Origin of the sequence: Sphingomonas sp. Leaf412 (assembly GCF_001425405.1) — a bacterium.
Lineage (GTDB): Bacteria > Pseudomonadota > Alphaproteobacteria > Sphingomonadales > Sphingomonadaceae > Sphingomonas.
Window position 1 is genome coordinate 387,715 of record NZ_LMQP01000003.1, and the last position, 56,005, is coordinate 443,719.

54 protein-coding genes and 1 tRNA gene (1 of these 55 cut by a window edge) are annotated in these 56,005 nt (G+C 70.2%); 29 read left to right on the forward strand and 26 right to left on the reverse strand.

From position 1 onward, the window contains the following. Window positions 1–212 precede the first annotated feature (212 nt). The 5 genes from ASG29_RS16715 to rpiA all read left to right on the forward strand — a co-directional run bounded on the left by ASG29_RS16715 (window position 213) and on the right by rpiA (window position 5,327). Window positions 213–827, forward strand: coding sequence for a PEPxxWA-CTERM sorting domain-containing protein (locus ASG29_RS16715; RefSeq protein ID WP_055982999.1), 615 nt, complete (start codon window positions 213–215; stop codon window positions 825–827). 126 nt (window positions 828–953) lie between these two features. Continuing rightward, window positions 954–1,280, forward strand: coding sequence for a hypothetical protein (locus ASG29_RS09025; RefSeq protein WP_055983000.1), 327 nt, complete (start codon window positions 954–956; stop codon window positions 1,278–1,280). A 178-nt stretch (window positions 1,281–1,458) separates the two neighbouring features. Then, window positions 1,459–3,579 carry a TonB-dependent receptor gene (locus tag ASG29_RS09030; protein ID WP_055983002.1) on the forward strand — a complete coding sequence of 707 codons (2,121 nt, stop codon included), beginning with the start codon at window positions 1,459–1,461 and terminating at the stop codon, window positions 3,577–3,579. 53 nt (window positions 3,580–3,632) lie between these two features. After that, window positions 3,633–4,526, forward strand: a complete 894-nt coding sequence (locus ASG29_RS09035; RefSeq protein ID WP_055983004.1) for a crotonase/enoyl-CoA hydratase family protein — start codon at window positions 3,633–3,635, stop codon at window positions 4,524–4,526. Window positions 4,527–4,700: 174 nt separating this feature from the next. Continuing rightward, window positions 4,701–5,327, forward strand: coding sequence for a ribose-5-phosphate isomerase RpiA (gene rpiA / locus ASG29_RS09040; RefSeq protein WP_055985350.1), 627 nt, complete (start codon window positions 4,701–4,703; stop codon window positions 5,325–5,327). Between the two features lie 16 nt (window positions 5,328–5,343). On the opposite strand, the gene ASG29_RS09045 is transcribed toward rpiA, so the two are convergent. Together ASG29_RS09045 and ASG29_RS09050 are read right to left on the reverse strand one after the other, a co-directional pair. After that, complete coding sequence (locus ASG29_RS09045; RefSeq protein ID WP_156457961.1) at window positions 5,344–5,907, reverse strand: DUF7010 family protein; 564 nt, start codon at window positions 5,905–5,907, stop codon at window positions 5,344–5,346. Window positions 5,908–6,039: 132 nt separating this feature from the next. Further along, the gene (locus tag ASG29_RS09050) at window positions 6,040–6,714 is read right to left on the reverse strand and encodes a hypothetical protein (RefSeq protein WP_235532846.1); all 675 of its coding nucleotides are present in this window, start codon (window positions 6,712–6,714) and stop codon (window positions 6,040–6,042) included. Window positions 6,715–6,847: 133 nt separating this feature from the next. On the opposite strand from ASG29_RS09050, the gene tkt reads away from it, so the two are divergent. Together tkt and tal are read left to right on the forward strand one after the other, a co-directional pair. Next, window positions 6,848–8,920, forward strand: coding sequence for a transketolase (gene tkt / locus ASG29_RS09055; RefSeq protein ID WP_055983010.1), 2,073 nt, complete (start codon window positions 6,848–6,850; stop codon window positions 8,918–8,920). A 120-nt stretch (window positions 8,921–9,040) separates the two neighbouring features. Continuing rightward, entirely contained in the window at window positions 9,041–10,135 is a 1,095-nt protein-coding gene (tal, locus tag ASG29_RS09060) for a transaldolase (RefSeq protein ID WP_055983011.1), read from the forward strand. Between the two features lie 95 nt (window positions 10,136–10,230). On the opposite strand, the gene wecB is transcribed toward tal, so the two are convergent. The 3 genes from wecB to wecC form a co-directional block, all read right to left on the reverse strand. Beyond that, window positions 10,231–11,391, reverse strand: coding sequence for a non-hydrolyzing UDP-N-acetylglucosamine 2-epimerase (gene wecB / locus ASG29_RS09065; protein WP_200932413.1), 1,161 nt, complete (start codon window positions 11,389–11,391; stop codon window positions 10,231–10,233). A 443-nt stretch (window positions 11,392–11,834) separates the two neighbouring features. Further along, on the reverse strand, window positions 11,835–13,139 hold the full coding sequence (locus tag ASG29_RS09070) for a UDP-glucose dehydrogenase family protein (protein WP_055983013.1): 1,305 nt from the start codon (window positions 13,137–13,139) through the stop codon (window positions 11,835–11,837). 142 nt (window positions 13,140–13,281) lie between these two features. Next, window positions 13,282–14,571: a UDP-N-acetyl-D-mannosamine dehydrogenase gene (wecC, locus tag ASG29_RS09075; RefSeq protein ID WP_055983015.1), complete on the reverse strand. Its 1,290-nt coding sequence runs from the start codon at window positions 14,569–14,571 to the stop codon at window positions 13,282–13,284. 1,116 nt (window positions 14,572–15,687) lie between these two features. Here wecC and ASG29_RS09080 point away from each other — a divergent pair. The 5 genes from ASG29_RS09080 to ASG29_RS09100 all read left to right on the forward strand — a co-directional run bounded on the left by ASG29_RS09080 (window position 15,688) and on the right by ASG29_RS09100 (window position 19,265). Beyond that, a complete protein-coding gene (locus ASG29_RS09080) occupies window positions 15,688–16,242 on the forward strand; it encodes a TspO/MBR family protein (RefSeq protein ID WP_055983017.1) in 555 nt (184 codons plus the stop codon). Between the two features lie 22 nt (window positions 16,243–16,264). Continuing rightward, window positions 16,265–16,519: an accessory factor UbiK family protein gene (locus tag ASG29_RS09085; protein WP_055983020.1), complete on the forward strand. Its 255-nt coding sequence runs from the start codon at window positions 16,265–16,267 to the stop codon at window positions 16,517–16,519. A gap of 29 nt (window positions 16,520–16,548) precedes the next feature. After that, entirely contained in the window at window positions 16,549–17,061 is a 513-nt protein-coding gene (locus ASG29_RS09090) for a YbjN domain-containing protein (RefSeq protein ID WP_055983022.1), read from the forward strand. Between the two features lie 1,098 nt (window positions 17,062–18,159). Continuing rightward, window positions 18,160–18,957, forward strand: coding sequence for a pyrroline-5-carboxylate reductase family protein (locus tag ASG29_RS09095; RefSeq protein WP_055983023.1), 798 nt, complete (start codon window positions 18,160–18,162; stop codon window positions 18,955–18,957). After that, a complete protein-coding gene (locus tag ASG29_RS09100) occupies window positions 18,954–19,265 on the forward strand; it encodes a DUF1905 domain-containing protein (RefSeq protein WP_055983025.1) in 312 nt (103 codons plus the stop codon). The genes ASG29_RS09095 and ASG29_RS09100 overlap by 4 nt, the downstream gene beginning before the upstream one ends. 184 nt (window positions 19,266–19,449) lie before the next feature. On the opposite strand, the gene ASG29_RS17830 is transcribed toward ASG29_RS09100, so the two are convergent. After that, a complete protein-coding gene (locus ASG29_RS17830) occupies window positions 19,450–20,037 on the reverse strand; it encodes a lysozyme inhibitor LprI family protein (RefSeq protein ID WP_082515887.1) in 588 nt (195 codons plus the stop codon). Then, window positions 20,003–20,491 carry a MarR family winged helix-turn-helix transcriptional regulator gene (locus tag ASG29_RS09105; protein ID WP_055983026.1) on the reverse strand — a complete coding sequence of 163 codons (489 nt, stop codon included), beginning with the start codon at window positions 20,489–20,491 and terminating at the stop codon, window positions 20,003–20,005. The genes ASG29_RS17830 and ASG29_RS09105 overlap by 35 nt, the downstream gene beginning before the upstream one ends. Window positions 20,492–20,555: 64 nt before the next feature. Here ASG29_RS09105 and ASG29_RS09110 point away from each other — a divergent pair, with 64 nt between their 5' ends. Further along, window positions 20,556–21,635: a branched-chain amino acid aminotransferase gene (locus tag ASG29_RS09110; RefSeq protein WP_235532847.1), complete on the forward strand. Its 1,080-nt coding sequence runs from the start codon at window positions 20,556–20,558 to the stop codon at window positions 21,633–21,635. Window positions 21,636–21,671: 36 nt separating this feature from the next. Continuing rightward, window positions 21,672–21,746: transfer RNA gene (locus ASG29_RS09115), tRNA-Gln, on the forward strand. 17 nt (window positions 21,747–21,763) lie between these two features. Here the strand turns inward: ASG29_RS09115 and ASG29_RS09120 are convergent. From ASG29_RS09120 to ASG29_RS09130, 3 genes are read right to left on the reverse strand one after another with little or no spacing between them, the layout of a single operon-like run. Beyond that, the gene (locus ASG29_RS09120; RefSeq protein WP_055983031.1) at window positions 21,764–22,957 is read right to left on the reverse strand and encodes an ROK family protein; all 1,194 of its coding nucleotides are present in this window, start codon (window positions 22,955–22,957) and stop codon (window positions 21,764–21,766) included. Continuing rightward, complete coding sequence (locus ASG29_RS09125; RefSeq protein WP_156457963.1) at window positions 22,954–24,084, reverse strand: hypothetical protein; 1,131 nt, start codon at window positions 24,082–24,084, stop codon at window positions 22,954–22,956. Before ASG29_RS09125 ends, ASG29_RS09120 begins: the two co-directional genes overlap by 4 nt. 38 nt (window positions 24,085–24,122) lie before the next feature. Next, window positions 24,123–25,058, reverse strand: a complete 936-nt coding sequence (locus ASG29_RS09130) for a DUF6528 family protein (RefSeq protein ID WP_200932485.1) — start codon at window positions 25,056–25,058, stop codon at window positions 24,123–24,125. Window positions 25,059–25,418: 360 nt separating this feature from the next. On the opposite strand from ASG29_RS09130, the gene ASG29_RS09135 reads away from it, so the two are divergent. Next, a complete protein-coding gene (locus ASG29_RS09135; RefSeq protein ID WP_235532925.1) occupies window positions 25,419–27,941 on the forward strand; it encodes a TonB-dependent receptor in 2,523 nt (840 codons plus the stop codon). After that, window positions 27,941–29,524, forward strand: coding sequence for a glycerophosphodiester phosphodiesterase family protein (locus tag ASG29_RS16425; RefSeq protein WP_082515891.1), 1,584 nt, complete (start codon window positions 27,941–27,943; stop codon window positions 29,522–29,524). Before ASG29_RS09135 ends, ASG29_RS16425 begins: the two co-directional genes overlap by 1 nt. Window positions 29,525–29,550: 26 nt before the next feature. Here the strand turns inward: ASG29_RS16425 and ASG29_RS09145 are convergent, their stop codons facing one another. The 6 genes from ASG29_RS09145 to ASG29_RS09170 all read right to left on the reverse strand — a co-directional run bounded on the left by ASG29_RS09145 (window position 29,551) and on the right by ASG29_RS09170 (window position 36,538). Further along, window positions 29,551–30,039 carry a hypothetical protein gene (locus tag ASG29_RS09145; RefSeq protein ID WP_055983037.1) on the reverse strand — a complete coding sequence of 163 codons (489 nt, stop codon included), beginning with the start codon at window positions 30,037–30,039 and terminating at the stop codon, window positions 29,551–29,553. Then, complete coding sequence (locus ASG29_RS09150; RefSeq protein WP_055983039.1) at window positions 30,036–30,833, reverse strand: peptidylprolyl isomerase; 798 nt, start codon at window positions 30,831–30,833, stop codon at window positions 30,036–30,038. The genes ASG29_RS09145 and ASG29_RS09150 overlap by 4 nt, the downstream gene beginning before the upstream one ends. Before the next feature lie 62 nt (window positions 30,834–30,895). After that, the gene (locus ASG29_RS09155) at window positions 30,896–32,008 is read right to left on the reverse strand and encodes a glycerophosphodiester phosphodiesterase family protein (protein WP_055983041.1); all 1,113 of its coding nucleotides are present in this window, start codon (window positions 32,006–32,008) and stop codon (window positions 30,896–30,898) included. Window positions 32,009–32,198: 190 nt separating this feature from the next. After that, a complete protein-coding gene (locus ASG29_RS09160) occupies window positions 32,199–32,762 on the reverse strand; it encodes a YkgJ family cysteine cluster protein (protein ID WP_055985362.1) in 564 nt (187 codons plus the stop codon). 54 nt (window positions 32,763–32,816) lie between these two features. Then, window positions 32,817–33,560: a glycosyltransferase family 2 protein gene (locus ASG29_RS09165; protein ID WP_055983044.1), complete on the reverse strand. Its 744-nt coding sequence runs from the start codon at window positions 33,558–33,560 to the stop codon at window positions 32,817–32,819. Window positions 33,561–33,622: 62 nt separating this feature from the next. Further along, window positions 33,623–36,538, reverse strand: a complete 2,916-nt coding sequence (locus ASG29_RS09170) for a TonB-dependent receptor plug domain-containing protein (protein ID WP_235532848.1) — start codon at window positions 36,536–36,538, stop codon at window positions 33,623–33,625. Window positions 36,539–36,725: 187 nt separating this feature from the next. Here ASG29_RS09170 and ASG29_RS09175 point away from each other — a divergent pair, with 187 nt between their 5' ends. Genes ASG29_RS09175 through ASG29_RS09185 form a run of 3 tightly spaced genes read left to right on the forward strand, consistent with a single transcriptional unit; the run spans window position 36,726 to window position 39,720 of the window. Further along, complete coding sequence (locus ASG29_RS09175) at window positions 36,726–37,994, forward strand: extracellular solute-binding protein (protein WP_156457964.1); 1,269 nt, start codon at window positions 36,726–36,728, stop codon at window positions 37,992–37,994. Beyond that, window positions 37,991–38,872, forward strand: a complete 882-nt coding sequence (locus tag ASG29_RS09180; RefSeq protein WP_055983047.1) for a carbohydrate ABC transporter permease — start codon at window positions 37,991–37,993, stop codon at window positions 38,870–38,872. Before ASG29_RS09175 ends, ASG29_RS09180 begins: the two co-directional genes overlap by 4 nt. Next, window positions 38,863–39,720, forward strand: a complete 858-nt coding sequence (locus tag ASG29_RS09185) for a carbohydrate ABC transporter permease (protein WP_055983050.1) — start codon at window positions 38,863–38,865, stop codon at window positions 39,718–39,720. Before ASG29_RS09180 ends, ASG29_RS09185 begins: the two co-directional genes overlap by 10 nt. Here ASG29_RS09185 and ASG29_RS09190 read toward each other — a convergent pair. After that, a complete protein-coding gene (locus tag ASG29_RS09190) occupies window positions 39,710–40,801 on the reverse strand; it encodes an ABC transporter ATP-binding protein (protein WP_055983053.1) in 1,092 nt (363 codons plus the stop codon). The two genes, ASG29_RS09185 and ASG29_RS09190, sit on opposite strands and share 11 nt — an antisense overlap. A 30-nt stretch (window positions 40,802–40,831) precedes the next feature. Beyond that, window positions 40,832–41,212 (reverse strand): VOC family protein, encoded by a 381-nt coding sequence (locus ASG29_RS09195; RefSeq protein ID WP_200932415.1) that lies wholly within the window; start codon window positions 41,210–41,212, stop codon window positions 40,832–40,834. Between the two features lie 269 nt (window positions 41,213–41,481). Between ASG29_RS09195 and ASG29_RS09200 the strand changes: the two genes are divergently transcribed. Both ASG29_RS09200 and ASG29_RS09205 read left to right on the forward strand, forming a co-directional pair. Further along, window positions 41,482–42,210, forward strand: coding sequence for a VIT family protein (locus ASG29_RS09200; RefSeq protein WP_235532849.1), 729 nt, complete (start codon window positions 41,482–41,484; stop codon window positions 42,208–42,210). A gap of 31 nt (window positions 42,211–42,241) precedes the next feature. Further along, complete coding sequence (locus ASG29_RS09205; RefSeq protein ID WP_055985368.1) at window positions 42,242–42,817, forward strand: thymidine kinase; 576 nt, start codon at window positions 42,242–42,244, stop codon at window positions 42,815–42,817. 5 nt (window positions 42,818–42,822) lie between these two features. Here ASG29_RS09205 and rbfA read toward each other — a convergent pair whose 3' ends face one another. The 3 genes from rbfA to ASG29_RS09220 form a co-directional block, all read right to left on the reverse strand. Next, complete coding sequence (rbfA, locus tag ASG29_RS09210; RefSeq protein ID WP_055983059.1) at window positions 42,823–43,206, reverse strand: 30S ribosome-binding factor RbfA; 384 nt, start codon at window positions 43,204–43,206, stop codon at window positions 42,823–42,825. A gap of 105 nt (window positions 43,207–43,311) precedes the next feature. After that, the gene (gene infB / locus ASG29_RS09215; RefSeq protein ID WP_055983061.1) at window positions 43,312–46,074 is read right to left on the reverse strand and encodes a translation initiation factor IF-2; all 2,763 of its coding nucleotides are present in this window, start codon (window positions 46,072–46,074) and stop codon (window positions 43,312–43,314) included. Then, window positions 46,071–46,778 carry a DUF448 domain-containing protein gene (locus ASG29_RS09220; protein ID WP_055983064.1) on the reverse strand — a complete coding sequence of 236 codons (708 nt, stop codon included), beginning with the start codon at window positions 46,776–46,778 and terminating at the stop codon, window positions 46,071–46,073. The genes infB and ASG29_RS09220 overlap by 4 nt, the downstream gene beginning before the upstream one ends. A gap of 149 nt (window positions 46,779–46,927) precedes the next feature. Here ASG29_RS09220 and ASG29_RS09225 point away from each other — a divergent pair, with 149 nt between their 5' ends. Beyond that, window positions 46,928–47,236 (forward strand): GIY-YIG nuclease family protein, encoded by a 309-nt coding sequence (locus ASG29_RS09225; protein ID WP_055985371.1) that lies wholly within the window; start codon window positions 46,928–46,930, stop codon window positions 47,234–47,236. A gap of 127 nt (window positions 47,237–47,363) precedes the next feature. On the opposite strand, the gene ASG29_RS09230 is transcribed toward ASG29_RS09225, so the two are convergent. Genes ASG29_RS09230 through rimP form a run of 3 tightly spaced genes read right to left on the reverse strand, consistent with a single transcriptional unit; the run spans window position 47,364 to window position 49,796 of the window. Continuing rightward, on the reverse strand, window positions 47,364–47,588 hold the full coding sequence (locus tag ASG29_RS09230; protein WP_055983066.1) for a tautomerase family protein: 225 nt from the start codon (window positions 47,586–47,588) through the stop codon (window positions 47,364–47,366). Further along, window positions 47,588–49,216 carry a transcription termination factor NusA gene (gene nusA, locus ASG29_RS09235; RefSeq protein WP_055983068.1) on the reverse strand — a complete coding sequence of 543 codons (1,629 nt, stop codon included), beginning with the start codon at window positions 49,214–49,216 and terminating at the stop codon, window positions 47,588–47,590. Before nusA ends, ASG29_RS09230 begins: the two co-directional genes overlap by 1 nt. Window position 49,217: 1 nt before the next feature. Further along, complete coding sequence (rimP, locus tag ASG29_RS09240; protein WP_055983070.1) at window positions 49,218–49,796, reverse strand: ribosome maturation protein RimP; 579 nt, start codon at window positions 49,794–49,796, stop codon at window positions 49,218–49,220. Between the two features lie 180 nt (window positions 49,797–49,976). Here rimP and ASG29_RS09245 point away from each other — a divergent pair, with 180 nt between their 5' ends. Further along, complete coding sequence (locus ASG29_RS09245) at window positions 49,977–51,137, forward strand: PQQ-dependent sugar dehydrogenase (RefSeq protein ID WP_055983072.1); 1,161 nt, start codon at window positions 49,977–49,979, stop codon at window positions 51,135–51,137. Continuing rightward, entirely contained in the window at window positions 51,134–52,336 is a 1,203-nt protein-coding gene (locus ASG29_RS09250) for a PQQ-dependent sugar dehydrogenase (RefSeq protein ID WP_235532850.1), read from the forward strand. Before ASG29_RS09245 ends, ASG29_RS09250 begins: the two co-directional genes overlap by 4 nt. A 37-nt stretch (window positions 52,337–52,373) precedes the next feature. On the opposite strand, the gene ASG29_RS09255 is transcribed toward ASG29_RS09250, so the two are convergent. After that, window positions 52,374–52,757 carry a PaaI family thioesterase gene (locus ASG29_RS09255; RefSeq protein WP_055983074.1) on the reverse strand — a complete coding sequence of 128 codons (384 nt, stop codon included), beginning with the start codon at window positions 52,755–52,757 and terminating at the stop codon, window positions 52,374–52,376. After that, window positions 52,754–53,203 carry a PaaI family thioesterase gene (locus tag ASG29_RS09260; RefSeq protein WP_055983077.1) on the reverse strand — a complete coding sequence of 150 codons (450 nt, stop codon included), beginning with the start codon at window positions 53,201–53,203 and terminating at the stop codon, window positions 52,754–52,756. Before ASG29_RS09260 ends, ASG29_RS09255 begins: the two co-directional genes overlap by 4 nt. A gap of 114 nt (window positions 53,204–53,317) precedes the next feature. On the opposite strand from ASG29_RS09260, the gene ASG29_RS16720 reads away from it, so the two are divergent. The 5 genes in view from ASG29_RS16720 to ASG29_RS09280 are tightly spaced (at most 33 nt apart) and all read left to right on the forward strand, a layout consistent with a single transcriptional unit that may run on beyond the window. Continuing rightward, window positions 53,318–53,467, forward strand: coding sequence for a hypothetical protein (locus ASG29_RS16720; RefSeq protein WP_156457965.1), 150 nt, complete (start codon window positions 53,318–53,320; stop codon window positions 53,465–53,467). After that, a complete protein-coding gene (locus ASG29_RS09265; protein WP_055983079.1) occupies window positions 53,464–54,306 on the forward strand; it encodes a hypothetical protein in 843 nt (280 codons plus the stop codon). The genes ASG29_RS16720 and ASG29_RS09265 overlap by 4 nt, the downstream gene beginning before the upstream one ends. Further along, window positions 54,294–55,181 (forward strand): hypothetical protein, encoded by an 888-nt coding sequence (locus tag ASG29_RS09270; protein WP_055983081.1) that lies wholly within the window; start codon window positions 54,294–54,296, stop codon window positions 55,179–55,181. Before ASG29_RS09265 ends, ASG29_RS09270 begins: the two co-directional genes overlap by 13 nt. 26 nt (window positions 55,182–55,207) lie before the next feature. Then, window positions 55,208–55,789: a winged helix-turn-helix domain-containing protein gene (locus tag ASG29_RS09275; protein WP_156457966.1), complete on the forward strand. Its 582-nt coding sequence runs from the start codon at window positions 55,208–55,210 to the stop codon at window positions 55,787–55,789. 33 nt (window positions 55,790–55,822) lie between these two features. Further along, window positions 55,823–56,005: the 5' portion of a crotonase/enoyl-CoA hydratase family protein gene (locus tag ASG29_RS09280; RefSeq protein WP_055983085.1), read on the forward strand. It continues 600 nt past the right edge of the window; 183 of the gene's 783 nt are visible here — the first part of the coding sequence; the start codon lies at window positions 55,823–55,825; its stop codon lies beyond the right edge, outside the window.

Genomic DNA, 56,005 nt, shown 5'->3' on the forward strand with positions numbered 1-56,005 from the left:
GCGGCGCGACATCCTCGACCGGGATGTGTCGACGTTAACCAACGACCCGTCGAATACTTACAAATTTCCATTTCGGGACAGATTGCGGGCCACAGCCAAGGTTAATCCCGTAAACATCCCGTTCATCTTCTGGCAGAGGATTTGTCGAACACGGCGGATGCCAATCGCGCCACCGTGATCGATCGACGAATGCTTTCGACAGGGGACCGAACATGAAGACCTTGCTTGCGACCGCGACCGCCGCCGTGGCCATGATCGCCGCGATGCCCGCCACCGCGACCACCACCGTCTACACCGACCAGGCCGCGTTCGACGTCGCGGCGGGCACGACCGCGGTCGAGGATTTCGGCGACACGATGCTGGTGTCGGGCCTCACCTATTCCTCCACGGTCGGAACGATCGGCAGCGGCGTGTTCAACGACCGGCTGGTCATCGGCGCGCAGACGACGACGTTCAACTTCGCGGACGGCACGACCTCGTTCGGGGCGAATTTCGACCTGACCCCCGGCGGCCAGGGCCTGGGCATCAAGTTCCTGCTGTCGCTGGCCAGCGGCGGCACCGAAATGGTCAGTGCGGAAGTGCCGCAGGCCTTCTCGGGCCAGTTCTTCGGCTTCACCTCCAGCAGCGCCTTCACCAGCGTGACGTTGCAGGGCGGCACGCAGTCGGGCGTCGCCGAGACGTACAACCTCGATAACCTGCGCTTCGGCGTGTCGGCGGCGGGCGGCGTGCCGGAGCCGGCGACGTGGGCGCTGATGATCCTGGGCTTCGGCGCGGTCGGTGGCGCGATGCGCCGCCGGTCGGGCCAGGGGGTCGCCGTCGCGGCCTGATCCTGCCGCGCGCGCGGGGAGGGGGGCGTCGTCCGGGGGGGCGTCGTCCCCCTTTTCGTTCTTGCGCGGCGGGGGCGACGCTCCCATGTGTCTTATAACGGCAATACACGGCGCAGGAGCAAGCGGGTGAGCAAGAAGGCGAAGCGGATTCCCAAGACCATCGCGGGCGTGAAGGTGCCCAAGGAATTGCGCAAGGCGGGCGAGCGGCTGCTGGACGAGGTGCAGCGGCCCGAGAACCAGGCGAAGATCGCGGGCGTGCTGACGATGGCGGCGGGCGCGGTCGCGGCGGCGGCGGCGAAGAAGCGCGCAGGCGCGGCGCCCGAGGACGTGCGGCGCCCGGGCGAGGGCGGGACGCGCGAGGGCGGGGCGAAGGGATTCGACGGGCAGCAGGTGGCGGACGCGCTGGGGCAGGCGGCGGAGCAGGCGCTGGGGCGGATTTTCGGGAAGAGGTGATCGGGGCCTCGCCGGGGCGGGGGTGAGGGCAGGGGTTGGCCGGTGGCGTTGCGCTGCCGGCCAGCCCCCTCCACCGGCCTGCGGCTGGTCCCCCTCCCCGTGCCGGGGAGGATAAAGGCGTTGACCGGCCAAGATTACGGTTGTAATCGTCGGCTGACGGTCTGGAGGGGTTCATCGAATGCGATATCGGCGGTGGCGCGGCGCCCTTCGGGCGACCGCGGGGATCTGTCTGCTGCCTGCCGTACCGGCGGTCGCGCAGGTCGTGACGCAGGAGCAGGTCGCGGAGAAGACGCCCGCGGTGAACGAGGGGCCGCAGCCCGCGGGACAGCCCGATCGCGTCACCGGGCGGCGCACCTACGACGCCGCCTATTTCGCGCAATATGCCCCCGGCAGCGCGTTGCAGATGGTGCAGCGGGTGCCCGGCTTCACGATCGAGCAGGTGGACGAGTCGGTCCGCGGGTTCGGGCAGGCGGCGGGCAACGTCGTCGTCAACGGGCAGCGCCCGGCGGCCAAGAGCGACGGGGTCGAGACGATCCTGGGCCGCATCCCCGCGGGCCGCGTCCTGCGCATCGAGGTGGGGCCGGGCGACCTGTTCGGCGCCGAATTCTCGGGCAAGGCGCAGGTGCTGAACGTCGTCACGACCGCGGGCGGGGGCGTGTCCTCCACGCTGGAGGGGTCGTATCGCCGCGTGTTCACCGGCGCGATCCTGCCCGAGGGACGCGCATCCACGCTGGTGCAGCGCGGGCGATCGACGTTCAACCTGTCGATCGACGTCGACAACGACACCAGCGACGAGGCGGGTTTCGACCGCGTCACGACGCTGCCCGGCGGGGTCGAGACCGAATATCGCGCGAAGCACAATTTCATCCGCGATCCGACCGCGACCCTGTCGGGCAGCTGGGGCTTCGACGACGGGACGAACCGCACCGCGCACGTCAACGCGCGCGCCGCGCTGGGCCGGTTCCGGCTGGCGCAGGACAATGACGTGTCCTTCCCGTCGGGCGCCGTGCGGCGGGACGCGTTGCGGCAGCAGCGGCGGTTGCGCGAGTACGAGGTCGGCGGCGACGTCACCCGGCCGCTGGCGGGCGGGGGGCTGAAGCTGATCGGGCTGGCGACGCGGCGGCGGCGCGATTCGGACGACCTGTCGCTGTTCGACCTGTCCGCGCCGCGCGGGTTCGAACAGACGCTGGACGAGGATTATGCCGAGACGCTGGCGCGGATCGTGTGGAACCGCGGCGACTGGTCGGGGTGGACCGTGGAGACGGGGTTCGAGGGGGTCGTCAACCGGCTGGCGAGCCGCAACGACCTGGTCGAGTTGGCGACCGGTGGCGGACGGACGCGGATCGACCTGCCGGTCGACGATGCGGTGGTGAAGGAGGTGCGCGGCGAGGGCTTCGTCAACGTCGGGCGCGCGCTGTCGCCGACGCTGCGCTTCGACGGGGGCGTGACGCTGGAGGCGTCGCGGCTGACCGTGACGGGGGACGTGTCGGCGGCGCGGACATTGTCGTTCCTGAAGCCGCGGGTGGTGCTGGACTGGCGGCCGACGCCGAAATGGCGGTTCCAGCTGACGCTCCAGCGGACGGTGGCGCAATTGCAGTTCAGCGACTTCATCTCCACCGCCGAGCTGGGCGTCGAGCGCGTCAACGGCGGCAATGCGCAGCTGGTCCCGCAGCGCGCGTGGGAGGGGCTGGCCGTGATCGAGCATCCGATCCTGGGCGACGGGATCGTGCGCGTGGAGGCGGGATACCAGAAGGTGCAGATGGTGCAGGACCGCGTGCCGACGCCCGAGGGGTTCGACGCGCCGGGCAACCTGGGCGACGGGCGCATCCTGATCCTGCGCCAGCGGGTGGAGGCGCCGCTGACGACGCTGGGGGTGAAGGGCGGGCGGCTGGTCCTGTACGGATCGATCGTCGATACGCAGGTGCGCGATCCGTACACCGCGGACCTGCGGCCGTTCAGCGGCAACAGCCTGTTCTACGGCGAGGCGACGTTCCGGCAGGACCTGGGCAAGTTCGCCTGGGGCCTGTCGCTGGAGGGCGGGACCGCGGGGACCAGCTATCGCCGCGAGGAGACCGACCGGCGCTGGTCCGATCCCTATGCCAGCGTCTTCGCCGAATGGCGGCCAAGCGCGCGCACGACGGTGCGGTTCGATATCGAGAACCTGCTGGACGGCGCAGGCTATGCCGACCGCCGCTTCTACGACCCCGACCGCCGCGCGCCCGCCCCGTTCCTGCGCGAGCAGCGCAAGCGGAGCCAGCATCTGGTGCCGATGATCGGGTTCCGGCAGACGCTGGGGTAGCCGTGTCCATAAGTCCTGTTATGGTGCCCGCAGACAGCGAGCGGGAGAGTGGCATGGCCTATGAGCAGATCGATTATGCGGTGGCGGACGGGATCGCGACGATCACGCTGAACCGGCCGGAGAAGCTGAACGCTTTCACGGGCACGATGATGGCCGGGATGATCGCGGCGTTCGACGCGGTGGATGCCGACGACGACGTCCGGTGCGTGATCGTGACCGGCGCGGGGCGCGCGTTCTGCGCGGGCGCGGACCTGTCCGCCGGCGCCAAGACGTTCGATTACGACAAGCGCACCGACCGGCCCGAGAAGGGCGGCGGCGAGAAGACGCTGACGTACGACATGGAGGAGGCGCGCGACGGCGGCGGGCGGTTGACGCTGCGCATCTTCGAATGCCTGAAACCCGTGATCGGCGCGATCAACGGCCCCGCGGTGGGCGTGGGATCGACGATGACGCTGCCGATGGACATCCGGCTGGCGAGCGACGGCGCGCGGATGGGCTTCGTCTTCGCGCGGCGCGGGATCGTGCCGGAGGCGTGCTCCAGCTTCTTCCTGCCGCGCGTGGTGGGGATCAGCCAGGCGCTGGAATGGTGCTATTCGGGGCGGGTGTTCGATGCCGCGGAGGCGCTGGCGGGGGGCCTCGTCAAGGAAGTGGTGCCGGCGGACCGCCTGCTGGCACGCGCGACCGAGCTGGCGCGCGAGATCGCGGACAATACCGCGCCGGTATCGGTCGCGCTGACGCGGCAGATGCTGTGGCGGGGGCTGGGGTTCCAGCATCCGATGGACGCGCACAAGGTGGACAGCCGCGCGATCCTGGCGCGCGGGCGGTCGGGCGATGCGAAGGAGGGCGTGACGTCCTTCCTCGAAAAGCGGACGCCGGTCTATCCCGACCGGGTGAGCGGCGACATGCCCGATTTCTACCCGTGGTGGGACGAGCAACGATATTCGTGACCGTCACACCCCTCCCGCTTGCGGGAGGGGGCGGGGGAGGGCATTTCGTCGGGCGTGACGCCGGATAGCCCCTTCCCCAAATCCGCTTCGGGTAACCCCTGCCCCCGGCAGGAGTTAGACAGCGCGGGGCGCTGTCGACCCGAAGCGCGCGAGCGGGAGGGGAGCGACAAGCGGCTGGCGGCGGAGGCGGCGCTCGGCGAGGTGCGCGACGGGATGCTGGTGGGGCTGGGCACGGGGTCGACGGTCGCGTTCCTGATCGCGGCGCTGGCGCGCGACCGGCCGCGGATCGAATGCGTGGCCACCAGCATCGCGAGCGCGGCGGCGGCGCGGGCGGGCGGGTTGATCGTGCGCGACTTCGCCGATGTCGCGCGCGTCGACCTGACGATCGACGGCGCGGACGAGATCGACGCGCGGCTGTTCGCGATCAAGGGTGCAGGCGGCGCGATGCTGCGCGAGAAGGTGGTCGCCGCCGCGAGCGACCGGATGGTCGTGATCGCGGACGGATCGAAGCGGGTGGGCGCGATCGGCCGCGCGAAGGTGCCGGTCGAGGTGCTGCCGTTCGCGCGCGCCTTCGTCGCGGGGCGGCTGACGGCGCTGGGGGCGGCGGTGGCGGTGCGGGAGGGCGTGACGGACAACGGCAATTTTATCGTGGACGCGCGCTTCGCCGCGATGCCCGATCCGCGCGCGCTGGCGATGGCGATCGATGCGATCCCGGGCGCGCTGGGGCATGGGCTGTTCCTGGACGAGGTGGATGCGGCCTATGTCGCGGATGGCGGGGTCGTGACGCGCTTGGGCAGGTAGGCGGGGGATCGGGCGGTTACCTTGCGACCGACGGCTTCCTCATCGCGACGATAGCGTAAACGTAGGTCAGCGCCGCTGCACCGGCGATGGCTGCGGCCCGCATCTCCTGCGGAACGAACAGATAGGCGGCGTAGCAAAGAACGGCCCGCATCACGAAATGAGTGAAGCCGGCAGGGTCATCCGCTCCCCAACCATGAGGCACCCACACCATTCCGGCGAGGATCGCCAGGCCGAGGATTAGAAGATCGAGGCTGCCGGCCGCCTGGGCTGCGATGATGACGAAGGGGATAAGCAACGCAACGACGGTGATAAATCCCATGAACAATTGCGTCACCGGATTGCGTCGACTGTCCGTCCGTATCCCGGGCTCGCCGCGAATTTTATCGATCACCAGGGAAAGGGGAAAGGGAATGGCTGCGGCGACGAAGGGCGCGAAGCTCGGCAGACGGTTGCCGAGGATATAGGCTGCGGCGGCAAGCGCGCTCCACGCGATGAGGCCCGCAATCGGCATTCCGGTCGTACTTGTCGCCAGATAGTCACGCCGCGCATCCGCGAGTGATATCGTCGAATAATCCCGCATTCTTTATCCCCCTATACTCCATTCGTCCAAGCCTATGGAGTGCAGCTATTCCCCAAAACCCGGTCCCGAAGGGAAGCGTCGTCGGGCTTTCCCGCCGCTCCCCTTTTCAGAAAGGCGATTGGGCCGGTCAACTCAATAATCGAACGTCATCCCGCGGCATGACGCCGGGCGCAGGCGATAGTCCGCGAAGACCGATGGCGGCTTGTCCTTCGTCTCCTCGGTGATGGTCCAGCGCCAGCCGGTGCCGGAGCGGCCGAAGCGATTGACATAGGTCGCGTCCGGGAAGCGGTAGCGTTGCACGAACCCGTCCTGCTCCAACTCGCCAAGACCGAGCGAGGGTTCGTACAGGCCGCCGAAGGTGTCGGAGAACATCGAACCGATGGCGCGGGGCTTCTCACCGGCGCCGTAGGTGATCGCGGCCTCATACGGGTCCGATCCGGTGGCGCGCAGGTGCAGCGTGAAATAGCGTCGGCCCAGATGCCATTCGCCACGCGCGATCGACGGCGATTCCTTGCCCTGAACCTGCCCGTCGACCCGCCAGCAGCCTTCCAGGCCGGCCATGACCGCCAGGCCCGGCGGTACGGCGTAGGGCGGGGTCGCGAGCATCAGAATCAATGGCAGCACGATCGTCTCCCGTTCCGCCGCCATCGTGTGCAGCCGGGCGCGAATAGCAAGCCCGATCGAAACGGTCGGGCAGGTCCGCCCGGATGGCATGGCGTGTACCCGCGGGTCGGGCGGCGGTGGCCGGACGCGGTGGCGGGGGCGCGCGTTCCCCGGCCCCTGCGTGGACGGATCGAACGCCGCCACAATACCCGCGCGGTCGTTACGCGGCTGGAACGCGGCACGTCCAGTCGTTAAGGGGGCCGGGACTCGGCAACCCGGCCATGTCCGGTGCGTTCGATCCACATTCCCAGATTTCTGGCCCGACACGAGGACTGGCATGACCGACACCGCGACCCCGCCCGCTGGCGTTCACGAGGACGGCAGCCCCGAGCGGCTTCAGATCGATACGATCCGCACCCTGTCGATGGACGCGGTGCAGGCCGCCAATTCGGGGCATCCGGGCACGCCGATGGCGCTGGCGCCGGTGGGCTGGACGTTGTGGACGCAATTCCTGCGCTACGATCCCGGCGCGCCGCAATGGCCCAACCGCGACCGCTTCGTCCTGTCGGTCGGCCATGCGTCGATGCTGCTGTACAGCCTGCTGCACCTTGCGGGGGTCGAGGAGGTCGACGGGTCGGGGAAGAAGACGGGCGCGCCGGCGGTGAGCCTGGACGATATCCGGCAGTTCCGGCAGCTGGGGTCCAAGACGCCGGGGCATCCCGAATATCGCCACACCACGGGGGTCGAAACCACCACCGGCCCGCTGGGGCAGGGATGCGGCAATTCGGTCGGCATGGCGATTGCGGAGCGCTGGTTCGCGGCGCGGTACAACCGGCCGGGCTTCACGCTGTTCGACCACGACGTCTACGCCCTGTCGGGCGACGGCGACATGATGGAGGGCGTGAGCGCGGAGGCGGCGAGTCTTGCGGGGCATCTGAAGCTCAGCAACCTGTGCTGGCTTTACGACAGCAACCATATCTCGATCGAGGGCGGGACCGACCTGGCGTTCGACGAGGACGTGGGGAAGCGTTTCGAGGCCTATGGCTGGAACGTCATCCATGTCGACGACGCGAACGACGTCGGCGCGCTGAAGGCCGCGGTGCAGACGTTCCGCGACACGAACGACCGGCCGACGTTCATCGTCGTCCACTCCGTCATCGGCTGGGGTTCGCCGCGTGCGGGCACGGAAAAGGCGCATGGCGAGCCGCTGGGCGCCGAGAACGTGGCGAAGACCAAGGAAGCGTACGGCTGGCCGGTCGATCGGGACTTCTACATCCCGGACGGGGTGCAGGAAGGCTTCGAGGGCGCGGTGCGCGGGCGTGGGCAGAAGGCGCGCGAGGAATGGGAGGCGACGTTCGCGAAATATCGCGATGCGTTCCCGGCCGAGGCGGCGGAGCTGGACCATATCCTGGCCGACACGTTGCCCGAGGGATGGGATGCGGACATTCCGATGTTCGACGCGGATGCCAAGGGCGTCGCGAGCCGCGATGCGGGCGGCAAGGTGCTGAACGCGATCGCGAAGCGCGTGCCGTGGCTGCTGGGCGGATCGGCGGATCTGGCGCCGTCGACGAAGACCGATATCAAGGGCGCCGGTTCGTTCGAGGCGGGGAATTACGCGGGCGCGAACTTCCACTTCGGCGTGCGCGAGCATGGCATGGGCGCGGTGGTGAACGGCATGACGCTGTCGCACCTGCGCGGCTATGGCTCCACCTTCCTCGTCTTCCTCGATTACATGCGCGCGCCGGTGCGGTTGTCCGCGTTGATGGAGATCGGTGCAGTGTGGGTCTACACGCATGATTCGATCGGCGTGGGCGAGGACGGGCCGACGCACCAGCCGATCGAGCACCTCGCGACGATGCGCGCGATCCCCGGCCTCGACACGATCCGGCCGTGCGATGCGAACGAGGTCGCGGCGGCGTGGCGCGCGGTGATGCAGGACGGCAGCACGCCCGCCGCGCTGGTCCTGTCGCGGCAGGCGCTGCCGACGCTGGACCGGACGAAATATGCGAGCGCGGACGGGCTGGCGAAGGGCGGCTACGTGCTGGCGAGCGGGGAGGGCATTCCCGACGTGATCCTGATCGCCACGGGGTCCGAAGTGTCGCTGGCGGTCGAGGCGTACGAGCAGCTGACCGCGGAGGGCGTCAATGCGCGCGTTGTGTCGATGCCGAGCTGGTATCGCTACGAGCGGCAGGACGAGGCGTATAAGGAAAGCGTCCTGCCCGGCGACGTGATCGCGCGCGTGGCGATCGAGATGGCGGGCGAGATCGGCTGGGACCGGTATACCGGCATGAAGGGCAAGATCATCGCCATGTCGACCTTCGGCGCGTCGGCCCCGATCGCGAAGTTGCAGGACAAGTACGGGTTCACGGTCGACAATGTGGTGAAGGTGGCGAAGGGGCTGCTGGGCTGACCGCCTGACAACCGTGTGCTCCCGCGAAGGGCACCCATCAAAGTATTACTTTGATGGGACCCAAGGCGGGAGCCCAGACTGGGTCCCCGCCTGCGCGGGGACACAAATAAGGAAGTGAACATGGGCAAGCTCAACGACCTCAGCGCCGCGGGGACCGCGGTGTGGCTGGATTTCGTGGACCGCAAGTTCCTTGCCGACGGCGGGTTGCAGAAGCTGGTCGATCAGGACTCGCTGACCGGCGTCACGTCCAACCCGACCATTTTCGAGAAGGCGATGGGGCAGGGCGACGTCTATGCGGAGGGCTTCGCGGCGTTCGACGCGGCGAACCCCGGCGCGGAGCCGATGGCGCGGTATGAATCGCAGGCGATCCTGGACATCCAGGCGGCGTGCGACACGCTGCGCGGCGTGTACGACGCGACCGACGCGCGCGACGGCTATGTCAGCCTGGAGGTGTCGCCGTATCTGGCGATGAAGGGGCCGGAAACCGCGGAGGAGGCCGCGCGGCTGTGGGATGCGGTCGACCGGCCGAACCTGATGATAAAGATCCCCGGCACCGCCGACGGCGTGCGCGCGATCCGCGACACGATCGCCAAGGGGATCAACGTCAACGTCACCTTGCTGTTCGGGATCGAGGCGTACCGGAACGTCGCGCAGGCGCATGCCGAGGGGCTGGAGGAGCGGGTCGAAAAGGGCCTGCCCGTGGACCGGATCGCCAGCGTCGCCAGCTTCTTCATCAGCCGCATCGACGGGAAGATCGACGCGAAGATCGATGCCGGTACGGGCGGCGAGGAGGCCAAGGCGCTGAAGGGCAAGGTGGCGATCGCCAACGCGAAGCTCGCCTATGCGTGGTGGCAGGAATTCGTCGCTTCGCCGCGCTGGCAGACGCTGGAGGCGAAGGGCGCGATGCCGCAGCGGTTGCTGTGGGCGTCGACGGGGACGAAGAACCCGGACTATCCCGACACGCTGTACGTCGACGAGCTGATCGGGCCGGAGACGGTCAACACGATGCCGCCCAAGACGATGGATGCGTTCCGCGACCATGGCACGGTCGCGCAGACGCTGACGCAGGATGTCAGCGGGGCGAAGGCGGTGCTGGCCGATGCGGAACGGCTGGGGCTGAACCTGGACGGGGTGACGGCGGAGCTGGTCGAGGAAGGCGTGGCGAGCTTCGCCAAGTCGTTCGACGATCTGCTGGCGGCGATCGGGAAGGAATAATCGAGGCCGTCCGTTCGCCCTGAGCGACGTCGAAGGGCATGCACGGCGCGTGGGCTTCGACTTCGCTCAGCCCGAACGGAAGTTTGGCGCGGCGGTCAGCTTGCCGCCCGCTCCACGCGTTGCGCGCCCCACGCCACCAGGGCGTCGACGATCCGTGGCACGGCGCGGCCGTCGCCATAGGGGTTGTGGACCCCCGCCATCGCGGCATGTGCGGCGGGGTCGGTCAGCAGTTGCGTCGCCGCCGCCACGATCGCATCCGTGTCGGTGCCGACGAGGCGGACGGTGCCTGCCGCCACTGCCTCCGGCCGTTCGGTCGTGTCGCGCATGACGAGGACGGGCTTGCCCAGCGAGGGCGCCTCCTCCTGCACCCCGCCGCTGTCGGTCAGCACCAATGTCGCGGCGTCGAGCATCGCGACGAAGGGGAGATAGTCGAGCGGGGCGATCAGGCGGATGTTGGCGCGGTTCGACAGCAGGCGCGTCACCGGCTCCTGCACGTTGGGGTTCAGGTGGACCGGGTAGACCACGTCCACGTCCGCGAACCGGTCCGCGATCCGCGCCAGCGCGGCGCAGATGCGGTCGAAGCCCGCGCCGAAATTCTCGCGCCGGTGGCCGGTGACCAGCAGCAGGCGGCGGCCGGGGGCGGGGAGGGGGAGGTCGAGCGTAACCCGCGCCAGCAGCGCCTTGTCGTCGCGAAGGCGCGCGACGACGCGCAGGAGCGCGTCGATGACGGTGTTGCCGGTGACGTGGATCGTGGCGGGATCGACGTTCTCGCGCCGCAGGTTCATCGCGGCGCGTTCCGTCGGCGCGAAGTGCAGCGCGGCGAGCCCGCCGGTCAGGCGGCGGTTCGCCTCCTCCGGCCAGGGGGAATACAGGTCGCCGGTGCGCAGCCCCGCCTCGACATGCGCGACGGGGATGCGGTGCCAATAGGCGGACAGGCTGGCGGCGAGGGTCGTCAGCGTGTCGCCGTGGACGAGGACGATGTCGGGGCGGTCCTTCGCGAACACGTCCGCCATGCCCGACAGGATCGCGGTGGCGGTGCCGGTCAAATCCTGTCCGGGGCGCATGACGGCAAGGTCGTGGTCGGCGGACAGGCCGAACAGGCGCATGACCTGGTCCAGCATCTCGCGATGCTGCCCCGTCACGCACACGCGCGCATCGAACCGCGCGTCTGCGGCGAGCGCGAGCGCGAGCGGCGCCATCTTGATCGCTTCGGGACGGGTGCCGAAGACCGATAGGACCCTGATCGTCACCGCCATCCCCCCTGTCGACGCATCAGGGCATAGGGGGGAAAGGTGGACAAGGGGTTTCGTGCGTCCCCCACCTTCCGTTCGGCCCGAGCCCTTCGACTGCCTGCCAAGGCAGGCGCTCAGGACAGGCTTCGGCACGTTGTGCCGAAGTCGAAGGTTAGGCGCGGCGCCTGTGCTTCGACTTCGCTCAGCACGAACGGGGGTGGCGCAAGGGCCGGGGTGGCGGGTGTGCGGGGCGAACGTCCCGCCTGTCGCCTTCCGTCATGCCGGGCTCGTCCCGGAACCCACCGTGCCGCGCCGCCGCCGGGTCGAGGGGCGCGGCACGGTGGACCCCGGCACAAGGCCGGGGTGACGGGCCGGGGTGACGGTGTGGCCGGGGGCATCTTCCGTATCCCCGCGACGGTGGGGATCCAGTCTGGGCTCCCGCCTTCGCGGGAGCACAACAAAGGGTGCTACCGCCCGATGGAGGTGTAGCGGAACCCCATGCGCGCCGCCTCCGCCGGGGAATAGACGTTGCGCAGGTCGACCATGACGGGGGCGGCCATGACGCCTGCCAGCCGCTTCAGGTCCAGCCCGCGGAACTCGTTCCACTCGGTCACGATCGCGACCGCGTCGGCGCCCTTCGCGGCGTCATAGGCGTCGGTGCAATAGGTGATGCCGGGCATCTCCTTCTTCGCCGCCTCCATCCCCTCGGGATCGAAGCCGCGGACGGTGACGCCCGCGTCGAGCAGGGCCTGCACGATCGACAGGCTGGGCGCGTCGCGCATGTCGTCGGTGTCGGGCTTGAACGTCAGGCCGAGGACCGCGACGGTCTTGCCCTTGTGATCCTCGCCGAGCGCATTGAGCACTTTCCGGCCCATGGCGCGCTTGCGGGCGTCGTTCACCTTCACCACCGCCTCGACGATGCGCGACGGCGTGTCGTAATCCTCCGCGGTCTTGAGCAATGCCAGCGTGTCCTTGGGGAAGCACGAGCCGCCGTAGCCGGGGCCGGCGTGGAGGAATTTCTTCCCGATGCGATTGTCGAGGCCGATGCCGCGGCTGACGTCCTTCACGTCCGCGCCGACCGCCTCGCACAAATCGGCGATTTCGTTGATGAAGGTGATCTTCGTCGCGAGGAAGGCGTTGGCGGCGTACTTTATCAGCTCCGACGTGCGGCGGCCGGTGAAGAGGATGGGGTTCTCGTTCAGGTACAGCGGGCGGTAGACCTCGCGCATCACGGCCATCGCGCGCGGGTCCTCGGTGCCGATGACGACGCGGTCGGGGCGCTTGAAGTCGCCGATCGCGGCGCCCTCGCGCAGGAATTCGGGGTTGGAGACGACCGCGACGCTTTCCGCGCCATGGCCTGCGTCGCGCAGGATCGCCTCCACCTTGTCGCCCGTGCCGACGGGGACGGTCGATTTCGTGACGACGACGACGGGGCCGTCGATCGCGCCTGCGATCTCCTGCGTCGCGGCGAAGACGTAGGTGAGGTCGGCGTGACCGTCGCCGCGGCGCGACGGCGTGCCGACCGCGATGAAGATCGCGTCCGCGCCCGACACCGCGGCCTTCAGGTCGGTGGTGAAGGTGAGGCGGCCCGCCTTGACGTTGTCCGCCACCAGCGTGTCGAGGCCGGGTTCGTAGATCGGCATCCGCCCGGCGTGGAGCGCGTCGATCTTCGCCTGGTCCTTGTCGACGCACACGACGTCGTGGCCGAAATCGGAGAAGCAGGCGCCGGAGACGAGGCCGACATAGCCCGAGCCGATCATGGTGATCTTCATGAATGGTCCTTGATGAAGCGTGTTGTGGCGCGTTTAGGGGGCGAGGGGGAGCGGGGCAACGTCCCACATCCGTTCGCCCCGAGCGACGTCGAAGGGCAGGCGCACAGGCTTCGACGTCGCTCAGCCCGAACGAAAGGGGGGATCAGCTCGCGAGGCGCAGGGGTTCCGCCGTCGCCGGTATGCGCGGCTGGTCGGGCCAGATGCCGCGGGTGTCGTACACGTGCTTGCCCGCGCGTTCGTCCAGCGGGACCGAGCGGAACAGGTCGTGGTCGACCAGCACGATCATCGCCGCGCATTCCTCGATCGCGGTGTCCAGGTCGGTCAGCGTCGCGCCCGATCCGTCGAAGGCGGGCGGCAGCGTCGCGGCATAGGGTTCGACCACGCGGACGCGCGCGCCGAAGCGATGCGCCAGCGCGGCCGCGACCTTCAGCGCGGGGCTTTCGCGGAAGTCGTCGATATTGGCCTTGAACGCGAGGCCCAGGCACGCGACCGGGCCGGGAACGGCGGCGATCAGCGCGGCGGCGCGTTCGACGACATGGTCGCTCTTGGCGTCGTTCACCAGCCTCGCGGTGCGGATCAGCGGCGTGTTGGCGGGGTCGCCGTGGACGAGGAACCACGGATCGACCGCGATGCAATGCCCGCCGACGCCGGGGCCGGGTTGCAGGATGTTGACGCGCGGATGGCGGTTGGCGAGGCGGATGACTTCCCACACATCCACCCCCAAGGTGTCGGCGACGCGGCTCATCTCGTTCGCGAAGGCGATGTTGACGTCGCGGAAGGCGTTCTCGGTCAGCTTCGTCATCTCCGCCGCGCGCGCCGTGGTGGTGACGCAGGCGCCGCGGACGAAGCGGCGGTAGAAATGCAGCGCCTTGCGCGCGCAGCGCGGCGTGATGCCGCCGATGACGCGGTCGTTGTCGATCAGTTCGACCAGGATGCGGCCAGGCAGGACTCGTTCCGGGCAATAGGCGATGGCGACGTCGTGGCCGCCGGCCCCGGGCAGTTTCAGGTCGGGGCGCAGCTGCGCGAGGAAATCGCGCACCTGCTCGGTCGTGCCGACGGGGGAGGTGGATTCCAGGATGACGGTGTCCCCGGCCTTCAGCACCGTGGCGATCGCGGTCGCGGCCTTCAGGACGTAGCCCACGTCGGGGGCGTGGTTCGCATCGAAGGGCGTGGGCACCGCGATTACGAACACGTCCGCGGGCGCGACCTGCGTCGCGGCGACCAGGTTGCCGCGCGCGACGACGCCCGACACGAGGCCGTCGAGGTCGACCTCCTCGATATGGACGCGGCCGGAATTGACCGTCTCCACGACCTGCGCCGACACGTCGACGCCCAGCACCATCGCCCCCGTCCGCGCGATGACCGCGGCGGTGGGCAGGCCGATGTAGCCAAGGCCGAGGACGCAGACCCTGAGTTCGGTTTCGTCGCGCAACGCCGGTTCCTTCGCGAGGGAGAAGCGCGCGTCATGCGGGGGGAGGGGTTGAGATTTGGTTGTTTTCGGGGGGTGGGCTCGTGTCGTCATGCCGGGTTTGTTCCGGCATCCATGGTGCCGCGAGGGGATCGGCGGTTGCGTGCGCGGCGCGGTGGAGCCCGGGACGAGCCCGGGGTGACGGTGGGGTGCCGGGCGTCGTGCGTGGCTTGTTCGGCGTCCATGATGCCGCGAGGGGATCGGCCGTTGTCTTCGCGGCGCGATGGACCCCGGATCAAGTCCGGGGTGACGGGGGGGGCGTCATGCCGGGCCTGTCTTGGCATCCGTGGTGCCGCGAGGGGATCGGCCGCTGCGTGCGCGGCGCGGTGGAGCCTGGGGTGACGGTGGGGTGCCGGGTGTCGTGCGTGGCTTGTCCCGGAAGCGGTCGACATTCGATTTGCCGTGCAGGGTGTTCGCGCGAAGCCGCGAAGACGCGAAGTGAAGGAGGAGACTGGTTCGCGCGGAGGCGCGGAGGACGCGGAGAGTGGCCTGTGGCGCGGGGCGGCGCTGCCTTCATGGAAGCAGCGATGTCGGGCCGCGGCCGGTAATCGGCGTTGCGAGCTGCCCGGTGCGCGACACCTCCGCGTCCTCCGCGCCTCCGCGTGAACCCCGACTTCCTTGCGTCTTGGCGGCTTCGCGCGAACACCCTGCACCGGCAAATCGAATGTCGATCTGGCTTTGCATTCATGGAGCTGCGACACCGGCCGTTGTCTTCGCGGCGCGATGGACCCCGGATCAAGTCCGGGGTGACGGTGGGTGGCTGGTCGTCACGCCGGGTCTGTCCCGGCATCCACCGTGCGGCGGGAACGTCGGCCGTTGCGTGCGCGGCGCGGTGGACCCGGGGACGGGCCCGGGGTGCGGGGTGGTGGTGGCGTCGGCCTGCGCCTCTTTACCGTCCTGCTCGCGGGCGGGGACGGTCGGGAGGCGACCGGGGCGGCGGGCGGCGTGTCGTCGGTCTGGCCTTTCCGACCGGGCCCCGGCCCGCGCCGGGGAACGGTCCCGTATCGGGCACGCAAATCCGGTTTACGCGCACGGAAGGATGCGCCAACCATGCGCGCCGCAACGATACGGGGGATTCGCATGGGGTCGATCGCGTCCAGAGGCCAGCTGCGGATGTCGTTCCTGCGCTGGGCGGCGGTGATCGTGCCGCTGGTCCTGCTGCTGGGGTTCCTGTCGGGGCGGACGGTGGCGTCGGGGGACGACAGTGCGTGGTACGTCGCGCTGGCCAAGCCGTCGTTCACGCCGCCGGGGTGGGTGTTCCCGGTCGCCTGGTCGATCCTGTATGCGATGATGGGCGCGGCGATGGCATTGGTGCTGTCGGCGCGGGGCGCGCGGCTGCGCGGATTGGCGACGGCCTTGTTCGTCGGGCAGCTGGCGCTGAACCTCGCGTGGACGCCGTTGTTCTTCGGCGCGCACAAGGTGGACGCGGCGTTGCTGGTCATCGTCGGGATCTTGGGCCTGGCGCTGATGACCACGATCGTGTTCGCGCGGATCCGGCGGGCGGCGGCGTGGCTGATGGTGCCGTATCTGGCGTGGCTGCTGTTCGCGGGCGCGCTGAACTGGCGGATTTCGGTGCTGAACCCTGATGCCGAACATCTTGTGCCCGGCGGCGCGGCGTCCCAGATGATCGGCTGACACCATCCGGGGAAGACGATCGATGCAGTCCGAAAACCGCCTGTTCGGCGATGCCGCCAAGATCCTGACCGGTGCCGCGGGCACGATCGCGGGCGCCGCGCGCGAGGCGGAGGCCGGGGTGCGCGACCGCGCGCGCGAATTCATCGGCGGGCTGGACTTCGTCAGCCGCGAGGAATTCGAGGCGGTGAAGGCGATGGCGGTCGCCGCGCGCGACGAGAACGACGCCCTGCGCGCGCGGATCGAGAAGCTGGAAGCCGCCGCCGTACCGAAAGTATAGAAACGCGCGGCGCCGCGTGCGATAATGCCATGATGCTCGACGAAGCCGATCGCGATACCGAGGCGGATGCGCCGCTGGACATGCTGGAGTCGTATTTCGCGGCGCACGGCTGGCCGACGGAACGCCATGACGACGAACTGACCGCGACGGTCAAGGGAAGCTGGACCCAGTACGAGCTGCGCGCGCTGTTCCGCGAGGAGGACAGCGTGTTGCAGTTTCTCGCCTTTCCCGACGTGAAGGTCGCGGACGAACGCCGCGCCGCGATCCACGAGACGCTGGCGCTGGTGAACGAGCAATTGTGGGTCGGCCATTTCGAATTATGGTCGTCGAGCGGCATCCTGCTGTACCGCAACGCCACGATGGTCGACGCGGGCGACGACGAGGATGCCACGCTGTCGCTGGCGGCGGCGGAGCTGCTGGTCGAGAGCGCGATCGACGAGTGCGAGCGTTTCTATCCCGTGTTCCAGTTCGTCCTGTGGGGCGGCAAGAGCCCGCGCGAGGCGATCGCGGCGGCGATGGTGGAGACGCAGGGCGAGGCGTGAGGCGTGCGCGGGGGTGTTCCGCGGGGGCGGGTCGGGTGATGTGCGGTGCGGGGTGTGGGGTTTGATCCTGTGGCCGCTGTGCCGAGCGAATGGTCGTCGTGGCGCGTGTGGCGTGGTGGACCCCGGAACAGGTCCGGGGTGACGGAGTGGGTGGGGTTGGCGGCGTGGCCGTTGCACCCGCCGTCATGCCGGACCTGTTTCGGCATCCAGGGGTCCGCTGGACCGTGCATGGCGAGGGGGGCGCCAGGAAGGGGTTTGTTCGCGCGGAGACGCGGAGGGCGCGGAGGCGTTCCGTGCGGGGATGTCGGGGGTTCCGCTGTCCGACGTTGGTTCGATGATTTGCGGTGCGGGCGTGCGTGACCGTATCTTGGGGCCGCTGTTTCGTTTGAGTTCGTGTCGTGGGATGCGTGGCGCGGTGGACCCCGGAACAAGTCCGGGGTGACGGAGTTGGCCGCGTGGCCGTTGCGCCTGCCGTCATGCAGGACCTGTTTCGGCATCCACGGGTCCGCTGGACCGTGCATGGCGAGGGGGGCGCCAGGAAGGGGTTTGTTCGCGCGGAGGCGCGGAGGGCGCGGAGGGGTTCCGTGCGGGGATGTCGGGGGTTTCGCTGTCCGACGTTGGTTGGGTGATTTGCGGTGCGGGCGTGCGTGACCGCATCTTGGGGCCGCTGTTTCGTCTGAGTGCGTGTCGTGGGATGCGTGGCGCGGTGGACCTCGGAACACGTCCGGGGTGACGGGGTGGGTCGGGTTGGCCGCGTGGCCGTTGCGCCTGCCGTCATGCAGGACCTGTTCCGGCATCCACCGGGCCGCTGGACGGTGCGTGGCGGGGCGCGGGTTTGTGGCCGGATGTGTGGCGGCGGCGTAGATGCCGGGCGAGGCGTGAGACGGTGGCCTGTGCTTCCGCACCGCCCGTCACCCCGGACTTGATCCGGGGTCCATCGTGCCCCGAAGCAACGGGTCGTTGTACTTGCGGCGCGATGGATGCCGGATCAGGTCCGGCATGACGGAGGTCGGGTTGTTCGTACCGCGAGGCGACCGGCGGTTGTCTGTGGCGCGATGGATGCCGGATCGGGTCCGGCATGACGGGGAGTGACGTGACATGCGGGTGTGGATGATCGGATGCGGGAACATGGGGTCGGCCATGTTGCGGCGGTGGATCGCGAGCGGGGTGGTGGCCGCGGCGGACGTGTTCGTCGTCAATCGGCAGGACCGCGCGCTGCCCGCGGGCGTCGTGCAGGGACGTGTCCTGCCCGATCTGCCCCCGCCCGACGTGGTCGTGCTGGGCATCAAGCCGCAACAGCTGCACGCGGTCGCGGCGGTCCATGCCGCCGCGGTCGCGAAGGCGCCGCTGCTGGTATCGATGCTGGCGGGGGCCGACCCCGCGGCCTTGTCGCGCGCGTTTCCGGGGCCGGTGGCGGTGCAGACGATGCCGAACCTGCCGGTCGAGCTGGGGCGCGGCGTCGTCGCGGTCCATGCGCCGGGGATCGACGCCGCGGCGCGGGGCGCGACCGACCGGCTTCTGGCGCCGCTGGGGCTGGTGGAATGGTTCGACGATCCGGCGCGCTTCGCCGCGGCGGGCGCGCTGTCGGGGACCGCGCCCGCGTTCCTGTTCCGCTTCGTCGATGCATTGGCGGCGGGCGGAGTCGCGATCGGGCTGGACCCGCGCGAGGCGGCGGCGATCGCGCTGGCGAGCGTGGAGGGCGCCGCCGCGATGGCCGCGGCGAGCGACCGTTCCCCCGCCGCACTGGCGGATGCGGTGGCGAGCCCGGGGGGGATGACGCGCGAGGGGCTGAACGTGCTGGACGCGGATCGCGCGCTGGCGGCGTTGCTGGAGGAGACGCTGCGCAGCGTCGCGCGGCGCGGGGTGGAGATGGCGACGGCGGCGCGGGAGGCTTGAGCGGGGCGCTGCTCGATGTCGCGTTCGACGGCGTGGTGATCGAGTGGCACGGGCCGGCGCCGTTCTTCTTCGTCGCGCTGCCCGCGGACGACGTGGCGGCGGTGCGCGCGGCGGCGCGGGGTGCCAGCTACGGCTGGGGCGTGGTGCCGGTCGCGGCGACGATCGGCGACGTCGACTTCACGACCTCGCTGTTCCCGCGCGACGGCGGCTACCTGCTGCCGCTGAAGGATGTGGTGCGGCGCGTTGCGGGCGTCGTTCCGGGGAGCGTGGTCGCGGTGCGGATGCGGGTGATGCGGCGCGAACCATGACGGCCGCGGCGGCCACCGACATCGGTTCGGGATGAGCGCGGGCGAGGGCGCCGCGTTCGCGCAGGCCCGTCGACTTCGCTCAGGGCGAACGGGATTGAGTGAATGAACGTCCCAAAGTGGTGGAAAGCGGTCCGACCGCTTTCGGACTGCAATCTCGATTAGCGGACGTTCAACGCCCCTCCGGTTACGGGAGGATATACTGCTCCAATTCGAGCGCTCTGCTTCGGGTCAGATCTAACATGCAATAAGCGCCCTGAATGTAATGGGCGCTGCCGGGGGCCAAATTGTAGAAATCGCAAGTCGCGTCACGATATTTCAGCCACGCCGATTGAGCACGCTGTAAGGCTTTGCGCTGCGGGCCATCGACAAACTCAAGGGTCAGTGGGTAAGCCGCATTTAGCCTCTTCTGCCAAGCATCGGCATGTTCTGAATAACACGACGATGGAGTGACAGTGCCATCTTTGTCATTGCATCCCTCGGTCGTGTCGCGAGGCAGGCCGCTGAGCGTAACCTGAAGGGCTATGACGGCGACAATAGGCATGTTTACGGTCCCATGCTGGCGGAAGTAAGTGGCCGCTTTCGGCCTGCCTTGTCGAGGGGACGAATGACGAGTTTTGGGCGTTAGCGGACATAACGCCTGCGTCGGCAAATATCGATCTCGCGCGACCCGACGCGTGTCCGGTTGGCGGTTACCCCCGTCACGGTTGCCACTTCGCATCGCGCGCGGGCCGGCGAGGCTACCGCCGCAATTCCTCGACCCGCGGCATTTCATCGGGCGGGATCAATCCCTCCAGCACCGCCCAGAAGCCCGTCACCGCTTCCTGCCCCGCGCGCGAATAGGCGGCGGACAGGCGTTCGCGCAGCGCGTCGAAAAGGCTGGATTCCAGCGCCGCCCCCTCCGGCGTCAGTTTCAGCAGCCGTTGCCGCCGGTCCTTCTCGCCGGGCCGGGTATCGACCAGCTTGCGCTCGATCAGTTCGTTCAGGACGCGGCCCAGCGATTGCTTGGTGATGTTCAGCAGCGCCAGCAGGTCGCTGACCGTCAGGTCGGGTTTTCGCGCGATGAAATACAGCGCGCGGTGATGCGCGCGGCCCAGCCCCTGTTCCGCCAGCCCGCGATCGATCGCGCGCGTGATGTGGCTGTTGCCGAAATAAAGCAGCTCCATCCCGCGACGCAGCTCGGGCTCGCGCAGGAAGAGGGCCGATGCGGACTGGTTCGGGGCAGCCATGTTGACCAGCCTTGCCATCGGCCCTAACCGGCCGCAACCCTTGCCAGCCAGGAGCCGTCCGCCCGTGTCGTTCCCGTTCGTGCCCAACCCGTCCCCCGTGTCCGCCCAGGAGCGCGCCGGGCGGCTGGTCGATCCCGGGTTCGGGCGCGTCTTCACCGACCATATGGCGACGCTGCGCTGGTCCGAGGCCGCGGGCTGGCACGATGGCCGCATCTGCGCGCGCGCGCCGTTCCAGATCGATCCGGCGTCCGCGGTGCTGCATTACGCGCAGGAGATATTCGAGGGATTGAAGGCATATCGCCTGGACGACGGCGCGCTGGCGCTGTTCCGGCCGGAGCAGAACGCGCGCCGGTTCCAGCGGTCGGCGCGGCGGCTGGCGATGCCCGAACTGCCCGAGGACCTGTTCCTGCAATCGATCGAGGCGCTGGTGCGGGCCGACGCCGACTGGGTGCCGGGGCAGGAAGGCGGGTCGCTGTACCTGCGCCCGTTCCTGATCGCGAGCGAGGTGTTCCTGGGCGTGAAGCCGGCGTCGGAATATCTGTACGTCGTACTGGCGAGTTCGGCGGGATCGTATTGGAAGGGCGGGGCGCGCGCGATCTCGCTGTGGGTCAGCCACGATTATACCCGCGCCGCGCCGGGCGGCACGGGCGAGGCGAAATGCGGCGGCAATTACGCCACCAGCCTGGTCGCGCAGCAGGAGGCGATCCGCCGCGGGTGCGACCAGGTCGTCTTCCTCGACGCGGGCGAGCGCCGCTGGATCGAGGAACTGGGCGGCATGAACATCTTCTTCGTCTTCGCCGACGGCACGATCCGCACGCCGCCGCTGGCGGGCACGATCCTGCCGGGCATCACGCGCGATTCGATCCTGGCGCTGGCGCGTGCCGAGGGGTTGCGCGTCGAGGAGGAACCCTATGCGATCGCGGACTGGCGCGCGGACGCGGAGAGCGGGCGGCTGACCGAATCGTTCGCGTGCGGCACCGCGGCGGTGGTGACCCCGATCGGGCGCGTCGCCGGGCCGGATTACGGCTTCACCGTGGGAACGGGCGCGACGGGGCAGGTGACGCAGCATTTCCTGGACCGCCTGACCGCGATCCAGCGCGGCCGCGCGCCCGACGCGCACGGATGGGTGCAGAGGATCGGTTGAGCTTTCCCGCGCGCGGCGCTAAGCGCGCGGGCCTGCTGGGGCGTCGCCAAGTGGTAAGGCAGCGGCTTTTGGTGCCGCCATTCGCAGGTTCGAATCCTGCCGCCCCAGCCAATACGTCATCGGGCGCCTCACTCCGCGTGTCGGTCGTCGCCCGTGCGGTTGCGGTTGTCGGGGTCGAAGAATGCCGCGCGCAGCGGGAGGGTGGCGGCGCCGATGGCTGCGGCGTCGCCGTCGATCGCGGAGGCCGCGATCCGGGGGGACGGGCGGTGGAAACCGCGCCGTTCGGGATTCGTCAGCGCGATCCGGGCGATCATGCGGTCGGCGAGGGACGCGGGAAGGCGCCCGCCCAGCACGATCATGCCGGGATCGAGCGTGGCGGAAATGGCCGAGGCGATCAGGTCGACCGACGGCATCACGGCGTCGAGCCACGATCCGACCGCGGGATGATCGGGATCGAAGCGGTCGAGCATCGCGTGAAGATCGGGATAGGATATGCCCGCATCCGCGAACGCGAGGCGCAGCGCCTCCAGATTGGGGTGCGGCCAGCCGCCGGGCAGGATGGAGGCGAATTCGCCCGCGTTGCCGTGTCGCCCGCGCAGCAGCCGGCCCCCGGCGATGACGCCGCCGCCAAAGCCCGCGGAGAAATAGAGGTAGGCGAGGTCCGGCACGGTGCGGCCGTGGCCCAGCATGGTTTCGCCCACCGCCGCGACGTTGCCGTCGTTCTCGACCCACACCTTCGTCCCGAAGGCGTCGGCCAGCATCGTGTCGAGCGGGACCAGCGCCCAGGGATCGAGCAGGCGCGGGGGATTCAGGCGCGCGCCGTCGCCGATGAAATAGCCGGTGATGCCGAAGCCGATCCCGACCAGCGCCGCGCGATCGTGCCCGGTTTCGGCGATCGCGGCATCGATCATGCGTCCGATCTGCGCACAGGCGGGCGCGATCGCGGTATCGGCGAGGCGCGCGCTGCGGCCCGCGGCGACGGTGCCCGCCAGGTCCAGCACGACCAGCGATACGGCGTCGGTCATCACCGACACGCCGATGGAGAAGGCGGCGGCGCCGTTCAGCGCCAGCCGCGCGCTGGGCTTTCCACGGCCCGCGATCACCGGTGCCCCCTCCGTCAGCAGATCGCGCGCCAGCAGGGGCTCGACGAGGCGGGTGATCGAATGCGGCGCCAGGCCGGTCAGTCGCGCCAGGTCGGCCCGGCTCGCGGCGCCCAGCCGCGACAGCAGGTCCATCACGACGCCTTCGTTCGCGGTGGCGGTGCGCCAGCCGTCGCCGCGCAGGAAGCGGGTGGGGAAATCGCCCGCGGTATTGCCCGTCATGACTGCGACAAGCCGTGGCGCCGCGGCGAAGTCAAGCGCCGTGCCACCAGCAGCGCGGCGACGAGGCAGGCCAGCGCGATGGCCGCGGCGAAGCGGGCGAACACGTCCGGCGCGAACACCGGCACGTGCCCCAGCCCGCCCGCCAGCGCCAGCCCGGCCGCGCCCAACGCCAGCTTGGATGCCATCGTGTAGACGCCGTAGCCCCGCGGGCCCTGCGCCAGCGCGGGCAGCAGTGCCCAGCCGATCAGGTTGGTCACCCCCATCACGACGCCGAGCGCCACCAGCATCGCGGGCGCGGTGCTCCAGGCGAACCCCGCGGCGACGGATCCGCCCGCGACGAAGGCGGCGGATTGCAGGATCAGGCCGTGGCGCGGCGCCGACCCCAGCCGGATCGGGATCAGCGCGGCCGCCGATCGGCCGACGATCAGCAGCGCGAGGATCGACACGCCGTCATTCGCGGCGTGGGGGGCGACGGCGGGGAGGTGGAGGACCGCCTTGGCCAACGCCCCCAGCGCGACGATGCCGATGACGTTGGCGGCCAGGAAGGTCGGCGGCAGGCCGATCGACCGCCCCGGGCGCGGTCGCCGGTCGTCCGGGACCGGGGGAAAGCGGGAAAGCAGCGGCAGCATGGTCGACCCGATCAGCAGCGCGGCGCCGGCGATGGCCCACAGCATCGGCGCGGTGGCGATCCGGGCCGATCCGCCGACCCCCCAGGCGGCGAACAGCGCGGCGAGCGCGGTCCCGATCGTGCGCACCCGCGCCAGCCAGGCGGCCCGTGCCGGAATGCCGCCGAGCCGGGTCATCAGCGCGTTGTGCGGCACATCGCAGCCCGCATAGGCGATGCGGAACGCCAGCGTCGCGCCGAGCAGCGCGACCGGGCCGTGCGGCGCCAGCAGGACCGTCGCCGGGAAGCTGGCCGCCGCGACCGCCAGCCCGATGCCCGCAAGCCGCGCGGCATGATGCGGGCGGCGCCCCAGCCAGATGCCGACGGCGAGGTCCGCGACCGCGTTCGCCGCCAGTCCGGCCAGGAACAGCGCGCCCGCGACGATCGGGTCGACCGAATAGACCGATACCAGCAGGTAGAGCGTCAGCAGGTCGCTGGCGGTCCACAGCAGGCTCTTGCCCACATGCGCGACGCCGTACGCCACCCATGCGCGGCGCCAGCCTAGCGGATCCAGCGGACCTTGTAGAGGCGCATCCCCTCCACCGGGATCCGCACCGGATCGCTGCCGTCCGCGCGCGCGATCGTGAAGCCCTTCGCCCACCAACTCTCCTCCGCCTGGACCCAGGCCAGTCGTCCGCCCATCATCCCCACCGCCTTCACGCGCGGCCGCGGGTTGAGCGCGGGCAGCGGGGTGTACGTGCCGGGCGCGGGCGGTCGCCCCTCCGGTCGTCCCCCCGCCGGCCCGGCCGCATCGCCCGCGTCCGGATCGCCTGCATCCGGATCGAACGTCCAGACGCCGTCGTCGGTCGTCACCAGATAGCGGCCATCGGGGCGGCGCGACAGGTCGTGGCCGTCGCGGCGTCCCGGCAGGGTCCAGCGTGCCGACTCCGTCAGGACGGGGGCGGACGACGTGCCCGCGACGCGATACGCCTGGATCAGGTCGTGCGACAGGACGAACAGCCGGTCCCGCGCGCGATCCCATACCGCGCCGTGCCCCGACGGCAGCGGCAGGTGGAGCAGCGGCGTCTCGCTGCGCGTGCGGTCGTACACCTCCAGGCGATCGCCCTTCGGATCGATCGACAGGGCGACCGCGATCATGCCGCCGGGCAGCATGTCCGCGGAATGGGCCATCGGCGCGGTCGCACGGAAGGTGACGCGACCGCTCACGCGCTCGATCAGGACCACGCCCCCGGTCGACGCGGTGACCAGAATGCCGCGACCGCCGTCCACCGGTTTGCAATCGTCGATATGCGCGAGCAGCGCCGTGCGATAGCGCGCGGGCAGGTCCGTCGCGTCGGCCGCGCGCCACCGCCACACCTCCACCGACCGGCCGCTTTCGATGCGATATTCGCGGATCTGGTCACCGCCGCAGGCATAGAGCCGCGGTGCGGCGTCAGCCGGGGCGGGGGCGGACGCGACGGCGGCGGCAATTATCATACTGATCGGCATAGTAATATCTGTCCGTTCACGAGATCGGTGCAAACAGCCTAAGCCACCGTCATAACTATGTCACCTATAGTTATTAAATGGGAGGGCGCGTCGACGCCGGTTCGACGAGGGGGATGCCATCATGATGCCGATTGCCTTGCGTAGCGTGTTGCTGGTTTCGAGCGCGCTGTCCTGCCTGTCCATGGCGCCGGGCGCGCGCGCGCAGGACGGGGCGGTCGATGCAGGAGCGGCCACGGCGGCCGCGGGCGCGCAGGCCGCCGGCGCCCAGGCCGCGGCGGAGGAGGCGCCGACATCGTCGTCACCGGTGCGCGCCTGCAAGCCGCGCGCGAGATCGAGGCGAAGCGCACCATCTCGGTCATTTCCGACAGCATCAGCGCGGACGAGATCGGCACGCTGCCCGATTTCGGCCTGGGCGAGGCGCTGACCCGCGTTCCCGGCGTGTCGACGGTGCAGAACAATGCGCGCGGCGAGGCGCAATTCCTGTCGATCCGCGGCCTGAACGCGGATTACAACCTGGTCGAGATCGACGGCGTGCCGCTGCCCGCGAACGAAGTGGGGCGGCGCAACGTCTCGCTCGACGTCATCCCCTCCTCGCTCGCCAGCCGGGTCGAGGTGTACAAGTCGGTCAACGCGTCGATGAACGGCAACGCCATCGGCGGCGTCGCCAACCTGCGGACGCGCAGCGCGTTCGACAACGGCGGGAAGACGTTCGTGGGCGGGCGGTTCGACATCGGCAAATATGATTTCGAACGGACGCGGGGCACGCGGACGCCGTCGGGACAGGTGGAGGTCGTGGCGTCGACCACGTTCGGGCCGGACGGCATGTTCGGCGCGGTGGTATCGGGCAGCTATTTCCGCCGCGATTCCGCATCGCTCAATTCCGCGACCGACAATTACCTGTACCTGGACCCCGCGACGGGCACCCGGCGGCTGTCGCCCGCCAACGACGTGTCCGACGCGCTGGTCGCGCCGGACCGGCGGCGCTGGCTCCATTACGACAATCTGCGCCAGCGGTACGGCGTGTTCGGCAAGCTGGAGTTCGACGACCATCGCATGTTCAGGGCGGCGTTCACGCTCGCCGATTTCCGCCACAAGAACGACGAGGAACGCCAGTCGAACGCGATCATCGCGAATACGGCGGTGACCGCCGCGACCAACCGCTACACCAATTTCACGAACGTGACCGCGGCGGGCGGCGCGGTATCGAACGCCAACGCGCAGGTCGACCTGGCCCAGTTCGCGCAGCAGCGCCGCGTCCGCTACGGCGATTTCCACGCCGAATTGTCGCCGGGCAGCGGCATCCACGCCGATCTGGGCGTCAATTACGCGGTGTCGACCTATCGCCAGGACGCGACGTTCGCCACGTACCGGATCGCGAACACGAACAGCCTGGCCTATACCTACACCATCACGCCGGGCGAGTTCACGCGGTTCACGCCCGCCAATCCCGCCTTCGCCTTCGATCCGGCGAACTATCGCCAGTTCGAATACGGCACGGCCAAGGACGACAATCGCGAACGCGCGCTGACCGCGCAGGGCAACCTGGGCATCAACATGCAGGCGCAGGATCGCGGGTTCGGCATCCAGACGGGCGCCTACGCCCGGTTCCTGAAGCGCGGCTACGATTTCACGGTGCGCAATTTCCGGCCGCTGGGCACCAGCAACTACCTGTTGTCGGCGGTCGACGATCCCGATGCGCGCTATTCGCCGTACAACGGCGGCGGCCAGTCCCTGCTGTTCGTCGACCCGAAGGCCGCCGCCGCCTTCTACGCCGCCAATGCCGCGGGCTTCACCCCCAACAGCGCCAATACGTCGGGCAGCCTGACCCCCGACTACACCCTGGGCGAGGATATCGTGGCGGCCTATGCCATGGGACGGTTCGCGACCGAGGCGGTCGAGCTGACCGCCGGCGTGCGGTACGAACATACCGACCTGCGGACAGGCTCCACCGCCGGGGTGACGCGGGGCACGGCGACCAGCTTCGTCTTCGCGCAACAGGGGCAGCGCTACGGCTATTGGCTGCCCTCCGCGCAGGTGAACTGGGACGTGACGGACCAGTTGAAGGTGCGCGGGGCGGCGAGCCGGACGCTGGGCCGTCCCAATTACGACGACCTGGCCGCGCGCGAGGTCGTGTCGATCGCGGGCCAGACCGACGGCGGCGGGCGCACGATCACCAGCGGCAATCCCGGGTTGAAGCCGCGCGTGTCCGACAATTACGACCTGAGCGTCGAATTCTACGCCAACCGCGACATCCTGTTTTCCGCGGGCCTGTTCCTGAAGGACATCAGCGATGAAATCCTGACCGTCCGCAACCAGGCGACGGAAATTGTCGACGGTCTGCCGACGCTGGTCACCCGGATCCAGCCGGTCAACGCGTCCAGCAGCAAGGTGAAGGGCGTGGAGCTGAACGCGGTGGTGTCGCGGATGCGCTTCCTGCCGGGGCCGCTCGACGGGTTCGGCCTGTCCGCGAACCTCACCTTGCTGGACCCGACACCGCCGACGATCACGCTGGCGGACCGGGTGACGACGCGTCGCCTGACCAACCTGTTCGAAAGCGCCAATACCGTCGCGAACGTGAAGCTGTTCTACACCGCCGGGCCGGTGCAGGTGCAGGGTGCGTGGAACCACCTGTCGCCGCTGCTCTTCTCGGTATCGAACACCGACCCGTTGCAGGACCGGGTCTATGCCGCCAGCAACCTGTTCGACGCGCAGCTGCGCCTGACGGTGAACCGTCACCTGACGATCGTGGCGCAGGGCAAGAACCTGACCGATTTCCGTCCGCGGCGGATGTTCGGACCGGATTATCGCCTGCTGCGCGAGGAGATCGACAACGGTCGCGCCTTCTACATCGGCGGGCTGGTCCGCTTCTGATGCGCGCGGCGATCCTGCTGCCGGTGATGGCGCTGGCCACGGGGGTATCGGGGGAGGCGGCGGCGGGGCAGCGCTACCTTTCCGGGCCGGGGGTGGCGCTGGAACAGGTGCTGCCCGCTCCGCCGGAAACCGGGTCCGCCGCCGATGCGGCGGACCGGGCGACGTTCCGCGCGACCCGTGGCTTGCAGGGGTCGGCGCGCTGGCGCCGGGCGACCGCCGACGTGGACGAGGCGGTTCCTGCGATGCTGGCCGACTTCGCGGGCGCGGCGGGCCGCCCGTTGTCCCCGGCCGCGACCCCCGCGCTGGCGCGCCTGCTGACGCGGATGCGCGGCGACGTGGCCGCGGGCGTCAATGCGGTGAAGCCGGTGTACCGGCGGCGGCGACCGTTCGTGGTCGACGCCGGGCCGATCTGCCAGCCGCGGGAGGCATTGGCGAACAGCTTCGACTATCCGTCCGGGCATACCGCCTGGGGCACCGCGGTCGCGCTCGTCCTGGCCGAACTGCTCCCCGCGCGCGCCACCGACATATTGTCGCGCGGGCGGGACTATGGCGACAGCCGCGTGATCTGCGGCGCGCATAACGCCAGCGCGGTGGCGGCGGGACGGATGGCCGGGGCGGCGATGGTCGCGCGGCTGCACGGCGACGCGGCCTTTCGTGCCGACCTGAACGCGGCGCGGCGCGAGCTGGACGCGGCGCTGGCCGTCATGGCGCGGATCGCGGATCCGGCGGCGGGACCGATCGTGATCGCGCATCGCGGCTGCCACGCCGCGGCGCCGGCGCTCGGCCTCGGCAGCGTGCCCGAAAACTCGCTCGCGGCGCTGACGCAGTGCGTGGCGATCGGCGCCGACGTGATGGAAACCGACGTGCGGATGACGCGCGACGGGCATCTGGTCATGATCCACGACGCCACCGTCGATCGCACCACCGACGGTCGCGGGCGGATCGCGGACCTGACGCTGGCGGACATCCGGGCGCTGCGGCTGCGCGACGATCTGGGCGGCGCGGGTGCGCGCGTGACCGATGCCCGCGTCCCGACCCTGGCCGAGATGCTCGACGCGGCGGCCGGGCGGATCGTCCTGAACCTGGATATCAAGGACGCGGTGCAGGCCGAGACGATCGCGGCGGTCCAGGCGCACGGTGCGCAGGACCGCGTCCTCGTCAAGGCGACGGCGGGGATCGCCAGCCCCCCGCTGGCCGCCCTGCCGCCGTTCGACCGGGTGGCGTTCCTGCCGATGCTGTCGGGGGGCGACGACCTGCCGCAGGTGATCGCGCGCCAGGCGGGGGGGCGCATCCGCCCGGTCGGGTACGAGGTTCCGCGGATGTCCCTCGCGCTGCTGGCGCCGACCGCGGCGGCGGCGCGCGCGGCGGACGGGCGATTGTGGGCGAACACGCTGTGGGACGGATATGTGGCCGGGATCGGCGGGGACGACGAGGCGCGCCGCGACCCCGACCGCGTCTGGGGGCGGCTCATCCGCGCGGGCGTGTCGATGCTCCAGACCGATGATCCTGCGGACCTGAAGCGCTTCGTCGCCACGCTTCCCGACGCGTCGGGGCGAGGGGGCGCGACCGGCGCGGATCGCTGACGGGCGGCGGCGGCGCGGGGCGTCCGCTATCCTCTGGCGAACCGCAGGCGAAGGACGCTGTCGCCGCCGCCGGCCTCCTCGATCATCAAAGCGTCGATGGGGCGGTATCCGTTCCGGCGGAGATACGCCTCCAGCCGGCCGAGATAGGGCAGCTGCGACGGCGCCACGCGCGCGTCGCCCGCTTCCGACACGGCGGCGGACAGTTCGCACCGGTCGGTGCAGACGATCGTCGCGCCGCCGAGGGTCGGGAACGTCGCCGCCAGGTTCCGGCGGAGCGTCGCGATGTCGCCGTCGGCGGATCGCGCGTCCGGGGCGGCGGACGACGGCGCGGCGGCGACGGGCGGGCCGACGGGTCGGGCGGGGGCGGTGCCCGTCCCGCGCACGACCGTGATGCCGCGCGACGGCGCCACGTCCCCCGGACGCGTGGCGAGATACGCCCCGGCCCCCGCGGCCAGGATCGCCCCGGCCGCCAGGAGGCGGCGCGGGGCGACGCGACCGCGCGCGGGGCCGGTCACTCCGCCCCCGTCGCGAGGGCGTGGACCTTCGGCAGGAGCCGTTCCATCTCGCGCGTCCTGATCTCCCGTTCGATGCGGTCGCGGGCGGGGCCGGAATAGGCATGGCGCCGCTGGTTCAGGCGGATGACGTGATAGCCGTCCGTCCCCTTCACGACGTCGCTGATCTGGCCGTCCTTCAGCGGCGCGATGGCGGCCATGAAGGTCGGCTGGATATCCGCGCCCAAAATCAGCGGAAGCCGGCCGCCGTCGGCCGCGGTGGTGCCGTCGGCGGACGTTTCCCGCGCCAGAGCGGCGAAGTCCGATCCCTGGCGCAGCTTCGCCACCACCGCGCGTGCGCGCGCCGCGCCGTTCCGATCGGCGTCGCTCCGCGCATCGGCGCCGGACGGGATGAAGATATGGCTGATGTCGAATTCGTCGTACCGGTCCGGGTCGCGATCGAACCGCGACCGGACCTCCGCCTCGTCGATGACGATCGTATCGGTCAGCGTCTGCATCAGCTTTTCCGCCAGCAGCATGTCGCGGAACGCCGCCTCCGCCGCGACGACGTCGGTCGCGCGGTCGAGGCCACGGCGTCGCGCCGCGGCGGCCAGGGCCTGGATCGACGCGGCCTTGCCGGTATTGCGCTGCGTCGCCATTGAGCGCGCGTCATGCTTGGCCGGAAAGGGGCGGCCGACCTCCGCCCCGCGATCGAGCAGCGCCGCGACCGACGATCCCGCCGCGGCGGGCGGGGCGGCGCGACCGGCGTCGGGATCCGGCGTGGCCGCCATCAGCATCGATAACATCAGCGTCAGCATCGAACGTCACTCTTGTAGTGGCGGCCGCCGGAACCCCGGCGGCCGCGATCGTCGGACCCGGATCAGAATGCGCCGGGGTGATCCCGACGCTTGCCCTGGCGGCGGAAATACTGGGCCGCGGCGTTGGGGTCGTCCGTGGTGATGAGGTTGAACCGTTCGCGGTTGAGGAAGCCGAGGTCGCCGCGCCGGTCGTCCGTATCCTTGAAGTTGGGCTTCCATTCGTAATAGAGGTTGGAAAGCTTGTAGCAGCACGCGCCCGTATTCATGTAGAAGCTGCCGTTGCTCTCGTCTTCGTCGGGGATGGCGTGTAACACGCCGGCTTTCTTGCCCGCTTCCACAACGCGGTCCTTCAACGTGTACATCAGGCCCCACGGCTGCTTTACGTTCACCTCGATCGCGTTGGCCGAAAACCAGGCGTTGAAGGCGGCGTCGACGTTGATGCGGCCGAGCATGTTGGTGGTGAAGACGGGGATGGCCCACATGTCGCCGGCGTCCTTCTCGAACGCCTCGGGCGTCTGGTACAAGGTGGCGTTCACCTTCATCGCCATCTTGTACCGCCCGCCCGGCACGAACTTGCGGACCGCGCTGTTCGTGGCCTTGACCGCCTCGGACGTCTTCACGTCGAAGATGATCGGAAGGCTGAAGTGGCGCAGATCGTAGAATCGCAGCACGTTCTCCAGCTTCGGCAGCGTGTACATGCTCCATCCCGCGCGGCTGGGATTGAGCAGGCGCAGTTTCTCCGCCTCGTCCGACCGGATGGCCGACAGGGGAGGGTTGTATTCCGGGAGCGTGCCGTCGGTACGCGGATTGTAGCGCCGCCGACCCTTCGTTTCGGAATAGTTCGTCGTCCGCCCGACGTTGAAGTCGTGGAGGATGAAGGGCACGTTGTCGGACGACAGCTTGATGTCCAGCTCGATCCCGTCGATGCAGGCGGCGTCCGCGTCGATGATCGCACCGGTGGAATTTTCGGGCATCTGGACCGCGTGCGGATTGTTGGAGCCCCAAAAGCCGCGATGGCCCAGGATCATGACGTCGTTGGTCTTGTTATACCCCATGATCTCGCCGAACCGCTGTTCGAGCGACCGGCATGCCTGTGCGGATGCGGTGCCGGCATGGCCCAGGGCGAAGGCAGTCATCATCGCGCCAAGGCCCAGGGCCCTGTAATTGGTCGGCATCACACATTCCTTTGCTGCACGGGTGGCAAAATGCCCGGTTCCGGAACGACGCGACGTCCGTCGGACATCGCCGCGACCTCCCCCGAGGACCGCGCGACCTATTTACCCACCCCAGGTGACATATGCATGACGACGGACCGGATCACGGGCGACCGGTGACGGTCCGGATCGGTGGTTGGCGCGCGGCGCGCTACGCCCGGTCGGGACCGAAGGCGGCGTAGCGGTCGGTCCACGCGCGCACCTCCGCCCGCAGGTGGGGAGGGGGAGTCGTGCCGGACAGCACGTGCTGCGCCACGTCGGCGTCGGGATGGACCAGCATCTTGCGCGACCCGTCGCTGAACCACACCGGGACCAGCCGATCGCACAGCCCGTCGAGCACCGCCGCCGCGGTGCCGTCCGCGATCGCGGTGCTGCCCGGGAGCAGGCGGACGTTGATCGCCACCCCCTCGAAACGGTTGCGGGGATCGCGAACGAAGTTGAGCGAGACGAGGAGGCCGGACCGGTCGGGGCGCGCGGCGTCGGGCAAGGCGGGCACCCGGCGCCAGGCGCAGAACCACGTCCGGCAGATGTGCGGGCGAATCGCATGGATGCCGCACCCCCCCGCGCCGAGATGCGCGCAGGCGACGTCCGCGGGCTTTTGGAAATCGGGCGAGTCCACCTTCAGGACCGTGCAGCAGATGGTGCAATCGCCGCAGGTCCGGTCGGCCAGCACCGGCCCCAGCAGCGCGGTTTCCACGTCGGCGTCGGTTTGCATCGGCATGGCCGGGGCCTGTATCACGAAACCGGCATGCGATCAGCGCGCCCTGCGCTACGCCGCCGGGGAGAGCGGGGCGAGGAAGGGGTGGGCCAGGACGCGCGCGGCGTTGCGCTGCCCGATCGCGGTATCGTTCACGAGGCGGCGGCCGCTGACGGTGCGATACAGGCTGACGCAGGCGTCGATGCGGACGAAGCGCGCGCCCGCCGCGGCGGCGCGGGTGTAGAAGTCCCAGTCGTTGCAATTGTGGAAGCTGGGGTCAAACCCGTCGACGCGCAGGACCGTGTCGCGACGGACCACCGCCCAGCTGGGACCGATCACGCCGCCGCTGGCGAGCCCTGCGCGGATGCAGGCGCCGTCCCACCCGCATTCGGGCGCGCCGGGCGATCCCCCGTCCTCGCACCGCGCGAAATGGCCGACGACGACGTCGTGCCCGGCGGTCGCGTGCGGATGGAGCAGCGACCGCGCCGCGCCGGGCAGCCACACGTCGTCGCTGTCGACGAACGCGATCCATTCGGCGCGGGAGAGCGCGGCGCCGGTGTTGCGCGCCTGCGATGCGCCGACGTTGCGGGGAAGCAGCACCGCCTCCACCGTCCGGTGGCGCGCGGCCAGATCGCGGATCACCGCGGCGCTGTCGTCGCGCGACCCGTCGTCGACGACGATCACCCGCGTCGGCGCATGATCCTGTGCCAGCACGCTTTCGACCGTATCCGCGACGACGTGCGCGCGATCGTGACAGGGCACGACGACGTCGTAGCCGGGATAATGCAGGGCCAGCAGGTCGGGTTGATACGGCATCGCCGCCCCATGACAGGTTGGCGGCACGGATCAAGCGCGCGGATCGTCCGCGCGCCCCTGCGTCAATAGCGTAGCCGCGCGCCGACGTAGAAGAAGCGGCCGAGCGGGGAGATCGGGACGTTCGTGCCATAGGCGGCGGGATCGGGCTTCTGGTCCGTGAAATTGGTGACGCCGCCGTAGAAGCCGAAGCCGTCGGGGACCTGATAGGCGATCTGCATGTCGTGCTGCCACAGCGGGTCGAAACGCAGGTAGCGCGCGGCGGCGACGTCCGGGTTCGCGGCGGTCGTGTTGCGATCGAACGCGCGGGTCGCGTTGAACCACCGCAGATTGTAGTTCACCGACACGCGGTCCCGCGTCCACGTGGGTGCGAAATTCGCGTTCCATCGCGGTGCGCCGAAACTGTCCAGATTGTTGTTCACCGGGGCGCCGGGGATGGCGACGAAGGTCAGCCGGTCGAGATACCCGCCGATCAGCCGCAGGTCGAACGTCCCGGCATCGCCCGCGTCGAGGCGATAGTCGATCGTGACGTCGAGCCCGCTGGTGCGGAAGTTCGCCACGTTCTGCGGACCCACGGTGAACCCGCTGATCCGGCCGTTCCCCTGCGTCCGCGTGAAGGCGGCGCAATAGGGATTGTCGAGCGTCGGGGAATCCACGCACAGGTTGACCAGGTCGTTGCCGCCGACCGTGTTGATCGCGTCGTTGAGGTCGATGTCGTACCAGTCGGCGGAGGCGGACAGTCCGGGCAGGAAGCCTGGACGCAGCACCACGCCCGCGGTCCATGTCCGCGCGCGTTCGGGGCGCAGCGCGCGATTGCCCTGGGAAATGCCGCTGATGACGAAGCCGGTGTCGCTTTCGCCCAGCAACGTGTCGCGGCCCGCCGCCGACAGCTGCGCCCGGCAGTTGGCGGCGCGGAACGACGTGCCGTTGCCGACCGACCGCGTGGTGCACGGATCGTCGAAGAAGGCGGACGTGCTGCTCGTCGGCTGGAACAATTCCCCGATGTTCGGGGCGCGGACCGCCTGGCCGTAGGAGCCGCGGAACGAGATGTCGCGCACCGGCGCCCAGATGCCGGTGAACTGCCACGTCCGCGTGCTGCCGACGGTGGAATAATCGGAATAGCGCCCCGCCGCGCCGACCGACAGCAGGTGGAAGAAGGGCCGGTCGCGCAGGATCGGCACGTTCACCTCGCCGAACGCCTCCCACACGTCGAAGCTGCCGCGGCTGGGCAGGACGGTGCCCGGTTCGTCGCCGGGGAAGTAATTGCCCGCCACCAGGTTGGCATTGGGATCGAAGCGGCTGCTTTCGCGGCGATACTCGCCCCCGAAGGAGAATTGCACCGGGCCGCCGGGGAGCGTGAAGAACTGCCCGAAATCGCCGCTGACCGACGCATTGGCGACATGCTGGTCGATCCGCGCGAAGCTGCGGTCGTTGCGCTGGAAATAGGCGAGCGCGGCGGCGTCGGTCGGTCCTGGGCCGAAGGGGTTGATCGGGATGCAGCCATTGCCCGCCGCGGCCAGGGTGGAGCGGCAGACGATCGTCCCGCCCGGTCCGGCGACCGCGTCCAGCGCCTCGAGATAGCGCGAGGCCAGGCGGCTGCCGAGGCGGGTGATGGCCAGGTCGGTGCGGCCATACTGATAATAGGCGTCGTAGGTCGCGTGATCCGACAGGCGCCCCGATGCCGCGACGACGCCGCGATACGTCTCGCGCCGGTCGCTTTCGCCCAGCCGGCCGAAATCGATGTTGTGGCGGTTGAGGAACAGATTCTCCGCGCCCTGTTCCACCGCCGCCGCACGGATGCTGCCGGGGATGAAGGGATTGTCGAGCGCGATCGGCAGGTAATAGGTTTCGGGAAACTGGCCGAAGGTCCGCGCATCGGTGCGCGCATATTTGGCGTCGACCGACAGCTTGAACGCGTCCGACACCTCGAACGAGGAAAGCACGTTCGCGGTATGCCGCTGGATGCCGGGCGTCAGGTCCCCCTGGTAGAAGCCGGGGACGTCGGTGCTGACCCCGCCCTGATAGTAATAGGCGACGGGGCGGCCGGGATCGTACGGGCGGCCCAGCCCGTCGAAGCTGGGGTTCGATTCCCCGCCGACGAAGATCGCGCCGAGCGGCGAGATGTACGTGTATTTCAGGTTGCCCAGCAGCACGTTGTCCGGGACGTTCGGGTCGTCCGGCTGATCGGCGTCGTTGGGGATCAGATAGCGGCGATTGCCCTGGCGCAGATATTTGCGCGCTTCGTACGGGATCCGGTCCTCCCCGCTATATTCGTACGCGAGGGTGACGTTGGCGCGGCCGTCGGCGAAATTGCGTCCCGCCACGATCGAGGCGAAGCGGGTCGCGCCGTCGCCATATTGCGACACGCCCATCTGCGCGCGCGCGGACAGGCCGTCGAAATCGCGGCGGAGGATGAAATTGGCCACGCCGGTGACGCCGTCGGCGCCGTAGACCGCGCCCACCGCCCCGGTCAGGACGTCGACGCGCTGGATCAGGTCGGTCGGGATGGAATTGATGTCGACCGCCGCGTTGCTCGCCTCCGCCGCGACGTGTCGACGCCCGTCCACCAGCGTCAGCGTGCGGTTGATGCCGAGGTTGCGCAGGTTCAGCTGGTTCAGCCCGGCCTGGCCGAACTGCTGGCTCGACACCGCGTCCCCGCCCGCCGCGCGCGTGCTGTCGCGCGATCCGACCAGCGCGGGCACGCGCAGGAGAAAGGTCGTGAGGTTGGTGTTGCCCGACTGCTGGATATCGCGCGCGTCCGCCGACACGATCGGGTTGGGCGCCTCGTAATCCGGGCGGCGGATGCGCGATCCGGTGACGACGATATCGGCGCCGCTCTCCTCCGTGGCCGCGGCGTCCTCAGCGGCGGCGGCGGCGGGGACCGGTTCGCCGCCCGCGGGCGCCTGCTGCGCCGCGGCGGGGCAGGCCAGTGCCAGCATCCCCGCGCCGGCCAGCCACCCGCAACGTCCGGTCGTGTTCATGCCCATGTGCGATCCCCCCACGTGTCCGCCGTCCGCCCCTGCGGGTCCGGCGTGGTGCGTGCGCGATCGCCCGTTTTCGGATGCGGATCGCGGCGCGCCATCGAAAGCCTCCCTGGATCAGCCGTTTGCGGAAAGATAGCCGATTTTGTCGCTGGTCGGGACCGCATGCGGCTGGCACATCGGCGCGATGACAGGGGGGGACCGGTTCGGCCATGCGGGCCTGACGCGCCGCGGCATGATCGCGGGCGGGGCGGCGGGGATGCTGGCGGCGTGCGGGCGGCGCGATCCCGATGCGCTGACCTTCTGGGCGACGGGATACGAAGGCGATTACTCCCCCCACCTGCTAGCCGCCTTCACCCGCGCGACCGGGATGGCGACCGATGCGCAGTCGTTGCCGGGCAGCGCGGCGCACGAGAAATACCTGACCGCCTTCGCGGGCGCTTCGCTGCCCGACGTGATGATGCTGCCGTCGGGGTGGGTGAGCGAGTTCGCCATGATCGGCGCGATCGAGCCGCTGGCCGATCCCGCGCTGGCCGGGGACGGCTTTCCCGACGTCATGCGGCCGCTGACCTATGGCGGCGTCGCCTATGCCGTGCCCTGGTCGGTGGGGAGCCAGGTGCAATTCTATCGTCGCGACATCCTGGGGGAGATCGGGTTCGATACCGCGCCGTCGACGTGGGACGGATGGCGCACGGTCGGCGCGCGGCTTAAGCGGCGGTATCCCGACCGCTACGCCATGCTGATGTTCCTGAACTGGTGGGACACCCTGGTCACGTTCGCGAGCGCGGCGGGCGCCTATCCGCTGCGGGCAGGGGATACGCGCGGGAATTTCCGCACCCCGGCCTATCGCGAAGCGCTGTCCTTCTACGTCTCGCTGTTCGCGGACGGCTACGCCCCCGGCGTGTCGTCGAACGAGATCCAAGACCCGATGGCGGCGTTCGCGCGCGGGTATTTCACGCTGTATCCCAGCGGGCCGACGTTGCTGACCGACCTGCGCCGCCGGGTGGACGAGATCGCGCCCGACCGGTGGGGCACCGCGCGGATGCCGGGGCCGGACGGTCCGGGGCGCGTATCGGCGATCAACAACAGCCTGGCCGTGTCCACACGATCGCGGCGCAAGGCCGATGCCTGGGCCCTGGTCCGCCACCTCACGTCGGTGGAGAGCGAGCTGACCTTCCAGCGGATGATCGGCGTCCTGCCCGCGCGCCGCAGCGCATGGCGCGACCCGCAACTCGCCGACCCGGTCCTGCGCCCGTTCGCCGAGCAGATGGAGCTGCCCGCGCGCCTGCCCACGATCGTGGAATGGGAACGCATCCGGCTGGACGTGCAGATCGTCGCCGAACGCGTGGTGCGCGGCGGGCTGACGATCGACGAGGGGCTGGCCGCGATGGACACGCGGGTCGACGCGATCCTGGCGAAGCGTCGCGCGCTGGTGGCGGCGGGGCGGATCGCATGAACCGGCAGGAACGCGCCGCCTGGACCTTCAGCCTGCCCGTGCTGGGCATCACCGCGCTGGTGTTCGTCCTGCCCGCGTTGCTGGCGCTGGGGTTGAGCCTGACCGATTTCAGCGTCTACGCGCTGGCCGACTGGTCCAACCTGCGCTTCGTCGGGTTCGACAATTTCCGCGACCTGCTGTCCACCCCGCTGTTCTGGCGCGCGTTGCGCAACACCGCCTTCTTCGCCCTGCTGGGCGTGCCGATGGCGATCGGCGCGTCGCTGTTCACCGCGCTGCTGCTGCACGACGTCAGCGTCCGGTGGAAGCCGTTCTGGCGCGTGGCGTTGTTCGCGCCCTACGTGACCGGGATCGTCGCGACCGCGGTCGTCTGGCGCTACGTCCTCAATACGCGGTTCGGCCTGCTCAACTGGGCGCTGGCGACGGTGGGCATCGGGCCGGTCGACTGGCTGGGCGATCCGCGCTGGTCGATCCCCGCGATCCTGCTGTTCGTGACGTGGAAGGTGTTCGGGTACAACATGATCGTGTTCACCGCGGCGCTGGCGGCGGTGCCCGACGAGTTGATGGAGGCGGCGCGGCTGGACGGGGCGGGATGGTGGGCGCGGTTCCGCCACGTGACCCTGCCCGCGATCGGGCCGACGCTGCTGCTGGCGGCGGTGATGAGCGTCGCGGGGTTCCTGCAATTGTTCGCCGAACCCTATGTCATGACGCTGGGCGGACCGGCGCAGTCGACGACGACGGTGCTGTATTTCATGTTCGAGGAGGGGTTCAAATGGTGGAACCTCGGCCAGGCGTCCGCCGTCGCCTTCGTGCTGTTCGTGCTGATCCTGGCACTGACGCTGGTGCAGACCCGCATCGGGCGGCGGTACGAATGGCTGTGACCCCGCGCCGGTGGAGGGCGGTCGTCCTGAACGCGATGGTGGCGGCGATGACGCTGGTCACGCTGGCGCCGTTCGCGTGGATGGTGACCGTGTCGTTCATGCCGCGCTACGCCTCCAGCACCTATCCCCCGCCGATCTGGCCACGCCGGTGGACGTGGGAGAATTACTACGAACTGCTGGTGGAGCGCGTGTACCAGGGCGCGGTCTTCGACTATCGCATCGTGCCCGCGCTGGCCAACAGCCTGTTCGTGGCGCTGTCGTCGACGGTCCTGGGGCTGATCCTGACCGTGCCGGCGGGCTATGCCTTCGCCAAGTTGCGGTTCCGCGGGCGCGAGCGGTTGCTGCAACTGCTGATCGCGGGGCTGGTCGTGCCGGGGCAGGTGGCGATGCTGCCGCTGTTCCTGATTTTCCGCGAACTGGGGCTGGTGGACACCTATGCGGGCGTGATCCTGCCCAGCCTGGCGGGGATATTCGCGATCCTGTTCGTCCGGCAGGCGACGCTGTCGATCCCCGACGAGATGATCGACGCCGCGCGGATCGACGGGGCGAGCGAGGGGCGGATATTCGTGTCGATCGTCCTGCCGCTGCTGATGCCCGTGGTCGTCACGCTGGCGCTGTTCATGTTCCTGGGCAGCTGGAACGACTTCCTGTGGCCGCTCATCGTCCTGGCGGACCAGCACATGTACACCCTGCCCGTCGCGGTCGCGGCGATCGGGCGCGAACATGCCGCCGACGGCGAGCTGATGATGGCGGCGTCGGTCGTCACGACCATGCCGGTGCTGCTGCTGTTCCTGGCGCTCCAGCGCTATTACCTGACCGGCCTGCTGGGCGGCGGCGTCAAGGGGTGAGGCGGGGGTAGGCGCGGCCGTCCGCGTCGAACAGCTGGACCGCGTCCGCCGCGACCGCGAACGACAGGGTCTCGCCCAGCGTCACCGACCGGTCGCTGGGCAGTTGCGCGACGATCGTGCCCGTCGCCCCGCGCGCGCCGAGATGCGCGAAGGACAGCGGCCCCAGCCGTTCGAACAATTCCACCGCGCCCGCGAACGGGCCGTCCGGTGCGGGGAACAGATGTTCGGGCCGGACGCCCACCGTGGCCGCGGTGCCGACGGCGGCGGCGGGGACATGCGCGGCGGCGCGCATCGTCTCCCCGCCCGCCAGCCGCGCGACCGCGCCGTCGGGGCCCGCGGCGACGATCGTGGCGGGCAGGAGGTTCATGCCCGGCGACCCGATCGCGGCGGCGACCGCAAGGCCGGCGGGGCGGCGATAGACGTCGATCGGGGCGCCGACCTGCTCCACCCGCCCCTCGCTCATCACCACGATGCGGTTGGCGAGCGTCATCGCCTCCAGCTGGTCGTGCGTGACGTAGATCATCGTGGCGCCCAGCCGCTGGTGCAGCCGCGCGAATTCGTGGCGCATCCGCGCACGCAACGCGGTGTCCAGGTTCGACAGCGGTTCGTCCAGCAACAGCACGCGCGGGCGGCGCACGATGGCGCGGGCGATCGACACGCGCTGGCGCTGCCCCCCCGACAGCGCGCGGGGGCGACGATCGAGCAGGTCGGTCAGGTCGAGCATGGCGGCGGTTTCCGCGACGCGTTCCGCGATCTCGCGCCGGTCCAGCCGCGCGACCTTCAGCGGGAAGCCGATGTTCCCCGCGACCGTCATCTGCGGATACAAAGCGTAGGACTGGAACACCATCGCGACGCCGCGATCGGACGGTTCGGCATCGGTGACGTCGCGGCCGCCGATCGTCACGCGCCCGGCGCTCGGCGCGTCCAGCCCCGCGATCATCCGCAGCAACGTGGACTTGCCGCATCCCGACGGGCCGACGAGGACGACGAATTCGCCGTCCGCGACGACCAGGTCGGTGGGATGCAGCGCGACCACGCCGCCGAAGCTTTTCGCCAGCCCCGCAATCTCGACAGCCGCCACGATCGTCCTTTTCGACTGTGCCGCGCCGGATCAGCCGGGAAAGTGGATCCCGCACAGCTTGTTGCCGTCCGGATCGCGGACATAGGCCAGGTGGATGGTGCCCATCGCAGAACTGCGCGGACCCGGCGCGTCCTCGATCGAGGTGCCGCCGTGTTCGACCGCGGTCGCATGGAACAGGGCGACCTGTTCGGGCGAATCGCACGAGAACGCCACGGTGGCGCCGTTGGCGACGGTCGCGGGCTCGTCGTCGATCGGTTGCGTGACGACGAAGTTCGTGCCGCCTTCGTTGCGGTAGAACAGGCGGGTGTGCCCGCTCCCCGCCATGTTCACCGTCGCGGGCTCCGTGCCGAGCGCGCCCAGGACCGCATCGTAGAACCGCCGCGACCGTTCGATGTCGTTCGAACCTACCATCGTGTGAAACAGCAAATCGTCTCTCCCGGATATATTGCGAGCAGGCGGATTCGCCCTTCGCGCGCACCATTAGCCCGGTTTCGCGCGGGTTCCCAAGCACCATGTCGCATGCGCCCCGTGGGCGGCCCGCGACGGCCGGGTTCCGGCGCACGATCGGCGGCGCGAGGCGGCATTTTCCGACCGCTCGCGGGATATCGCGGTTTCCGGCAGGTGCCCCGCGCGCGTTGCGTGCTACACCGGTGGTGCACGAGGCTTCAGGTTGCCGCATCATGTCCACCGCCATGCCCGATCCCGCCCCCGCGCCGGCCGCCCCCCATGACGAGCGGCACGTCGTCGACCGCATCGGCTGGCTGCGGGCGGCGGTGCTGGGCGCGAACGACGGGATCGTTTCCACCGCCAGCCTCGTCCTGGGCGTGGCGGCGGCGAATGCGCGGACGCCGGACATCGTCATCGCGGGGACCGCGGGGCTGGTCGCCGGGGCGATGTCCATGGCGGCGGGCGAATATGTGTCGGTCAGCGCGCAGGCCGATACCGAACGCGCGGACATCGGCCGCGAGCGCCGCGAGCTTGCCGCCGATCCGGCCGGGGAGCTGGCCGAGCTGGCGGCGATCTACGTCGCGCGCGGCGTCGACGATGCCACCGCGGTCGCGGTCGCCACGCAATTGATGGCGCGCGACGCGCTGGGCGCGCATGTCCGCGACGAACTCGATTTGACCATCGGGGCGCGGGCCCGCCCGGTACAGGCGGCCTTCGCCTCCGCGGGCAGTTTCACCGTCGGGGCGGCGATGCCGCTGCTGGCGGTGTTCGTCATGCCCGCGGACCTGCTGATCCCCGGCGTGGCCGGGTCGTCGCTGGCGTTCCTGGCGGTGCTGGGGGCATTGGGCGCCCGGGCCGGCAATGCGGGGGTGGGACGGGGGACGTGGCGCGTGACGTTCTGGGGCGCGCTGGCGATGGCGGTCACCGCGGCGATCGGCCATGTCGTCGGCGTCGCGGTCTGACCCGCCCGCTGACGACGGGAGGGCGCGATTGATGGCCAAGCTGTATTTCTACTATGCGAGCATGAACGCGGGAAAATCGACCACCCTGTTGCAGGCCGATTTCAACTATCGCGAGCGCGGCATGGCGACGATGCTGTTCACCGCCGCGGTCGACGACCGTTTCGCCACGGGCACGATCACGTCGCGGATCGGGCTGAGCGCGCCCGCCACGATGTTCGACGCGGCGACCGACATCGCGGCGGCGGTGACGGAGCGGCATCGACGCGGACACCTGGCCTGCGTGCTGGTGGACGAGGCGCAGTTCCTGACCGCGGACCAGGTGCGGCAACTGGCGGGGATCGCGGACGGCCTCGGCGTGCCCGTCCTGGCCTACGGGCTGCGTACCGATTTTCGCGGGCAGTTGTTCGAAGGCTCGGCGCGTCTGCTGGCGGTGGCGGATGCGTTGATCGAGATAAAGTCCGTCTGCGCCTGCGGAAGAAAGGCGACGATGAACCTGCGCGTCGATCGGGAGGGTCGCGCGGTGGCGGAGGGGCGGCAGACCGAGATCGGCGGCAACGACCGCTATGTCGCGCTGTGCCGCCGCCATTTCACCGAAGCGCTGGAATAGGCGGGTTAGGCGTCGTCCAGGTCCTGCGCGACCTTCGGCGCCTTCAGCAGCGCGTCGATGTGCGAGCCTTCGTCGAAACTGTCGTCCGCCAGGAATTTCAGCTTCGCGGCGAACTTCGTCTGCACGCGCGCCGCGACCTCGCGCTGGAGATAGGCGGTGTTGGTGCGCAGCGCCTTGAGCACCGCCTCCTCGTCGCGGCCCAGCAGCGGCTTCACGAAGGCGGTGGCGTGGCGCAGGTCGGGGGACATGCGTACCTCCGTCACGCTGACCATGTGCCGGGCCAGCGTTTCGTCATGCACGTCGCCGCGTTGCAGGATTTCGGACAGGACGTGGCGGATCTGTTCGCCGACGCGCAGCGAACGGACGGACTTTTCGGGTTTGTCGGTCATGACGCAGCCTCGTGGGTGCGTCACCCCGGCGAAGGCCGGGGCCTCGTGCCGCAGGGACGCTCCCTGCGGCACGAGATGCCGGCCTGCGCCGGCATGACGTGATGTTTACAACGTGCGTTCGCGCAGTTCGACTTCGTAGGTTTCCAGGAAGTCGCCCGGCTTGATGTCGGTGAAGTTCTGCGTGAACGTGACACCGCATTCCAGCCCGGCGCGGACCTCCGCCACATCGTCCTTGAACCGGCGCAGCGACGCGATCTCGCCCTGGTAGATGATGACGTCCGCCCGCGTGATGCGCGCCTTCAGCGCCTTGCGGATGACGCCCTCGACCACCAGCAGGCCCGCCGCGCGGCCATGCTTGCCCGCGGAGAACACCTCGCGGATTTCCGCGCGGCCCACGACGGTCTCGAACGCCTCGGGCCCAAGCTCGCCGGCCATGCCCGCCCGGATCTCGTCGATCAGGTCGTAGATGACGTCGTAGTACTTCAGCGCCACCTTGTGCCGATCGGCGATCTGCCGCGCATTGGCGTTGGCGCGGACGTTGAAGCCGATGATCGGCGCACCCGAGGCCGAGGCCACGTTCACGTCGCTTTCGGTGATGCCGCCGACGCCCGAATGCAGGATCCGCGCCTTGATATCGTCGGTCGATATCTTGTTGATCGACGCCACGATCGCCTCGACCGTGCCCTGCGTATCCGCCTTCACGACCAGCGGATATTCGATCGCCTGGTTCGCCTTCAGCGCCGAGAACATCGATTCCAGGCTGGCGGGCGCGGACGTGGTGCGCTTCTGCGTCAGCACGCCCTGGCGATATTCCGCCACCTCGCGCGCGCGCGCCTCGTTCTCCACCACCTGCATCGGGTCGCCCGCCGACGGCGTGCCGGTCATGCCGAGGATCTCGACCGGCATGGACGGGCCCGCCTCCTTCAGCTGGCGCCCCTTGTCGTCGACGATCGCGCGGACCTTCCCGCTTTCGGCGCCGATGACGAACACGTCGCCGACCTTCACGGTGCCGCGGGTGACCAGCACGGTCGCGACCGGGCCGCGGCCCTTGTCCAGCTTCGCCTCGACCACGATGCCCTCGGCCGCGCGATCGGGGTTGGCGGTCAGTTCCATCAACTCGGCCTGGAGCTGGATCTTCTCGATCAGGTCCTCGAGCCCGGTCTTCTTCAGCGCCGACACCTCGACGTCCTGCGTCTCGCCGCCCATGCTCTCGACCTGCACGTCCTCGCTCAGCAGGCGCTCGCGCACGCGCTGGGCATTGGCGTCGGGCTTGTCGACCTTGTTGATCGCCACGATCATCGGCTTGCCCGCGGCGCGGGTGTGATTGATCGCCTCGATCGTCTGCGGCATCAGCCCGTCGTCGGCGGCCACCACCAGGACGACGATATCGGTCACGTCCGCGCCGCGCGCGCGCATGGCCGAGAACGCCTCATGCCCCGGCGTGTCGAGGAAGGTGACCTTGGACTTGTCCTTCAGGGTCACCTGATACGCGCCGATATGCTGCGTGATGCCGCCGGCCTCGCCGCGCACCACGTCGGTGCCGCGCAGCGCGTCCAGCAGGCTGGTCTTGCCGTGGTCGACATGGCCCATGATCGTGACGACCGGGGGCCGCGGGCGCAGCTCGTCCGGCATGTCCTCGGTCGTGTCGAGCGCGAGGTCGATGTCGCTGTCGGACACACGGACGATGTTGTGGCCGAATTCGGTCACGAGGAGCTCGGCCGTATCCTGGTCGATCGTCTGCGTCATCGTGACGGGCGAGCCCATCTTGAACAGCGTCTTCACCAGGTCCGCGCCCTTTTCCGCCATGCGGTTGGCCAGTTCCTGGACGGTGATCGCCTCGGGCACCTGCACGTCGCGGACCATCTTGACCTGCGGTTCGCGCGGGCCGCCGAAGCCGCGCTTCTCCTTCTCGCGCGCGCGCTTCAGCGCGGCGAGGCTGCGCGCGCGGGCGCCGTCCTCGTTCAGGGCGCGCGTGACGGTCAGCTTGCCGCCGCGCCGCTCGTCTGCCTTGCGATCGCGCTGCGTCGGGGCGCCGCGCGCGGGCGTGCCGCCGCGCGGCGTCGCCTGGCCCGAGGGCAGCGCGCGGCCCGCGGTGCCGCCTGCCGTCGCGGGAGCGGCGGCGGAGACGGGCTCCGGCTTCGGCTCGGGCTTGGGCTGGGGCTTGGGGATTTCGGGACGCGCGACGGGCGAGAAGCGGCGCGGCGCGGGCATCGCCGGATCGCGCGCCAGTTCCACCACGGGCGGCGGGGGCGGCGGCGCGGCGGGCGTCGGCGCGGGAGCGGGCGTCGCCGCCACGGGTGCCGGAGCCGGAGCCGGAGCCACCGGGGTCGCAGGCGTGGGCGTGGGGGCGGGCGCCGGGGCGGGCGTCGTGGTGGCCTGGGCCGGTGCCGGCGCGTCCGCCACGGGGGCGGGCGGCGCAGCGGGTTCGGGCGCCGGCGCGGGCTCGGGCGCCTTCGCGGCCTCCGCCTCGGCGCGCGCGCGCTCCTCGATGCGACGCTGCGCTTCCTCGGCGGCGCGCTGCTTCTCCGATTCCTCGCGACGACGCGATTCCTCCAGCGAATGCATCCGCTGATCCTCGGCATCGCGCAGCATCCGCGCCTGCCGCTCCTGCGCGGTCTCGCCCGACGGGGCGGGGCGCGGGGCGGGGGCGGCCGGGGCGGGCGGCGGGGGCGCCGCGACCGGTTCCGGCGTCGGTTCCGGGGCGGCACCCTGCGGACCGAGCACGCGGCGACGCTTCACCTCGACCACCACCGTATTGCTACGGCCGTGGCTGAAGCTCTGCTTCACCTTGCCGGTCTCGACCGTGCGCTTCACGCCCAGCGGCGCGCGCATCCCGAGTTTCGGCTTGTCGTTGTCGGTCTCGCTCACTCAAAATCCTCGTCTGTCGTCACGGCCGTTCGCACCCGGTCCGGACCGGGCGCCGATGCCCCCTGCGCGGCCGTAGCGCAAGGTGCGGGGATGGGATCAGGGCCGATAAAATGCAGCCAGCGCGACAGGGCTTCCCCCGTTCGCGCTGCGGCCGCACGGTCGATGACGCCGATATGTACCACATTGTCGCGGCCCAGCGCCAACGCCAATATGGTGCGCGGCACCGGCAGCGCCAACCCCCTGAGGTCGGAGCCTTCGCGATCGCTGCCCACGCGCCACGCCTGCGCCAGTTTCCGCGCGCCGTCGTCGCTCGCGTCCTCGGCGTGATACAGCGCGTGGAGCTTGCCCGACCGCGCCGCCTGCTCGATCCGCTCCGATCCCGTCAGGACGGTGCCCGCGCGCGATTCGAGGCCCAGCCGGTCGAGCGCGTTGCGTTCGAGCGCGGCGGCGATGCGCGCGGGCAGATCGTCCGCGACCTTCAGCTCGTTGTCGCGGAACGCGCGGGCGAGCGCGCCGCGCAACCGGCCCTTCGCGACCGCCAGTTCCAGCTGCGCGCGCGTGACGCCGATCCACGCCCCGCGCCCGGGCGCCTTCGCCCGCACGTCGGGCAGGATGCTACCGTCGGGCGCGAGCGCGAGGCGGATGAGCGCGTGCGCGGGCGCGCGGTCGCGAGTGAGGATGCAGGAGCGGACGGGGTCGGTCATGCTGTGATCCCGTTCGTCATGCCGGCCTTGTGCCGGGGTCCATCGTGCCACCAGGACGAACGCCGGTCGCACTCGCGGACGGATGGACCCCGGATCAAGTCCGGGGTGACGGGGGATTGTGCGACGGTGTCGCGCCCGGCAATCTGCGGATGATGAGGGAGCGGCAACCTTGCGTCTACATCCTGGCGAGCGGCCATTACGGCACGTTGTACGTCGGCGTAACGTCCGACCTTCTTGCCCGTCTCATCCAGCATCGCGACGGCACCTTCGCGGGGTTCACCAGCCGCTACGGCGTCATGCGCCTCGTCTGGTTCGACATGGCCGACACGATGGAGGCCGCCATCGCGACCGAGAAACGGATCAAGAAATGGCGTCGCGACTGGAAGATCGACCTGATCGAACGCGGCAATCCCCGCTGGGAGGATCTGGCGACCGGTTTCGGTCTGCCGCGTCTGTAGCGATCCGTCATGCCGGGCCCGACCCGGAATCCATCGCGCCGCGCTGGCCCCGATCCGGGGAGCATGCGGCACGATGGACCCCGGCTCGCGGCCGGGGTGACGATGGATCGGTGAGCGCCCTAGCGCCTCATCGGTTGGGAACCGCATGCGCGTCTCCCTTTTTGGCGTCGCGATCGACCAGCAGGATGCCGCCCGCGCCGTAATTCTCCGTCGACACTTCCTCGATCACGATCTGTACCGCGGCCGGGTTCTTGCCCAGCCGCGACACGAGCGAGGACGTGACGTCGGCCACGATCCCCGCCTTCTGCTCCCTGCTCGCGGAGCCCGATATCCTGATCGAGACGAACGGCATCAGGCGTCCGATCCCTCCGTCGCGTCGGTTTCGGCCACGGCGGGTTCCTCGTCCGCGAACCAGTGCGCACGCGCGGCCATGATGATCTCGTTCCCCTGCTCGTCGGACAGGCCGTATTCGCCCAGCACGCCGCCCTTGTTCTCGGGACGGTCGGTGCGGCGCGGGGCCTCGTCGTTGCGGCGGCGCGGTTCGGCGCGCTTCTTCTCGACCAGTTCGTCGGTGGCGAGGTCGGCCAGGTCGTCGAGCGTCTTGATGCCCGCCTTGCCCAGCGTCACCAGCATCGCCTCGGTCAGGTACGGCAGCTCGGCCAGCGCGTCCTCGACGCCCAGTGCCTGCCGCTCCTCGCGATTGGCGACTTCCTTGCGCTCCAACGCCTCGGCGGCGCGGTTCTGCAACTCGGCCGCCAGGTCGTCGTCGAAGCCCTCGATACCGGCCAGTTCGTCCAGCTCGACATAGGCGACCTCTTCCAGCGCGCCGAAGCCCTCGGCGACCAGCAGCTGTGCCAGCGTCTCGTCCACGTCCAGCTCGTTCTGGAACAGCTCGCTGTTCTGGACGAACTCCTTCTGCCGCTTCTCGCTCGCGTCCTGTTCGGTCAGGATGTCGATGCCCTTGCCGGTCAGCTGGCTGGCGAGGCGGACGTTCTGGCCGCGGCGACCGATCGCGAGGCTGAGCTGGTCGTCGGGAACGACGACCTCGATCCGGTCCTCCTCCTCGTCGATCACGACGCGCGCGACGTTGGCGGGCTGGAGCGCGTTGACGACGAAGGTTGCGGTGTCGGGCGACCAGGGGATGATGTCGATCTTCTCGCCCTGCATCTCCTGCACGACGGCCTGCACGCGGCTGCCCTTCATGCCGACGCAGGCGCCGACGGGGTCGATCGAGCTGTCGTGGCTGATGACCCCGATCTTCGCACGGCTGCCGGGATCGCGTGCCGCGGCCTTGATCTCGATGATGCCGTCGTAGATTTCGGGCACTTCCTGCGCGAACAGCTTCTTCATGAAGTCGGGGTGCGCGCGGCTGAGGAAGATCTGCGGCCCGCGGTTCTCGCGCACCACCTTCAGGATCAGCGACCGGATGCGGTCGTTGACGCGCACCACTTCGCGCGGGATCTGCGCGTCGCGGCGGATCACGCCCTCGGCGCGACCCAGGTCGACGACGACATGGCCGAATTCCACGCGCTTGACGACACCGGTGATGATCTCGCCCGCGCGGTCCTTGAATTCCTCATACTGGCGCTCGCGCTCCGCATCGCGGACCTTCTGGAAGATCGTCTGCTTCGCGGCCTGCGCCTGGATGCGGCCGAACTCGATCGGGGGCAGGGGATCGACCAGATAGTCGCCGACCTTCGCGCCGGGTTGCAGCTTCTCCGCCCCCTTCAGGTCGACCTGCTTGTACAGGTCGTCGACCTCCTCGACCACTTCCACGACACGCCACAGGCGAAGGTCGCCGTTGCTGGCGTCCAGCTTCGCGCGGATGTCCATTTCCTGGCCGTAGCGGGTGCGGGCGGCGCGCTGGATCGCGTCCTCCATCGCCTCGATCACGATCGCGCGATCGATCATCTTCTCGGTCGCGACCGAATTGGCGATCGCGATCAGTTCCGCGCGGTTGGCGGTGACGCCCGTGGCCATGTTACCGGTTATCCTCTTCTTCCCCATCCGCGTCCGCGGATACGTCGTGAAATTCTTCCTCGTCCGCCCCGTCCATCGACAGCGGGACGGTCGCGGCGATCAGCTTGTCCGTCAGCACCAGCTTCGCGTCGGCGATCCCGGCGAAGGGCACGTGCGCCAGCTCGCCGGTGCGGTTGCGGATCGCGATGTCCTGCCCCGTCACGCCCTCCAGCTCGCCGCGGAACTGCTTCTGCCCGTCCAGCGGCTCGTTCAGGACGATCCGCGCCTCGTGCCCGACCCAGTCGGCGAAATCGCCCAGCCGCGTCAGCGGACGATCGATGCCCGGCGACGACACCTCCAGCCGGTACGCGCCCTCTATCGGATCGCGCCCGGCGGCTTCGAGTTCGTCCAGGACGTCCGAGATGCGGCGCGACAGCGTGGCGCAATCCTCGATCACCAGCTGCCGCGTGTCGGGCCGTTCGGCCATGATCTGCAACGTCCGTTCGTCGCCCCGACCCATCAGCCGCACGCGCACCAGGTCGAAGCCCAGCGCGGACGCCTCGGGCTCGATCAATGCGGTCAAAGCGGTGATGTCGGCCAAGATACACGAACCTTCGGGCAAAGCGGTTTCGCCGCCGCGGGGCCAGCCCCGCGACCCCTTCGCATCTGACGATGTAAGAGAAAGCCCGACCGGTATAGCCGCGTGGCGCCCGCTTCGCAAGCGGCGGAACCATGCGTCGGCGGGGGCTTTACATCCGCACGTCGCAAAAGGGTATCGCCGATGATCCGCCGTTCCTCCATCCTCGTCGCGCTGGCCGTCGTGGCCGCCTCCTCGACCGCCTGCTCGGCGCAGGCTCCCGCGGCGTCCGCGGCGCTGCCGTTCACCGCGACGCCGGTGGCGGATTTCGATTCGCCCTGGGCGCTGGCGTTCCTGCCCGACGGGCGCGTGCTGGTGACCGAGAAGGATGGACGGATGCTGCTGCTGTCCGCCGACGCGAAGCGCCGGCAGACCGTGGCGACGATCCCGGTCGACGCGGCGGGGCAGGGGGGATTGATGGACGTCGTCCCAGCGCCCGACTTCCCCACCAGCGGCCGCGTGTATTTCAGCTATTCGGCGGCCGGGCCGGGCGGGAAGGGCGTGATCCTGGCGCGTGGACGGTTGCGCCCCGATGGCGGCGGCGACGGCGGCGGCGAACGGCTGGGCGAGATCGAGGCGCTGTATCGTGCGGCGCCGTTCGTGGAGGGGAACGGCCATTATTCCGGCCGCATCGCCTTCTCCCCCGACGGCCGATACCTGTTCTTCACCGCGGGCGAGCGGCAGAAGTTCGCGCCCGCGCAGGACAAGTCGGCATCGCTGGGTAAGGTCCTGCGGCTGACGCTGGACGGGAAGCCCGCGACGGGCAATCCGCTGGCGAGCCAGGGCTTCAGGCCCGAGACGTGGAGCTACGGCCACCGCAACCTGCTGGGCATCGCGTTCGATGCGCAGGGGAATCTGTGGGAGCAGGAGATGGGCCCCAAGGGCGGGGACGAGCTGAACCTGATCGTGGCGGGGAAGAACTACGGCTATCCCAACGTGTCCAACGGCGACCATTACGACGGCCGCCCGATCCCCGACCATGCGCCCGGCGACGGATACGAGGCGCCGAAAGTGTCATGGAATCCGGTCATCAGCCCGGCGGGCCTCATGATCTATTCCGGCGACCTGTTCCCGCAGTGGAAGGGCGACGCATTCATCGGCGGCCTTTCGTCCAAGGCGCTGGTACGCGTCGACCTGAACGGTACCGCGGCCGCGAAGGGCGACCAGTGGGACATGGGGCAGCGGATCCGCGACGTCGCACAGGCGCCCGACGGCGCGATCTGGATCATCGAGGACGGCGCGCAGGGATCGCAGGGGCGGCTGCTGAAGCTGACCCCGCCCGCATCGGCAGGGGCGGCGAAGTGAGGCGCCGGGCAGCCGCGCTGGGCGCGGGCGCGCTGGCGCTGGCGGTATTGGCGTCGTGCGGCGGGGACGGGGACGGGGGCACGCCCGCTCCGGCGCCGGGCCCGCTGCCGAGCCCGTCCGCCACCGCCTCGCCCGAACCGTTGCCCAGCCCGTCCGCCTCCCCCGGCGTCACGGGCGTCTCGCGGACCACGATCGCGACGTTCGACAATCCGTGGGCGATGACGTTCCTGCCCGACGGCCGGATCCTGGTGACCGAGAAGGGCGGCGCGCTGCGCCTGGTCACCGCAGCGGGCGCGGTGTCGGCGCCGGTCGGCGGGTTGCCAGCGGTGGCGGCGGGCGGGCAGGGCGGCCTGCTCGACGTCGCGCTGGACCCCGCACATGCGACGAACCGGCGCGTGTGGTGGAGCTTTTCCGAGGCGGGCAGCGGGGGCAAGGGACTGGCGGTCGCGCGTGGCACGCTAACGGAGGCGGCGTCGGGCGCGGCGTTGTCCGATGTTCGTGTGATCTGGCGGCAGGACCCGAAGGTATCGGGCGACGGCCATTTCGGCGGGCGCATCGCCTTTTCCCCCGATGGGAAGCTGTTCGTGTCCGCGGGCGAGCGGCAGCAGGGCGCGCCGGCGCAGGACCTGTCGAAGACGCTGGGCAAGATCGTGCGGCTGAACCTGGACGGGAGCGTGCCGTCGGACAATCCGTTCGTCGGGACCGCGGGCGCGAAGGGCGAGATCTGGTCCTACGGCCATCGCAACCCCTACGGCCTGGTGTTCGCGGGCGACGGCCGCCTGTTCGAAAGCGAGATGGGGCCGGAGGGCGGCGACGAGTTCAACCTGGTCCGGCGCGGCGCCGATTACGGGTGGGATGCCGTGTCGGAAGGCAGCCGCTACGGCGGCGCGCCCTATCCGCGGCATTCCACCAACCCGGCACTGGCCGCGCCCCTGATCGCGTGGACGCCGGTGATCTCGCCGGGCGGCATGATCCAGTATCGCGGCACGCGCTTCTCGGGCTGGACCGGCGATTTCGTGCTGGCGGGCCTGACCGCGCAGGGGCTGGTGCGCGTGCGCGTGAGCGGCGGCACCGCGACGGATGCGGGGCGCGTGGCGCTGGGCGCGCGCATCCGCGAGGTGGAGGAGGGCCCCGACGGCGCGTTGTGGGTGCTGGAGGACGGCGCCAACGGGCGGTTGATCCGGCTGGACCCGGCGTGACGCCAGCCCCTCCCGCCCGTGGGAGGGGAGGAGAGGGTCAGTCCCGCTCGATCAAATAGTTCATCCGTGCCGCCGCGATCGGTTTCGCGCGATCATCCTGCCATGCGACCGCCTCCACGTTGGCGACGCGATTGCCCAGACGGGTGATGATGCCCGCGGCGCGCGTATCGCGGTCGCGCCCGCCGCGCATGAAATCGACGGTGACGTTGATCGGCTTGATCCGGCCGCCGCCCTCCTCCTCCAGCGCGTGGCGCAGCGCGGCGATCGCCGCGACCTCCAGCAGGCCCGAGATCGCGCCGCCTTGCAGGAAGCCGGGCCGCCCCATCACGTCCTCCGCGAAGGGCATGACCATCACCGGCGTCCCGTCGTCCGCGCGTTCCAGCGTCGCGCCCAGCAGGGCGGCATAGGGAGGCAGCTTCATGATGCGGCGCGCGTGTAGCTGCCGGTCGGGACCATGAAGGTCGCCGCGACGTGCGCGATCGGATCGTCGATGTCGCCGTCGTGCGCGATGCCGCGCGTGAACGACACCGATCGCGCGACGCGCAGGCATTCCGCCCGCCCGATCACCGTCGCGCCGCTGCGCGCGGGGCGGAAATAGTCGATCCGCAGGTCGAGCGTGGCATGCGGCGCGAACCCCCTGATCCGGTTCCACACCGCCAGGCTGGTCGCCATGTCCATCAGCGCAATGATCGGGCCGGACGCCAGCACGCCCGTCTCTTCGTCCCCCACCAGTTCCGCCGACCACGGCAGCGCGAGTTCGATCCAGTCGCGGCCGCGCGCATGGAAGCGGATGCCCAGCCGCCCCCCGTGCCCGCCGAAACGCTCGTCCGTCGCCGTCGGCGGCATCGTCATGGGAATATCGTCCATGGCGGCCCGTCTACACGCCCGATCCGACGGCGCAACGTTACAGCGAATTCACTAACGCCCCCGCCCCCGTCGCGCCGACGATCGCCCCGCAACCGGACGAGGGGACAGGACGCCATGGGCATCGATATCGCGCAGATCACCGACCTGGACACCCGGATCGCCAATTGCGGCGCGATCCGTGCGTCGGAGCAGATGGCGGACGGGACGTTCGAATATACGGTCGCGATCGTCGTGATCGTGGAGAACGATCCGCGCGGCCTGTGACCGCGCCGGATCGCGTCCGCGCGACATTGTCGATCGCGGGCGCCGATGCGCTGACGCGGGCGGGTGTCGACCTGCTGCGCGATCCGTCGTGGGTGCCCGACCTGCTGGGCCCGTGGATCGCGGCGTTGCGGCGCGATCCGTGGTACGATCCGCCGCTGCGCGCCGCGCGCGACCCGCTGCGGACGGGCGCGGTATTGATGGAGGGGGAGCGCGCGGTGCTGGTCGCGTCGGTCCTGTCCGCCGCGGCGATGGCGGCGCGGCCGCGGGCGACGACGCTGGCGGTATCGGGGCGCGTGTCGGTGACGCGCTATCACCGGGCGGGCGGCGCGACGTTGCTGGCGTGGGAAGCGGGGGCGGCGGGCGACGACTTTTCGGCCGCCGCCGCCCCCGTCGCGACGCCGTTGCCGCCGCGCGCGCTGTCGGACGGCGACGTGCTGACGCTGGACGGCCGGACGCAGGCGTTCCTGATCGAGGGCGCGGCGCGCGACGTCGTGACGCTGACGGTGGCGCCGAAGGGCGACGGGCTGACGCGCGAATATGACCGCGCGACGGGGCGGCTGCGTCGCATCGCGACCAACGACGAGGCGGGGTCGCGCACGCGCATGCTGCTGACGCTGCTGCGGTCGTGCGAGCGGACCGATGCCGGCGCCTGTTTCGACGCGGCGACGCGCGACGCGGCGTTCCACCTGCGCTGGGCCGCGATGCGCGAGTGGATCGCGCTCGACGCCGCCGCCGCGCTGCCGCGGTTGCGGGAGATGGCCGACGATCCGCATGCGGAGGTGCGGGCGGCGGCGCGCGCGACGATCCCACTGGTGGAGGCGCACCCGTGCCCCGCCTGATCGACCCCGGACAGGGCGCCGCGATCGGGCTGGAGGAACTGGTCGCGGCGCTGGACGAGGCGCGATTCGATCCACGCGACGAGGATGCGTTCGCCGCGATGGGGCCGTGGCTGGCGCGGCTCGGGCGGAACCCCGGGTTCCTTTCCGACCTGGCGATCGCGGAGCTGGAGCGGCGCTTCTCGGGCCAGTCCGCCAACGCCTATGGCGCGCAGGTCCTGCTGCTGGCGCATCCCGACGGCCGCTATGCGCTGCGCGCCAATTTCTGGCCCGCGCGCGACGATGCCGTCGTGCGCGCGGGCGGGACGGCGCCGTTCTTCTACGACCTGCCGCACGACCATAATTTCTCGTTCCTGACGGTCGGGTACATGGGGCCGGGTTACTGGAGCGATTACTACCGTTTCGACGGCGAGCCGCGCCTGCCGGGCGATGCGGCGGGGCTGGTGTTCGAGGAGCGCGCGCGGCTCGAACCCGGAAGGGTGATGCTGTACCGCGCGCACCGCGACGTCCACGTGCAACTGCCCCCCGACGCCTTCTCGGTCTCGCTCAACATCCTGGGCCACGACCGGACGCAGCAATGGCGCAGCCAGTATCGCTTCGACATCGGGCGCGACGTCGTGGCGGAGGCGCTGACCGTCGCGCGGTCGGAGGCGCTGGTGACGCTGGCGGTCGCGCTGGGCGGTGCGGCGGGGGCGGGGCTGGCGGCGGAGATGGCGGTGCGCCACCCCGCACCGCGGATGCGGATGACCGCGATCGCAGCGCTGGACGATCGCCGCGTGCTGGAAAAAGGGTGCGACGATCCCGACGCGCTGGTCGCGCGCGCGGCGCGGGCGCGGCTGGCGATCCTGTCCGATCCGGAGGCATCGGTACGCCGCTGACCCGCGCCCGCGGGTACGACGGCGGCGTGGGCGTACAGGTGCTGATCGACCGGCCGGGCGTGACCGTGGCCCTGGCCGCGCGCGGGGTCGCGGCGGGGCAGGCGGTGCTGGTCGCCCATGCCGGCGCCGTCCCGTCGCTGCGCCTGCGCCACCCGCATGCCGCGATGCTGGCGGTCGCGGCCGACGGGGCGGGGGAGGCGGCGGCGCTGGATGCGGGCGCGGACGATGCGGTGGCGGGCGGCGCGCCCGACGCGCTGGTGGCGATCCGCGCCGAACGGCTGCTCGCGTCGCGCGGCGGGTGGCGCGTCGGCGCGCTGTCGATCGATCCGGTGGCGCGCGATGCCTGGCGCGAGGGGCGGCGGCTGGCCCCGCTGCCGCGCGAATACGCCCTGCTGGCGCATCTGGCCCGGCACGCGGGGGAGACGGTGGCGCACGCCGACCTGTATCGCGCGGTGTTCGGCCTGCGCTTCGCACCCGGGACGAACGTGCTGGCGGCGCAGGTGTCGCGGTTGCGCGCGCGGCTGGACCGCGGCTTCGCCTTCCCCATGCTGCTGACCGACCGCGCGCGCGGCTATCGCCTGGTTGCGGCGGCGGAGCGGGCGGGTTAGCGGTGGTCAAACGACCGACTTAGGAGATGCGTCATGACCGACCGGGTTTCGATCACCGTCACCGATGGCGTCGCCGACGTCCGCCTGACCCGCGCCGACAAGATGAACGCGCTGGACCCCGCGATGTTCGCGGGGATCGCGGCGGCGATCGCGGACCTGCGCGACCGCCGCGACGTGCGCGTGGCCGTCCTGTCGGGGGAGGGGCGCGCCTTCTGC

What these genes read in the sequence shown, in the direction of transcription:
- ASG29_RS16715 (WP_055982999.1), top strand. Translation starts at nt 213, where the DNA reads ATGAAGACCTTGCTTGCGACCGCGACCGCCGCCGTGGCCATGATCGCC.
- ASG29_RS09030 (WP_055983002.1), top strand. Translation starts at nt 1,459, where the DNA reads ATGCGATATCGGCGGTGGCGCGGCGCCCTTCGGGCGACCGCGGGGATC.
- ASG29_RS09035 (WP_055983004.1), top strand. Translation starts at nt 3,633, where the DNA reads ATGGCCTATGAGCAGATCGATTATGCGGTGGCGGACGGGATCGCGACG.
- ASG29_RS09045 (WP_156457961.1), bottom strand. Translation starts at nt 5,907, where the DNA reads ATGCGGGATTATTCGACGATATCACTCGCGGATGCGCGGCGTGACTAT.
- tkt (WP_055983010.1), top strand. Translation starts at nt 6,848, where the DNA reads ATGACCGACACCGCGACCCCGCCCGCTGGCGTTCACGAGGACGGCAGC.
- tal (WP_055983011.1), top strand. Translation starts at nt 9,041, where the DNA reads ATGGGCAAGCTCAACGACCTCAGCGCCGCGGGGACCGCGGTGTGGCTG.
- wecB (WP_200932413.1), bottom strand. Translation starts at nt 11,391, where the DNA reads ATGGCGGTGACGATCAGGGTCCTATCGGTCTTCGGCACCCGTCCCGAA.
- ASG29_RS09070 (WP_055983013.1), bottom strand. Translation starts at nt 13,139, where the DNA reads ATGAAGATCACCATGATCGGCTCGGGCTATGTCGGCCTCGTCTCCGGC.
- ASG29_RS09080 (WP_055983017.1), top strand. Translation starts at nt 15,688, where the DNA reads ATGGGGTCGATCGCGTCCAGAGGCCAGCTGCGGATGTCGTTCCTGCGC.
- ASG29_RS09085 (WP_055983020.1), top strand. Translation starts at nt 16,265, where the DNA reads ATGCAGTCCGAAAACCGCCTGTTCGGCGATGCCGCCAAGATCCTGACC.
- ASG29_RS09090 (WP_055983022.1), top strand. Translation starts at nt 16,549, where the DNA reads ATGATGCTCGACGAAGCCGATCGCGATACCGAGGCGGATGCGCCGCTG.
- ASG29_RS09095 (WP_055983023.1), top strand. Translation starts at nt 18,160, where the DNA reads ATGCGGGTGTGGATGATCGGATGCGGGAACATGGGGTCGGCCATGTTG.
- ASG29_RS17830 (WP_082515887.1), bottom strand. Translation starts at nt 20,037, where the DNA reads ATGAAATGCCGCGGGTCGAGGAATTGCGGCGGTAGCCTCGCCGGCCCG.
- ASG29_RS09105 (WP_055983026.1), bottom strand. Translation starts at nt 20,491, where the DNA reads ATGGCTGCCCCGAACCAGTCCGCATCGGCCCTCTTCCTGCGCGAGCCC.
- ASG29_RS09120 (WP_055983031.1), bottom strand. Translation starts at nt 22,957, where the DNA reads ATGACGGGCAATACCGCGGGCGATTTCCCCACCCGCTTCCTGCGCGGC.
- ASG29_RS09130 (WP_200932485.1), bottom strand. Translation starts at nt 25,058, where the DNA reads ATGATAATTGCCGCCGCCGTCGCGTCCGCCCCCGCCCCGGCTGACGCC.
- ASG29_RS16425 (WP_082515891.1), top strand. Translation starts at nt 27,941, where the DNA reads ATGCGCGCGGCGATCCTGCTGCCGGTGATGGCGCTGGCCACGGGGGTA.
- ASG29_RS09150 (WP_055983039.1), bottom strand. Translation starts at nt 30,833, where the DNA reads ATGCTGACGCTGATGTTATCGATGCTGATGGCGGCCACGCCGGATCCC.
- ASG29_RS09155 (WP_055983041.1), bottom strand. Translation starts at nt 32,008, where the DNA reads ATGCCGACCAATTACAGGGCCCTGGGCCTTGGCGCGATGATGACTGCC.
- ASG29_RS09160 (WP_055985362.1), bottom strand. Translation starts at nt 32,762, where the DNA reads ATGCAAACCGACGCCGACGTGGAAACCGCGCTGCTGGGGCCGGTGCTG.
- ASG29_RS09165 (WP_055983044.1), bottom strand. Translation starts at nt 33,560, where the DNA reads ATGCCGTATCAACCCGACCTGCTGGCCCTGCATTATCCCGGCTACGAC.
- ASG29_RS09170 (WP_235532848.1), bottom strand. Translation starts at nt 36,538, where the DNA reads ATGAACACGACCGGACGTTGCGGGTGGCTGGCCGGCGCGGGGATGCTG.
- ASG29_RS09175 (WP_156457964.1), top strand. Translation starts at nt 36,726, where the DNA reads ATGACAGGGGGGGACCGGTTCGGCCATGCGGGCCTGACGCGCCGCGGC.
- ASG29_RS09180 (WP_055983047.1), top strand. Translation starts at nt 37,991, where the DNA reads ATGAACCGGCAGGAACGCGCCGCCTGGACCTTCAGCCTGCCCGTGCTG.
- ASG29_RS09185 (WP_055983050.1), top strand. Translation starts at nt 38,863, where the DNA reads ATGGCTGTGACCCCGCGCCGGTGGAGGGCGGTCGTCCTGAACGCGATG.
- ASG29_RS09195 (WP_200932415.1), bottom strand. Translation starts at nt 41,212, where the DNA reads ATGGTAGGTTCGAACGACATCGAACGGTCGCGGCGGTTCTACGATGCG.
- ASG29_RS09200 (WP_235532849.1), top strand. Translation starts at nt 41,482, where the DNA reads ATGTCCACCGCCATGCCCGATCCCGCCCCCGCGCCGGCCGCCCCCCAT.
- ASG29_RS09205 (WP_055985368.1), top strand. Translation starts at nt 42,242, where the DNA reads ATGGCCAAGCTGTATTTCTACTATGCGAGCATGAACGCGGGAAAATCG.
- rbfA (WP_055983059.1), bottom strand. Translation starts at nt 43,206, where the DNA reads ATGACCGACAAACCCGAAAAGTCCGTCCGTTCGCTGCGCGTCGGCGAA.
- ASG29_RS09220 (WP_055983064.1), bottom strand. Translation starts at nt 46,778, where the DNA reads ATGACCGACCCCGTCCGCTCCTGCATCCTCACTCGCGACCGCGCGCCC.
- ASG29_RS09225 (WP_055985371.1), top strand. Translation starts at nt 46,928, where the DNA reads ATGATGAGGGAGCGGCAACCTTGCGTCTACATCCTGGCGAGCGGCCAT.
- ASG29_RS09230 (WP_055983066.1), bottom strand. Translation starts at nt 47,588, where the DNA reads ATGCCGTTCGTCTCGATCAGGATATCGGGCTCCGCGAGCAGGGAGCAG.
- nusA (WP_055983068.1), bottom strand. Translation starts at nt 49,216, where the DNA reads ATGGCCACGGGCGTCACCGCCAACCGCGCGGAACTGATCGCGATCGCC.
- ASG29_RS09245 (WP_055983072.1), top strand. Translation starts at nt 49,977, where the DNA reads ATGATCCGCCGTTCCTCCATCCTCGTCGCGCTGGCCGTCGTGGCCGCC.
- ASG29_RS09255 (WP_055983074.1), bottom strand. Translation starts at nt 52,757, where the DNA reads ATGAAGCTGCCTCCCTATGCCGCCCTGCTGGGCGCGACGCTGGAACGC.
- ASG29_RS09260 (WP_055983077.1), bottom strand. Translation starts at nt 53,203, where the DNA reads ATGGACGATATTCCCATGACGATGCCGCCGACGGCGACGGACGAGCGT.
- ASG29_RS16720 (WP_156457965.1), top strand. Translation starts at nt 53,318, where the DNA reads ATGGGCATCGATATCGCGCAGATCACCGACCTGGACACCCGGATCGCC.